This window comes from Lentzea sp., assembly GCF_036380075.1.
Classification (GTDB): Bacteria; Actinomycetota; Actinomycetes; order Mycobacteriales; family Pseudonocardiaceae; genus Lentzea.
The window spans coordinates 1-48,077 of sequence record NZ_DASVFL010000056.1; the positions used below are offsets into that span (position 1 = coordinate 1).

Here is a 48,077-nt window from a genome sequence, read left to right on the forward strand (position 1 = left end):
TCCGCATGCCGTCGCTGCACCTCGCGCAGGCGCAGGTCGCCGGTGGCGGCCGGGCGTTCCTGTACGAGGTGACCTGGGCGCCGCCGGGGCCGTTCGGGGCGTGCCACGGGATCGACGTGCCGCTGGTGTTCGGCAACCCCGGACTCGGGCAGTCGTCGGTGGTGCTGGGGGAGATCACGACCGGCACCCACGACCTGGCCGCGCAGATGCGGACGGCGTGGTCGTCGTTCGCGGTGACCGGGGATCCCGGCTGGCCCGCGTACACGACCGCGGAACGGCTGACGCGGATCTTCGACGTGCCGCCGTCCGTCGTGCCGTACCCGGAGGAGACGTCGCGGCGGCTGTGGAGCGGTCACCGGTTCGACCCGTTGCCGCTGCTGGAATAACTCCCGCCGCCGGACGTTGTACGGGTCCGGAAGGGAGGTTCGATGGACAACGACTTCAACGCCTACCAGCCGAACGGCGAGGTGGCGGCAGACCGGTGGGTGACCGTGCGGCACCTGTTCGACAGCGACTACGTGGAGACCGCGGCCGACAGGTGGGAGCGGGCGAGGGCACTGTTCGACGCCAGGGACTACGCCAAGGCCGCGGTGGTGCTGGCCGAGGTCGTCGGGGAGGTGCCGTTCCAGGCGGACCTCCACCTGCTGCTGGCCCGCGCCTACTACCACTCCGCGCAGCTGGGCAAGGCCGAGGCGGTGCTCCGCGAGGTCGTGGACCGCTGCCCGGTCGACCACTACGCGCACCTGCTGCTCGGGCGGACGCTCGAACGGCGGGGCCGCGCCGACGAAGCGGCGACGTGGCTGAGGCTGGCCGCCGCGTTCGGCGGGGAACTGGCCGAGGTCTAGCTCGGATCCGTTCTGGCGAAGGCGCGCAGCAGGCCTGGTGCGACCCGGTCGGCCAGCCACGCCGCCTTCGCCTCCACCGTCACCGGCACGACCGGCCGGTTGTCGCGCACCGCGCGCACGATCTCGGCCGCCACGCCCTCGGGCCCGAAACCGCGCCGCGCGTAGATCCGCGTGGCGCGGTCCTGCTTGCGGCGTTCCTCCTCCGCGCTGACACCGGAGAACGTCGCCGTCGCCGTGATGTTCGTGTGCACCAGGCCGGGACAGATCGCGGTGACGCCGATGGCGTGCGGTGCCAGCTCGGCCCGCAGGCACTCCGACAGCATGAACACCGCCGCCTTGCTGCTGGCGTACGCGGAGAGGATCTTCGACGGCAGGTAGGCCGCCACCGAGGACAGGTTCACGATGTGCCCGCCCTCGCCGCGTTCCACCATCAGCTCGCCGAACGCCCGGCAGCCGTGCACGACACCCCACAGGTTGACGTCGAGCACGCGCTTCCACTGCTCCGCCGACGTCGACAGGAACGAGCCGGAGTGCGCGATTCCGGCGTTGTTCACCACGACGTCGGGCACGCCGTGCTCATCGGCGACCTGCCGTGCCCACGCCCGCACCGCTTCCTCGGAGCGCACGTCGACCTCGTAGGCGTGACCGTCGACCATGCCGGCCGTCTTCCGCGCCGACTCGAAGTCCACATCGGACACCACGACCCGCGCGCCCGTCCTGGCGAACGCCACCGCCGTCGCCCTGCCGATCCCGCTACCGCCGCCGGTGACGACGACGAGCCGGCGCGGGGGAGCGGGGTCCGCGACGAACTCGCTGATCATGCGGGCGAGCTGCTCGGGGTGGCTGAGCGGGGCCCAGTGCCCGGCGGCGATGCGGCGGCGGCTCAGCGACGGCACCCAGCGTTCGAGGTCGAGCGGTTCGGTGCGGATGTAGCGGTCGCGGGTCGGCTGGACCACCTGGACCGGCATGGGCGCGAACCGCTGCCGCGGCGCGCCCATGACCTGGCGGATGTTGGCGCGGTACAACGAGATCCCGTTCACCGCGTCCGACGCGATGGTCGGCGCGGGCGTCGCGCGGACGCCCTCCAGCCTGCGCAGCACGTCACCCCAGCGGCGGGCCAGGTAGAGGCGCCAGAACAGGGGAGCGACCACGGGCAGGTGGAACGCGACGATGTACCACGAGCGGACGAACTGCTTGAGGCGCGCGATCGACACCCCGCGTCGCGACCAGTGCCCCATGTGGTCGAGGCACGGCCCGGAGATCGAGGTGAACGTCGCGATCCGCGCGCCGGGCGTCGTCACGGCCTCCCACGACTGGATCGAGCCCCAGTCGTGGCCGACGACGTGGACCGGCTCGCCGGGGCTCACCTCGTCGATCACGGCGAACAGGTCGCGCGCCAGGTGTTCGAGCCGATAACCGTCCTCAGTGGACGGAGCGGTCGACTCGCCGGCGCCGCGCACGTCGTAGGTGACGACCCGGAAGTCCGCCTCCAGCACCGCGGCCACCCGGTCCCACACGGCGTGCGTGTCCGGATACCCGTGGACCAGCACCACGACGGGCCCGGACGTGCCGCGCACCTGCACGGCGAGCTCGACTTCCCCGGAACGCACCTTCACATGTCCTCCCAGGCCCACATTGCTACGCTCGCGTAGTTTTGTGAAAGCTACGCCACCGTAGCAATATGGCCGGGTGAGCACAACGCGCCGGAAGTACGCCCGCCGCCTGCCGCCGGAGCAGCGCCGCGAGCAGCTGCTGGACGCCGCCCTGGCCCTCATCCCGGCGGGCTTCGACACCGTGACGATGGAGTCGGTCGCGAAACAAGCCCAGGTCACGAAACCCGTGCTCTACGACCTGTTCGCCAACCGGGCGTCGTTGATCGGCGCCCTGCTCGAACGCGAAGCCGCCCGCGCCACCGAGCAGGTGGCCGCCGCACTGCCCACCGACTTCGCCACGCGCTCACCGGACGACGCCTTCGCCGACGCCGTCCGCGTGTTCGTCGACGCCGTCGTCGCGGCGCCGGACCGGTGGCGGCTCGTGCTGCTGCCGCCCGAAGGCACGCCGCGCGAGTTCCGCGCCCAGGTCGAGCTGGTGCGCGCGGGTGTGCTCGCGCAGGTCGAGGAACTGGCCGCGCTCGGTCTGAAGGAGCTGCGCCGCACCGAGCCGGGCGGCCTCGACGACGTCGACTCCGGCCTGCTCGGTCACGCGATGCTGGCGCTGGCGGAGATGTCCGGCCGGCTGGTGCTCACCGAGCCGGACAGGTTCACGCCGGACCGGCTGGTGGCCTTCGTGTCCCGGATCGCGCACGGCCTGCGCTGAGCACCGCCCTGGAGAACACTCCTAGTGCACCCGCACGTGCGTGAGCAGCGCGAGCCCGGTCTGGTCGTGCCCCACCGACACGTCGCACCCCGGCAGCAGCGCGCGCACCGCCTGTTCGTCGCGCTCGATCACCTGCCACTCCATCAGGAACTCCAGCGGCCAGCGGAACTCGTTGCCGGGCGTCGTGCCGGCGAAGTAGAACGTGCTCCCGGGGCGGGTCAGCCTGGTCAGCACGGCCTCCGTCAGACGCACGGCCGCACGGTCGTTGAGGTAGCCGTACAGGCCGTTGGCGAGCACCAGGTCGTACGGCCCGAGCTCGGCCAGCTGGGGGATCGCGCGGAAGATGTTGCCGGGGACGGCGGTCGTGAACTCGTTGAGCGGGCCGAGCCGCTTCTGCGCCAGCTCCAGCGCGTCCGGGTCGACGTCGGTGAGCACGAACCGGTCGCCTGGCCGCACGATGTTCGGCGGGATGGCGCGCAGGTCGGGGGCGGCGCCGGCGTCGATCACCAGGATCGTGCGCGGACCATTGCGCGGAGCGGTCAGGCAGTCGCCGATCAGCCGCGTCTGGTGCATCACGCGGTTGCGCAGCTGCTGGGCCAGCGCCGACCCCTGGAGCTGGGCCTCGACGTGCCAGCCGAGCGTGCCGGGCGCGCCGCCGTTGGCCTGCGCCAGGACGTGCTCGACGAGCCGGAAGTCGCTGGGGTAGCCGCGGGTCCACTCGTTCTCGTCGCGCATGAGCGGCGACCGCGCGCAGGCCGACCGGGCCGGCTGGACGATCGCGGCGATGTCCTCGTCGGGCACGCCCGCGAGCGCGGTGGCGCCGATCTGGTTGCCCAGTGCGCGGAAACGGCCGCCGACCAGCGCGTTGGCGGAGGGGTCGGCGAGGTTCAGCTCCTTCTCACTGCGCAAGAAGCCGTCCACGGCGTCGCTGAGCCGGTGCAGGGCATCGGTGCTGTGCATCGTCACTTCCTCGCTGCGGCAACGGTTCCGAAGCCTGTCAGCTGCGGCGGCCGCAGGACAGGGTCTTTCGGGTTGTACGGGCATGATCTTGCACCGGTTCGGGTGAAGATCACCAACTTGACGCGCGGGACTTGGGCGCTCTCACTTGGCGGCGGCGGTGACAGCGTCCGCGATCGCCTGGTGACCGGCGGGTGTCGGGTGCACGTCGGTGCGGTCGCAGAAGTAGGTCAGCGCGCACACCTTGGCCACCGAACCCGGGATCTGGCCGTACTTCGGGTCCTGGGTCAGCTCGGTCAGCGCGCCGTAGCCGCCGGTCGCGGTGGTGACGTCGGCGAACTTCGCCCCGAACTTCCCGTACTGGGCGGCGATCCTGGTGTTGAAGTCCTGGAACATCGTGACCGAGAGCCGGGCCAGGTTCCTGCCGTTCGGGAACGACGGGTTCACCCACGCGCCGAGGAAGACGTCCGGGTAGGTGAGGCCGACGATCTTCACGTCCGGCGCGGCCGCCCGCAGCTCGGTGAGGACGCCGGCGACGTTGGTCTGGATGCCGGCGACGGTCCTGGTCGCGCACTCCACCGGGTCCTGGACGATCGCGCACGGCGTCAGGTCGTTGCCGCCGATCACGATGGTGACCAGGTCGACCTTCCCGCCCTTGAGCGTCTCGACGGCGGCGTCGAGCTGCGTCTTCCCGCCGGCGTCGGCTCCGCAGGCCGGTCTGGTGGCGAGGTCGGCGGACGTGGCGCCGTCGCAGGCCAGGTTGACCAGCCGCAGGCCCGCCGTGTCGGCGACGATCTGGGCGAAGCTCGTGTTCTTGCTGCCCGGCGCGAACCCGGTGGCGTAGGAGTCGCCGATCGACAGGTGGACCTTCTTCTCCTGCGCGGGCGCGGGGGAACCGGTGCCGGACGTCGGCGGGGACGCGGGCGGGGGTGGGGTCGAGGTGCACGCCGCCAGCGCTGTCAGCAACGCCACGACCAGGGCGAACCTCGGCACAACCGCTCCTTCTCGTCGAGGACTGGTGTGCCGAGGCTACGTAACCGCCCGTGAGGGTCGTGTCAGCGGAAGGCCCGCAACCGCAGGCTGTTGCTCACCACGAACACCGACGAGAACGCCATCGCGGCGCCCGCGATCATCGGGTTGAGCAGGCCGAGCGCGGCGAGCGGCAGCGCGGCGACGTTGTAGGCGAACGCCCAGAACAGGTTGCCCTTGATCGTGGTGAGCGTGCGCCGCGACAGCCGGATCGCGTCCACGGCGGCGTCGAGGTCGCCGCGGACCAGCGTCAGGTCGCTCGCCTCGATCGCGACGTCCGTGCCGGTGCCCATCGCGAGACCCAGGTCGGCCCGGGCCAGCGCGGCGGCGTCGTTCACGCCGTCGCCGACCATCGCGACCACACGTCCCTCGTCCTGGAGTCGCTTGACGACGTCGACCTTGTCCGCGGGCAGCACCTCGGCGACGACCTCGTCGATGCCGACCTCGGCCGCGACCGCCCTCGCCGCGGCCTCGTTGTCACCGGTGAGCAGCACCGGACGCAGGCCGAGCGCCCGCAGGCCCTCGACCGCCGCCTTCGACGTCGGTTTGACCGTGTCGGAGACGACGAGCACCGCGCGGGCCTTGCCGTCCCACGCGACCAGGACCGCCGTGCGTCCTTCCTGCTCCGCGGCCTGCTTGGCCTCGGCCAGGTCGTCGTCGAGCGCGATGCTCCAGTCGCCCAGGAGGCGTTCGCGGCCGACCAGCACCGCGTGTCCGTCGACCACGCCCTGGACGCCGAGGCCCTCGACGTTCCGGAAGTCCTCGACCGCGGGCACCTCGCCCGCGGCCTCGGCGACGGCGCGCGCGATCGGGTGCTCCGAAGCGTTCTCCAGCGCCCCGGCCAGCCTCAGGACCTCGGCGTGGTCCTCCGCGGAGTGCACGCCCACCAGGCTCATCCGGCCGGTCGTGACGGTGCCCGTCTTGTCGAGCACGACGGTGTCGACCCGGCGGGTGGACTCCAGCACCTCCGGGCCCTTGATCAGGATGCCGAGCTGCGCGCCGCGGCCGGTGCCCACGAGCAACGCGGTCGGCGTCGCGAGGCCCAGCGCGCAGGGGCAGGCGATGATCAGCACCGCCACCGCGGCCGTGAACGCCGCCCCGGCGCCGCCGCCCGTGCCGAGCCAGAAGCCCAGCGTGCCGACGGCGAGCGCGATGACGATCGGCACGAACACCGCGGAGATCCGGTCCGCGAGCCGCTGGACCTCGGCCTTGCCGTTCTGCGCCTGTTCGACCAGCTCGGCCATCCGCGCGAGCTGGGTCTCCGAGCCGATCCGCGTGGCGCGCACGACGAGCCGTCCGCCCGCGTTGACCGTGGCGCCGACGACCGCGTCACCGGGCCGCACCTCGACCGGGACGGACTCGCCGGTGAGCATGCTCGCGTCGACCGCGGAGCTGCCCTCCTCGACGACGCCGTCGGTCGCGACCTTCTCGCCCGGCCGCACGACGAACCGGTCGTCCACGCGCAGGTCACCGGTCGGGACGCGGACCTCGCGGCCGTCGCGGAGGACCGCCACGTCCTTGGCGCCCAGTTCGAGCAGGGCCTGGAGCGCCGCTCCCGCGCGCCGCTTGGAGCGCGCCTCGAAGTAGCGCCCGGCCAGGATGAACATCGTGACGCCCGCGGCGACCTCGAGGTAGATGTTGCCGTCCCCGGACGTCCGCTCGACGGCGAACGTGAACCCGTGCGTCATGCCCGGCGTGCCCGCGGTGCCCAGGAAGAGCGCGTAGAGCGACCACAGGAACGCGGCGCCGACGCCGAGGGAGATCAGCGTGTCCATGGTGGCGGCGCCGTGCCTCGCGTTCGTCCACGCCGCCCGGTGGAACGGCCACGCGGCGTAGGTGACGACCGGCCCGGCGAGGGCCAGCGACAGCCACTGCCAGTACGTGAACTGCCACGCCGGGATCATCGCCAGCGCGATCACCGGCACCGCCAGCGCGGTCGCCGTGACCAGCCGCTGCCGGAGAGTCCGCGTCGGATCGTCCGCCGCCGGTTCCGGCGTCGCGGTGGGCAGTTCGGCGGTGTAGCCGGTGTCCTCGACGACCTTCACCAGATCGGCGGGTGTGAGATCACCCGGAAAGGTGATGTGGGCCTTCTCGGTCGCGTAGTTGACCGACGCGGCCACGCCGTCCAGCCTGTTGAGCTTCCGCTCGATCCGCGCGGCGCAGGAGGCGCAGGTCATGCCGCCGATCGAGATCTCGATGGTGTCAGTGGCCATGTCCGTCCTCCCCGTGCGCGTCGGTGGTGGTGAGCGTGAACTCGGCGGTGCGGACGACGTCCTCGTGCCGGAAGTCGAGGAACAGCCGGTACCGGCCGGCCGTGGGCACCTCGACGGCGAACCGCACCCCGTCGCCCTCCTCGGGGTGCACGTGCAGGTACGCCAGGTCGGCCGCCCGCAGCGCGACGAGGTGGCCCTTCGCCCCGAGGTAGTTCTGCAGGTCGGTCACCGGCGCGCCGTTCCTGGAGATCGCGAGACCGACGGTGGAGGCCTTTCCGGCCGTCAGCTCCCCGTCGAGGGTTACCTCGTAGCCGTCGACGGTGAACGTGCGGCTGGTCTCGTGGCGTTCCGGCCGGTAGTCGCCCGCCCGCTCGACGTCGGCGCCGAGCGTGGTCTTCGGCCCGTCCTCCGGCCTGAAGTCGGCGAACACGCGGTAGCTGCCGGCGTCGGGCAGGGTCAACGGAACCGACCACGTGCCGTCCGCCGCCATCTCGGGGTGGACGTGCCGGAAGTGCGACCCGTCGCGGCGGACGACGACCAGGTGCAGGCGCTTCTCGTGCTCCACGGCGAACCTCGTGACGGGCCGCCCGTCCGGTCCGGCGACGTCGAAGCTGAGGGAGCTGCCCTCCCGCAGCCGCAGCGCGTAGCCGTTCGCCGACGAGGACAGTCCCGGCGGGACCGCCGACGGCGCGGACTCGTGCCCGCCGTGCTGCTGGTCGGCGCTGTGGCCTCCGGTCGGCGGTGGTGGTGGTCCCGCGGCTGCTCCCGCGGCCCACGTGCCGCCGAAGACTACGGCCAGCGCGGCGCCGTAGAGCGCCACCTTGTAGCCCGTTCTCACAGGTCTTCTCCTCGGTTCAGGAGCGGACCAGGCGTGCGATGGCGTCACTCGCTTCGGCGATCTTCGCGTCCGCGGCGGTCCCGCCCTCGCTGACGGCCTGGCTCACGCAGTGCTTGAGGTGCTCGTCGAGCAACCCCAGTGAGACCGCCTGCAACGCCCGAGTGGCCGCGGAGATCTGGGTGAGCACGTCGATGCAGTACCCGTCCGTCTCGATCATCCGCTGCAAGCCGCGGACCTGGCCCTCGATCCTCCTGAGGCGGCGCAGGTGGGCGGTCTTGTTCTCGGCGTAGCCGTGCACGTCTCGCTCCTCGTCCGGCCACCGCGCGGCCGGCCGGTGATGCCGGGGGAGCGGTGGGCTCGCTTCTTTATACCCTAGGGGGGTATGGGTATGTCAAAAGTCCGGTTCGTGGCGGTTCGTGGCCGTTCCGCCATCAGGAACGCGTAAAGATCACCCGCCGGAGTTCTGCGGGGCGCCTGCCTCGCGGTTATCTTGCGGACGTGGTTGACCAGCAGGTTTCCGAGGCACCGTCCCGGCAGGAGCTCACCCGCGACACGGTCCGGCTGGCGGTGGTCGTCGGAGCGCTCGGGGTCGTGTTCGGCGACATCGGCACCAGCCCGATCTACACGATCCAGACGGTGTTCAACCCCGCCGACCCGCACCCGGTCCCGGTGAGCGTGGACAACGTCTACGGCGTCGTGTCGCTGATCTTCTGGTCGGTCATGATCGTCGTGACCGTGACGTACGTGCTGCTCGCGATGCGCGTCCACAACGACGGCGAGGGCGGCATCATGGCCCTCATCACGCTGCTGCGCAGGTGGAAGGCCAAGCAGGGCCGCAAGGCCGCCGCGACGCTCGCGGCACTGGGCATCTTCGGCGCCGCCCTGTTCTTCGGCGACAGCATGATCACGCCCGCCATCTCGGTGCTGTCCGCGGTGGAGGGCCTGAAGGTGGTCGAGCCGGAGCTGGAGCGGTTCGTCGTGCCGATCACCGCGGTGATCATCGTGGGCCTGTTCCTGGTGCAGCGCCGGGGAAGCGCGGCGGTCGGGAAGTTCTTCGGCCCGGTGATGATCCTGTGGTTCACGGCGATCGGCGCGGCCGGCGTCCGCGGCATCGCCGGCCACCCGGAGATCCTCAAGGCGCTGTCGCCCACCTACGCGGCCGGGTTCCTCTTCGGCCACTTCGGCATCGCGTTCTTCGCACTGGCCGCCGTCGTCCTCGCGGTCACCGGCGCCGAGGCCCTGTACGCCGACATGGGCCACTTCGGCCGCCCGGCGATCGCGCGCGGCTGGCTGTTCCTCGTGCTGCCGGCCTGCGTGCTGAGCTACCTCGGCCAGGGCGCGCTGGTCCTCGACGACGAGGCGAACGTGAGCGGCCCGTTCTTCCTGCTGGTGCCGGAGTGGGGCCGCTGGCCGATGGTCGTCCTCGCCACGGCCGCGACGGTGATCGCGTCGCAGGCGGTCATCACCGGCGCCTACTCGGTGGCCTCGCAGGCCGCGCAGCTCGGCTACCTGCCGAGGTTGCGGATCGCGCACACGTCGGAGTCGACGATCGGCCAGATCTACGTGCCGTGGATCAACTGGGTGCTGATGGTGTCGGTGCTGACCCTGGTGTTCGCGTTCCGCACGTCGGCGGCACTGGCGTTCGCGTTCGGCATGGCCGTCACCGGCACGATCACGATCACCACGTCGCTGTTCCTGTTCCTGGCACGCCGGAAGTTCGGCGCCCCCGCCTGGGCCATCGGTCTCGGCGCCGTCGTGCTGCTGGGCGTGGACCTGCTGTTCCTGGCGGCGAACCTGACCAAGCTGCTGCACGGCGCGTGGCTGCCGCTGCTGATCGGCCTGACCGCCTTCACCGTGATGACGACCTGGCAGCGGGGCCGCGCGATCGTCACGAAAGCCCGCCACGAGGCGGAGGGATCGCTGCAGGAGTTCATCGAGGAACTGCACTCGCGCCGGCTGACCCGCGTGCCGGGCTGCGCCGTGTTCCTCAACCGCAGCAAGGAGACGGCACCTCTCGCCATGCGCGCGAACGTCGAGCACAACCACGTGCTGCACGAACGCGTGGTGATCGTGTCGATCGAGACCGAACCCGTCCCGCGCGTCCCACCGGACCGCCGCGTCGAGGTCGACGAGCTCGGCTACACCGACGACGGCATCATCCACGTGAAGGCGCGCTTCGGGTACATGGAGACGCCGGACGTGCCGGCGGCGCTGGCGCTGGTCGACCCGGCGCGGACGGAGGGCGCGCTGGACCTGGGGCAGGCCCGGTACTTCCTGTCGAAGATCGAGCTCCAGCGCGGCCGGGCGCACACGATGGCGGGGTGGCGGAAGCGGCTGTTCGTGGCCACCTCGTACATCACGGCGGACGCCGCCGAGCACTTCGGGCTGCCGCGGGAGCGGACCGTGATCATGGGTGCGCACATCGAGGTCTAGTGCGGTTCCGGGGCAGGTGGGTCGCACCTGCCCCGGAACCGTTCGTCAGCTGTCGTCCCTGTCCAGCGTGAAGGTCACCTCGTAGAGACCGGGGTGGGCCTGGCCGAACGCCTTGTTGCCGTCGATCAGCCCGTGCGCGTGCAGGTGCCGGACGACGCGACGGGCCGCGTCGAGGTCCTCGCTCTGCGCGTAGTTCACGACACGGGTGCCGTCGAGACTGCGGTGCAGGCTCGCGGAGATCCAGCCGGGTACCTCGCTCGCGACCCGGGCCGCGCGGGCCAGGTGGTCGAGCAGGGGCTGCTGGCGGTCGGGCTCGACGGTGAACACGTTGATCCGGGTCACCGCTGAACCGGCACGGATGACGGGCATCGCTTCTCCTCGCGTGATGACGAGGCGCGCAGCAGAGGCTCGACAGGACGTGCGGCGTCAAGCCCCGGCTGTGCGCCGTGAGCTTGTCGCGGGTCGCCGTCGTGACGGCGAACGGAGCCTCGTGCGGAGGGGGCCGGGCTCACCGGTGCCGGCCCAGGTCCTTTTCGACCCGCCGAGACTACCGCCCGGAGACCTCGCCCGTTACCAGGTCACGGGAAGTTCGTGGAGGCCGTAGATGAACGCGTCGGACTTGAACGGCAGGTCGTCGACCTCGGCAGCCAGTGCCAGCGTCGGGATCCGCCGGAACAGGGTGTCGACGACGATCTGGAGCTCCGCCCTGGCCAGGTTCTGGCCCAGGCACTGGTGCGGCCCGAACCCGAACGCGAGGTGGTGGCGGGCGCCGCGGTCGAGGTCGAGGTCGTCCGGGTGCTCGAACGCCCGCGGGTCGCGGTTGGCGGAGTGGGTCAGCGCCAGCACGCCCTCGCCCGCCCTGATGAGCTGCCCGCCGATCTCGGCGTCCTCGACGCACAGCCGGGCCGTCGCCGTGTCGAGGATCGTGAAGTAGCGCAACAGCTCCTCGACGGCGCCGGGCGTCCTGGCGGGATCCGACGTGATCGCCGCGAGCTGGTCCGGGTTGCGCAGCAGGGCCATCACCGCCAACGAGATCATGTTCGCCGTCGTCTCGTGTCCCGCCACCAGCAGCAGGAAACCCATGGTCGCCAACGAGGTCCGCCGGTAGGTGCCGTCCTCGGTGAGCTTGCGGATCTGCCGTCCGAGCAGGTCGTCCGGCGGGCTCTTCTCCTTGTCCGCCACCAGGTCGACCAGGTAGCGCTGGACGGCGGCGAACGCCGCCTGGCGTTCGGGCTGGGGCGTGTCGCGGCCGATGATCTTCGCGGTGTTGTCCTGGAAGAGGGCGTGGTCGTCGTAGGGGACGCCCAGCAGTTCGCAGATCACCAGCGACGGCACCGGGAGCGACAGCGCCGCCACCAGGTCCGCCGGTTTCGGGCCGGCCAGCAGGGCGTCGACCCGGTCGTCGACGATCTGCTGGATCCGCGGCCGCAGCACCTCGGTCCGGCGGACGGTGAACTCGCCGAGCACCGCCCTGCGCGCGGGTCCGTGCTCGGGTGCGTCCATGTCGATCAGGGTGCGTTCGTCGTCGGGTCGCCGGGCGGCCGCCTCGCCCGCGGTCAGCTTCGGGAAGTCCGGGTGCTGCCGGTCGGAGCTGAAGCGCCGGTCGCCGAGCACCTTCCGCACGTCCTCGTGGCGGCTGACCGCCCACGCGGTGCCGCCCTCGGGCAGCCGCACCCGCGAGACAGGCGCCTCCTCGCGGATCTCCCGGTACGCGGGCGGTGGTGAGAACGGGCAGGTGCGGGTCATGGGGAACTCGTGCTTCGCGGTGCCGGTCATGGCTTCCTCTCGGTGGTTCACGGGCTCAGGCCGGTCCCCGGCCGGCGAAGTGCGGTTCCGCCGCTTCCAGCCGCGGCGCCGGGACGCCCCACCGCCTGGCCTCGCTCAAGGTGTCGCGGCAGATCTCGCGCGGTTCGGCCGCGGCGGGATCGGAGTGGGCCGCGAAGTTCACCCGCGCCGGGGTGAAGTGGGTGATCAGCCAGGAGAACGCGGGGGCGACCAGCCGGGCGGGCAGGCGGAACGGCAGCACGGCCATCCGGTGGCGGCGCATGTCGATGCCGCGCGCCCGCACCAGCGGCAGGAGCTCCCGTCCGGTCAGCAAGGCCTCCCGCAGGGCGTCCGTCTGCCCGATCAGGTCCGCCAGCGACCCGAGCCGCAGTCCCTGGGAGTGCAGGGCGGCGTCGGACACGAAGTGGATCCACAGCGAGCCGGTGAGGTCCGGTTGCTCGCGCAGCCGGAAACCGGCTTGCCGGAACACCTGGCGCACAGCCTGTTCCCGTGCCGTCGGCGGACGGCCGACCGTGCCGAACGCGACGGCCGGCATCACCGTCCCGCGGAGCACGCCGTCGTCGCCGAAACCGCCACCGGCCAGCGGGAGTCCCCAGGCGACCCGGTCGCGGGGCAGGGGGCCGATCGCGTCGAGCGGGTCGGACCAGATGTTGCCGAGGACCAGCACCGTGGCGTCGCCGACCCGCGGTGCCAGGAAGCTCGCCGCCTCCGGCAGGCGGTGGTGCGGCACGCTCAGCACGATCAGGTCGTAGTCGTGGCCGGGTGGCAGTTCCTCCCGCAGGCGCACGGGCCACGTCCGCACGACGCGCCGGGTCTTCGCCGGTCGCCTCAGGTCGAGCAGGTCGAGGTCCACCGCGTTCCCGTACGTCGCGGCACGCCCCGGCCGGACGTAGAACTCGACCTCATGCCCGGCCTCGTGCAGGGCCCAGCCGTAGAAGGTCGCGATCACGCCGCGGCCGAACATCAGGATCTTCACGCTGCACCTCGTGGGGTACGATTGAAGTGGAGATTATCTCCAGTTCGAAGATATGGAGATAATCTCCACTTGTCAACGGAGGTGCCCCGTGAACCCGGCCAAGCCGCTGCGCGCCGACGCCCGGCGCAAGAGGGACGCCCTGCTCGCCAAGGCCAGGGAGATGTTCGACGCCGGCAGCTTCTTCGACCTGCGCTTCGACGACTTCGCGGGCCTGGCCGGGGTGGGCGTCGGGACCCTGTACCGCCACTTCCCGACGCGGGAGGAGCTGGCGGAGGCGGTGTTCCACGAGGAGGTCACCGCGCTGTGCGACCGCGTGCGGCACCTCAGGGACGAACTGCCGGCGGCGGACGCCCTGGCGTCCTTCCTGCGCGGGTTCGTCGACTACCTGGACGCCCACCGGGGTCTGGCCCAGACGCTGGCCACGCTGATGGCCTCACGCGCGAGCGCGCTGGCCGAAGGCAGCCAGGCGCTGGAACGGGCCGTGCTCGACCTGGTCGACGCCGCGGTCGGCGAGGGCTCGCTGCGCGAGGACGTGGATGGCGGCGCGGTCATGATGGCGCTGCACGGCATCGGCGCGGCCCACGACCGCCCGAACTGGCGGTCCGAGGCGGACGGCCTCGTCACGGCGGTGCTCGCGGGTCTGCGGCCGGCAGGGGAGAAGGCCGCAGACCCGCGCCACGCGCTCTAGGCGCTTTCGGCCGCCGCCGCGCGGCCCGCCGCCCGTCCGGAGAACAGGCCGCTGCCCGGGTCGAGGATCTGTGCAGGGGTGCGGTGCGGGCGAGGCTGTCGCCGCTGTGGACCAGCGAGTTGCGGATGCCCATCACCTGCAGGTCCTTGGTGAACGGGTTGTCGACCTGCTGGTCGCGCACCACGATCTGGCGACGCAGCTGGTCCAGGTCGACGAGGTTCTGTCCGGTCAGGGCGTTCATGCCGGCGACCAGGTCGGGAGACCCGTCGATCGTCTCCACGGCGCACCACGAACCGGTGAACTGCGGGGAACGATCCGGGCAACACCGTTCACAGACTCCGAAAGCCCGAGTTGATCAACTCCGAACAGCCGATTGCGGACGCTGCCCGCACCGATAGATTTGATCTATGGCAGCACGGAAGCACATCTTGGTGCTGTTGACCCTACTCACCGCCGCCTGCACGGCCGAGCAGGACGGAAGGCCCGTTCCCGAGGCGAAGAGCTCCTCCCCGGTGTCGCAGGGAAGGGCGCCGTCCACAAAGGTGAGTGCGGTTGTGGACGGCCGCACCGTCGAGCTCGCCGACGGCACGCGGGTCCGCGTCTCGTTCCTCGCCGAGCCGCCGGCGTGCGCCGCTGCCGCGGCACGGGAGTTCGCCGCGAAGACGTTGCAGGACAGGGACGTCACCGTCACCGGCAGGAGTCCCGGCGAGGTCTCGCTGGCCCTGGCGGACGGCGCCGACTACGCGCTCGCCGCCGTCCGGGCCGGCGTGCTGCGCGCCACGGGCGTCGACGGCGGCCCGCTGGTGGAGGCGCAGACCAAGGCGTCCCAGGCGAAACTCGGTCTCTGGGGGCAGAGCTGCGACTCGACGGCGCCGCCGAGCGTGCCGCCGCCCCCTCCGCCGTGCGTGGTCGTCTACCGCGTCACCAGCCAGTGGCCCGGCTCGTTCCAGGCGGACGTGACCGTGCGCAACGTGAGCGACGTGCTGATCAACGGGTGGACGCTGCGCTGGCGGTTCGCCGACGGGCAGACCGTGTCGCAGATGTGGAACGCCACCGCGTCCCAGTCCGGCGCGGACGTGAGCGTGACCAACGCCGACTACGCCGCGCTGATCGTCGTCAACGGGTCGGTGTCGATCGGGTTCAACGGCGCGGTCTCCGGCCAGAACTCGGTGCCCGAGTCGTTCACGCTGAACGACGCGCCCTGCACGACCGGATAGCCCGCCCGGCGATTGCTTTCCGGTGAGCGGAAAGCTCCGGTCGACGCCGAGGCGGTCCCGTCCCTAACGTTCGACCCCGTGACGAGCAGCCAGCACGAGATCAGCGACGAGATCGCGGAGATCCACGCCGACTCACCGCGAGGTGCGCCGCTGCTGGACTTCGCCCCGTACCGCAGCACGCGGCTGCGTCACCCGACCAAGGAGCTCCAGCTCGTCGACCCCGAGGGCGCCGAGCTGGTCGCCCCGGTCTTCGGCCACTCCGACGTCGACCCGGTCGAGTCCGACCTGACCGTCCAGCGCGGCGGCGACCCGATCGGCGAACGCATCCGCGTGCACGGCCGCGTCCTCGACGGCGACGGCCGGCCGGTGCGCCGCCAGCTCGTCGAGATCTGGCAGGCCAACTCGGCCGGCCGCTACGCGCACCAGGGCGACCAGCACCCGGCGCCGCTCGACCCGAACTTCACCGGCGTCGGGCGCTGCCTCACCGACGACGACGGTCGGTACTCGTTCACCTCGATCAGGCCGGGCCCCTACCCGTGGCGCAACCACCACAACGCCTGGCGGCCCGCGCACATCCACTTCTCGCTGTTCGGCACGGACTTCACCCAGCGGCTGATCACCCAGATGTACTTCCCCGGCGACCAGCTGCTGGCGCTGGACCCGATCGCCCAGTCGATCACCGACCCCGCGGCCCTGGCCCGGCTGGTCGCGTCCTACGACCACTCGCGGTCCGAGCACGAGTGGCTGCTCGGCTACCGCTGGGACATCGTGCTGACCGGCAGCCACGCGACCTACCTGGAGCCGTCCGATGACTGAGGCCACCCCCGGGCAGACCGTCGGCCCGTTCTTCCACCACGCGCTCGCGTTCCCCGGCGACGCGGAGCTCGTGCCGTTCGGCTCGGCCGGGTCCGTGGTGCTGCACGGCTACGTCCTCGACGGCGCCGGCGCTCCCGTGCCCGACGCGATGATCGAGATCCGGCAGGCCGACGCGTCCGGCGTCGTGCCGAAGGCGGGCGGGTCGCTGCGGCGGCGCGGCGCCGGGTTCACCGGCTGGGGCCGGTGCTGCACCGACGCCGCCGGGCACTACTGGTTCAGCACCATCGAGCCGGGCCTGCCGTTCTTCGCGGTGACGGTGTTCGCCCGCGGCCTGCTCGACCGACTGTTCACGCGCATCTACCTGCCCGGCGCGCCCGAGGCCGTCGACGGCCTGGTGGCCTCGCGCGAGGACGACGGCCGGCTGCGGTTCGACATCCACCTGCAGGGGCCGTCCGAGACGGTGTTCCTGAAGTACCCGCGGACGTGACCGTGCTCCCCGGCTCCCACCGCGCCGCCGGCCTCGTCGACGACGAGGCGCTGCTGCGCGCCCTGGTCGAGGTGGAGGTGGCGTGGGCGCGGGTGCTCGGGTCGTCGATCTCCGTGTCGGTGTCCTCCGTGGACCCCGCCGAGGTCGAGGCCGCGGGCAACCCCGTCCTGCCGGTGGTCGCCGCGATCCGGTCGCAGGTCTCCGTGCCCGTCCACACGGGACTGACGAGCCAGGACGTGCTCGACACGGCCTTCATGCTGCTGGCGCGGGAGGTGGTGTCGCGCGTTTCGCTCGACCTGTCGCGGGTGGCGGACGCACTGGCCGTTCTTGCCGAGGAGCACCGTTCGTCGGTGATGGCGGGGCGGACGCTGACGCAGTTCGCCGTGCCGATCACGTTCGGGCTCAAGGCGGCGCGGTGGCTGACCGGCGTGCTGGACTGCCTGGACGCGCTCGGCGGCCTGGCGTTCCCGGTGCAGTGCGGGGGAGCGGCGGGAACGTTGTCGCGGGCGGCGACAGTGGTGGACCCGCTGGCCGGGGCCGCGTCGTTCGCTTCGTTCCTGGGGTTGTCGTGGCCCGGAATGCCTTGGCACACCTACCGCGCGCCCGTCACGCGCCTCGGCGACGCGCTGGTCGGCGTGTGCGACGTGCTCGGGGTGATCGCGGGCGACGTGCTGACGCTCGGACGGCCGGAGATCGGCGAGGTGTCCGAGGGCGCGGTGGCCGGGCGCGGCGGGTCGTCGACGATGCCGCACAAGCGGAACCCGGTGCTGGCGGTACTGGTGAACAGCGCCGCGCTGCAGGCCCCCGGGCTGGGGGCGCAGCTGCACCTGTGCGCGTCGCGGGCCGTGGACGAGCGGCCGGACGGGGCCTGGCACGCGGAGTGGCCGGCTTTGCGGTCGTTGCTGGAGCTGGCGGTGGTGGCGGGTTCGCAGGCGGCGGAGTTGGTGGAGGGGCTCGAGGTGCACGCGGACGTGATGGCGCGGCGTGCGGTCGGGGCGGCTGGGGAGTTGCTGGCGGAGCGGGGTGGTGGGACGGATCCGGGGGCCTACCTCGGGGCGGCCGAGCAGTTCGTGGACGCCGTGGTGCGGAGGTGGCGTGATGGGCGGTGAGCTGAGCCTGACGCGCCTTGCCGGCTCGGAGTCATCCGATCGGCTGATCGTCGTCGGCCCCTCCCTCGGCACGTCGGTCGCGATGCTGTGGCGGGAGTGCGCCCAGTCCCTCGGCGGGAGCGAGGTCATCGGCTGGGACCTGCCCGGCCACGGCGCCGGCTGTCCGACGACCGAGCCGTTCACGGTGCAGGACATCGCCGACGAAGTGGAGAAGCGCACCGCGGTGCTGGCCGGGACCAGGCCGGTCGCCTACGCCGGGGTGTCGTTCGGCGGCGCGGTCGGGTTCGAGCTGGCGTCCCGGCGCGACAGTCCGTTCGGCGCTGTCGTGTGCATCGGTGCGGCGCGCAGGATCGGGGTGCCGGAGACCTGGCACGAGCGGGCCGCGCTGGTGCGCCGGCTCGGGACGCCCGTCGTGGTCGAGGGGTCGGCCCGGCGGTGGTTCGCGCCGGGGTTCGTCCGGCGGCGGCCGCAGGTCGCCGGGGCGTTGCTCAAGGCGCTGGCGGACACCGACCGGGAGTCGTACGCACGCGCCTGCGAGGCGTTGGCGGAGTTCGAGGCCGGGGACGCCGTCACGCCCACGGCGGTGCTGGTCGGCGAGCACGACGTCGTGGTGCCGGCGGCCGGTGCCGACCGCGTTCTCGAGGGCTGCGGGCACCTGCCGCCCGCGGAGGAGCCGGTCGCGGTCGCACGAGTGGTGGTGGAGGAGATGCGGTGTCTTACGACGACGGGATGAGGGTCCGGCGGGAGGTCCTCGGCGACGCGCACGTCGACCGGGCGGCGCCGGACGAGTTCACGCGGGACTTCCAGGAGTTCATCACCCGGTACGCGTGGGGCGAGGTGTGGACGCGGCCGGGGCTCGACCGGCGGATGCGCAGCGCGGTCACGCTGACGGCGTTGATCGCGCGCGGGCACTGGGACGAGCTGAAACTGCACGTCGCCGCCGCGGTGCGCAACGGGCTGAGCCAGGACGAGATCGCCGAGGTGATCCTGCAGAGCGCGATCTACTGCGGCGTGCCGGCGGCCAACCACGCGTTCGCCGTGGCGCGGCAGGTCCTCCAGGAGAACAAGACCGCATCGGACGCAGTGGAGGAGCCGTCATGACGCGCACCCGGGTCGGCATCGTCGGTGCGGGGCCGGCGGGGCTGATGCTCTCGCACCTGTTGTCGCTCAACGGGATCGACAGCGTCGTGATCGACACCAGGACCCGGCTGGAGATCGAGAACACGATCCGCGCGGGCATCCTGGAGGCCGACAGCGCGCGGCTGCTCGTCGACACCGGCGTGTCCGACCGGGTGCTGCGCGACGGGCACCCGCACGAGGGCATCGACCTGCGGTTCGGCGGCGAGAGCCACCGCGTCGACTTCCGGGCGCTGGTCGGCGAATCGGTGTGGCTCTACCCGCAGACCGACGTGTTCGTCGACCTCGCGAACGCCCGCGAACGCGACCACGGCGACGTCCGGTTCGGCGTCAGCGACACCTCGGTCGACGTGAACGGGCCCGCGATCCGGTTCGTCGACAGCAGTGGGGAGCAGCAGGAGGTGCGCTGCGACCTGCTCGTCGGCGCGGACGGCTCGCGGTCGATCTGCCGGGCCGAGGTGCCGGAGTCCGTGCGCCGGCACAGCTCGCGCGAGTACCCGTTCGCCTGGTTCGGCATCATCACCCAGGCCCCGCGCAGCGCTCCCGAGCTCGTCTACGCGCACTCGCCGCGCGGGTTCGCGCTGATCAGCCAGCGCACCGACACCCACCAGCGCATGTACTTCCAGTGCGAGCCGGACACCGACCCCGCCGACTGGTCCGACGACCGGATCTGGGAGGAGCTCCAGGCCCGCGTGGCCGGCCCGGACGGCTTCGCGCTGAAGGAGGGGCCGATCACCGAGAAGACGGTGCTGCGCTTCCGGTCGTTCGTCGCGGAACCCATGCGCCACGGCAGCCTGCTGCTCGCCGGCGACGCCGCCCACACCGTGCCGCCGACCGGCGCGAAGGGCCTCAACCTGGCGCTGGCCGACGTGCGCGTGCTCAGCGAGTTGATCGAACGCGCGCTGCTGAAGAACGACTCCGCGGCGCTGGACGAGTACGGGCCGCGCGCGTTGGACCGCGTCTGGAAGGCGCAGCACTTCTCGTACTGGATGACGACGATGCTGCACGCCCTGCCCGGCGCGACGGACTTCGACGTGCGGCGCCAGCTCGGCGAGCTGCGGTCCGTCGTCGGGTCGGAGGCGGGCTCGAAGTTCCTGGCCGAGGGGTACACGGGCCGCTGGCCCGCTTGAGCGGGACTGGAGCCGGGTCGGCGAGACTGGCCCGATGGACATCGCGGCGCTGCGCCTCGGCAACATCGGGCAGCTTCAGTCGGCCGAGGACGTCGTGCGGTCGCTCGGAGCGATGCAGGGCCAGGACTACGGCCAGTCGTTGTGGGCGTTGGGTTTGCGCACCGCCTCCGGGCGGATCGCGGACGTGGAGGAAGCGCTGCAGTCGGGCCGTGTCATCCGCACGTGGCTGATGCGCGGCACGATCCACTACGTGCCGGCCGAGGACGTCCGGTGGATGCTGGGCCTCTTCGGAGCCCGCGACCTCGCCCGCCTGACCCCCAAGGCGTGGGCGTACCACCACATGACGCCCGAGCTGATGTCGTTGGCGCGCAAGACGTTCGTGGAGGCCCTGACCGGCGGCGGCTGCCTGACCCGGCGCGAGATGATCGACCTGATGGCGGGCGTCGGCATCCCGGACGACCGGCAGCAGAGCTACTTCACGTTCATCCACCTCGCGCAGGAGGGCTTGGTGGTGCCCGGTCCGCCGCGCGGCAAGGAGCAGACGTTCGTGCTGCTCGACGAGTGGGCGCCGCGGCAGCGGGCGCTGGAGGGCGACGAGGCGATGGCCGTGCTGGCGTCGCGGTTCTTCGGCTCGCACGGCCCGGCGACCCTGGCGGACTTCGCGAACTGGTGCGGCATCGGCGTCCGCGAGGCCTCGCGGGGCCTGGAGGCGGTGAGGTCGTCGCTGGTGCGCGAGGACGTCGACGGCAAGGAGTACTGGCTGCCGCCCGACCTCACGCCGGGTTCCGGCGCGTTCCTGCTGCCCGCGTACGACGAGCTGGTGATCGGCTACAAGGACCGCGGCGCGTTCTTCACCCGCTACGGCGAGATCCCGATCTCCACCTACAACGGCATGTTCCACGCGACGATCATCGAGGACGGCCAGGTCGCCGGGCTGTGGCGGCGGGTCATGAAGAAGACGTCCGTCGACGTGGAGCTGCGGCCGCTGCCGGGGTTCGACGTCGACCGGCTGACACCGCACGTCGAGCGGTTCGGCGACTTCCTCGGGTTGCCGGTGCGGGTCGTGGTGAAGGACGCGCCCGAGGCGGGGTCGTCGAAGGTCAGCTGGCGCTCCCGCAAGTGAGGACCTCCACCTCGCCTCGCGGGGTCCTCCGCGAGGATGACCCCGCGCGACGGACGCGATCTTGGGCGCGCCCGCATACCGTTGTCCCATGTTGACTGTGAGGGGGATCAGCCGGAGCTTCGGCGACCACCGGGTGCTCGACGACGTCAGCTTCGACGTCAAACCCGGCCGGATGACGGGGTTCCTGGGCGCCAACGGGTCGGGCAAGACGACCACGATGCGCATCGTGCTGGGGGTGCTCGCCGCGCACGGGGGCACGGTGAGCTGGAAGGGGACCGAGGTCCGGTCGCAGAACCGGCCGGACTTCGGTTACATGCCGGAGGAACGCGGTCTGTACCCGAAGATGAAGGTGCGCGACCAGATCACCTGGCTGGGCCGCCTGCACGGCATGGACAAGACGACCGCGCTGGCCAACACCGACGCGCTGCTGGCCGACCTGGAGCTCACCGACCGCGCCGGCGACCGGCTGGAGGAGCTGTCGCTGGGCAACCAGCAGCGCGTGCAGATCGCCGCCGCGCTGGTGCACGACCCCGACGTGCTGATCCTCGACGAGCCGTTCTCCGGCCTCGACCCGATCGCCGTCGAGACCGTCCTGGACGTGCTGCGCAAGCGCGCCGCGAGCGGGGTGCCCGTGCTGTTCTCCAGCCACCAGCTGGCGATCGTGGAACGGCTCTGCGACGACGTGGTGATCATCTCGAAGGGACGGATCGCCGCGAACGGCTCCCGCGAGGAGCTGCGCCGCAGCCACGCCGGCGAGCGCTACGAGATCGTCGTCGGGCAGGACGCGGGCTGGGTCCGCGACGTGCCCGGCGTGACGCTCCTGGAGCTCGACGGGCCGCGCGCCGTGTTCGAGTCCGCGCCGCAGCAGGTGCTCAAGGCCGCGCTGGAGCGCGGTGAGGTCCGTTCGTTCACCCCGGTCGTGCCCACGCTCGACGAGATCTTCAAGGAAGTGGTCTGACGTGGCACGCGCCACCTTCCCCCAGGCGACCTGGCTCGTCGCCGAACGCGAGATGAGGACCCTCGTCTCCTCCAAGGGCTTCTGGATCGGGTTCGTCTTCACGATCGCCGGGCTGTTCGCGCTCACCGTGCTGCCGACGGTCTTCGGCGGTGACGACCCGAAGGTCGCCGCCGTCGGCTCCGCAGTGCAGGCGGTGCAGGGCAAACAGCTCGACGTGCGGGAGGTCGGCAGCGTCCAGGAGGCCTCCGACCTCGTCCGCGACGACGAGGTCGAGGCCGCGGTCGTGCCGGACGGCGGCGGCATCAAGGTCCTGGCGCTGAACGACCCGCCCAACGACGTGATCCGCCAGCTCGTCGACGCGCCACCGGTCGAGCTGCTCGACCCGTCCGCGGTGACCTCCGGCCAGCGGTCGCTGACCGTGATCGTCTTCGGGCTGGTGTTCCTGATGTTCGGCATGGGCGGCGCGGCGATCGCGCAGAGCACCGTGACCGAGAAGCAGACGCGGATCGTGGAGATCCTCGTGTCGACGGTGCCGGTGCGGGCGCTGCTCGCGGGCAAGATCCTCGGCCACACGATCCTCACGCTGTGCCAGGTGGTGGTGCTGGCCTTGGTGGCGCCGATCGCGTTGCGGGTCGCCGGGCTGTCCGAACTGCTGGCGGTGGTCGTGCCCGCGCTGGGCTGGTTCGTGCCGTTCCTGATGCTCGGGTTCGTGCTGATCTCGTCGATGTGGGCGGTCGCGGGCGCGCTGGTCAGCCGTCAGGAGGACCTCGGCTCGACGATGGGCCTCGTGATGCTCGCGGTGATGGGCCCGTACTTCCTCGTGCAGTTCCTGTTCGAGAACGCCGGTGCGCTCGCGGTGCTGTCGTTCGTGCCGTTCACGGCGGGGGTCGCGATGCCGGTGCGGATGTTCGCGCAGCAGGCGCAGCCGTGGGAGGCGCTGGTCTCGATGGGCGTCCTCGCGGCGACGGTCGTGGTGATCCTGCTGGTCGCCTCGCGCCTGTACACCGGGTCGCTGCTCCAGACCGGCGGCCGGGTCAAGCTGGCGAAGGCCTGGGCACCGGCAGAATAGGACGCATGACCGCAGAACCGATCCGCCTCGCCTTCGTCGGCCTGGGCGCCATGGGCACCCGGATGCTGACGGCGGCACAGGCACATCCCGACTACACCGTGGTCGCGGGCGTCGACATCGCTCCTCGCACGCTCGACGTCCCCGTCGTCACCTCGCTCGGCGACGTGCTGTCCGATGTGGACGCGGTGTACGTGTCGACGCCGCCCGCCTCGCACGCCGCGCTCGTGCACCGGGCGTTCGACGCGGGCAAGGCCGTGTTCTGCGAGAAGCCGCTCGCCGTCGACCTCGGCGAGGCCCGCGCGCTGGCCGAGGCGGCGCGGGGACGGCCGAACGCGGTCAACTTCGCCCTGTCGGACATGACCGGGACGATCGAGGTCGAACGCCGGCTGCCCTCGCTCGGTGCGCTGCGGGGAGTGGAGGTCCGGCTGCAGTTCCCGCGCTGGCCGAGGCCGTTCCAGGCCGACGCGACGTGGCTCTCGCGGTCCGAGCAGGGCGGGTTCGTGCGCGAGGTGCTGTCGCACTTCGTCTACCTGACCGACCGGGTGCTCGGGCCGCTCACCGTCGAGTCGGTGTCGTCGGACTTCCCCGCGGCCGGCGCGGCGGAGGTGGCGGCACGGGGTCTGCTGCGCGGCAGCGGCGTGCCGGTGCACGTGTCGGCGTTCTCCGGACTGGCCGGGCCCGAGGTCTACGAGTGGACCGTCTGGGGCACCGAGCGGTCGCTGCGGCTGAGCCAGTGGGCGAACCTGTCCACTTCGGACGGTGGTGCGTGGGAACCGGTGCCGCTGGAGCAGACCGGGTCCGACCACTCGCGGCTCACGCTGTTCGCGCGGGCGGTGCGGGGCGAGCACCCGCGGCACCTGGCCGACTTCGAGAGCGGCCTGCGGGTGGCCGAGGTGGTCGAGGCCTTCCTGCGGTAGGACCTCGACCACCGGCGGTGTCCTCAGCCGAGCACTTCGCGCAGCTTGGCGCCGAACTCCTCCGGCTTGCCCGCCCAGCCGTACTCGCCGCCGATGAACCCGCCGTGGTGGCTGGGGAACACGACGGCCTCCTGGCCGAGCAGCTTCGCCGTGTGGATGGCGGTGCGCGCGGTGAACGCGTCGCCCGTCTCCTCGCCGACCGCGATCACGACACGGGTGGGAGCGGCCTTCAGCTCGTCGACCCGCGGCTGGTAGTCGGTGACGGCGAGCGACGAGGTGCCCAGCAGCGGGTCGTCGCGCGTGCCGTCGTCCTCGGACGGCATGCCGAACTGCGCCGGGTCGGGCGCGGGCTGCGCGAAGTACTCGTCGGTGTACTCGCCCTGGTGCGAGCTCATCTGCATGAACGCCGCCATGCCCGCGCCCTGCCCCTTGGCCTGGTAGACGTCCATGAAGGCGTCGCGGGCGCGGCGGGCGGCGGCCGCGTCGGGCAGCACGGTGATCAGCGGCGGCTCGTGCGCCACGAGCGTGACGACGTCGTCCGGGTAGGACGCCACCAGCTCGAGGGCCGTGACGGCGCCGCCGCTGGACGCGAACAGGTCGACCGGGCCGCCGACGGCCTGGATCACCGCGTGCACGTCCGCCGCCTGGGTGTCGGGCCTGTTGTCGGTGCGGCCGTCCGAGCGGGTGCTCCTGCCGAGACCGCGCGGGTCGTAGGTGATCACCTTCCGGTCCGGGAACTGAGCGCGCAGCGCCGTGAAGCCGCTCGCGTCCATGGGCTGGCCGATCATCATCAACGGCCGGCCCTCGCCGCTCACGTCGTAGGTGATGGCCGCGTTTCCAGTCTCGAGGACGTGGGTTTCCATGAGGTTCTCCCCAGTCGGGATCGGGTCTGAACAGCGTAGTCACAGACGTGAACCCGGATGGGCTGACAGGCCGATCGACCTGCGCAAAGTCCGCTGTTATCAAAGATCGCATGACGCGAACAGCAGTGGTGACCGGCGGCGGCACGGGCATCGGCAGGGCGGTGGCGGCCCGGCTCGTGGAGCAGGGCCTGGACGTGGTGGTCACGGGACGGCGGGAGGACGTCCTGAAGGCGGCGGCCGAGGAGGTCGGCGCGCGGGCGGTGGTGTTCGACGCGGCCGACCCGGAGGCGGTGCAGGCGGCGCTGAGCGACCTGCCGTCCACGGTGGACGTGCTGGTCAACAACGCGGGCGGCAACATGACCCGGCGCCTGCCCGCGCCGGAGAACCTGGCGGACGTGCGGAACCTGTGGCTCGCCAACTACGAGTCCAACGTGGTCAGCGCCGTGCTCGTCACGACCGCGCTGGAGCCGCGGCTGGCCGACAACGCCCGCGTGGTCACGATCGGCTCGATCGCGGGACGGCGCGGCTCGGGGGCCTACGGCGCGGCGAAGGCGGCCGTGGAGGCGTGGACGGCGGACCTCGCGTTCGCGGTGGGGGCGCGGGGGATCACGGTCAACGTCGTGTCGCCCGGCGTCGTCGAGGACACGGAGTTCTTCGGCGGGACGCTGAGCGAGGAGCGGCGCCGGAAGCTCGTCGGCAACCCGGCGAACGGCCGCGCGGGAACGCCCGCGGACGTGGCGGCGGCGATCACGTTCCTGACCTCGCCGGAGGCCGGGCACATCACCGCGCAGGTCATCGGCGTGAACGGCGGAGCCGGGCTCGGACGCTGAACGCGACCACCGCCACCAGCACGACCAGCAGCGCGACCCACGAGAACTCGGCGAGGTAGTGCTCGGCGGCCTCTCCGACGAAGTAGACGGCCGCCGTCGTGCCGCCGGCCCACGCGATGCCGCCCGCCGCGTTGGCCAGCAGGAACTTCCCGTAGTGCATGTTCATCGTCGCCGCGAGCGGACCGGACAGGATCCGCAGCAGCGCGACGAACCGGCCGAAGAACACCGCCCACGCGCCGAAGCGTTCGAACACGCCGCGGGCGCGGTCGACCTTGTCCGGACTGAAGTGGCGGGGGAACTTCTCCCCGGCCCAGCCGAAGACGCGCGGCCCGAACCGCTTGCCCAGCGCGTAGCCGAGGCTGTCGCCGATGATGGCCCCGGCGGAGGCGGAGATGCCGACGACCAGCGGCGACACGCCGTCGTGGTGCGAGGCCATCAACGCGGCCGTGACCAGCACGATCTCGCCGGGCAACGGGATCCCGACGCTCTCGACGCCCACCACCAGGCCCACGACGACGTAGACCAGCAGCGGGGGGACGGTGTGGAGCCACTGCGCGAGCACGGTCGCGATCTTCCCCCAGATCTCCGGCATCGGCCACGAGACACGGCGGTCTCGGTACGCTGCTGATCATCCGTGACGAGGGGGCGGTCGTGGCGAGCCAGCTCGGTCCACTGCTGCGGCGGTGGCGGCAGAGGGCGGGACTGAGCCAGGAGGCGCTCGCGCACCGCGCGGCCGTCGGCATCCGCACGGTAAGAGGGCTGGAAACAGGCGAACGGACCGATCCGCGCATGGGCACCGTGCGCGCGCTGGCCGACGCGCTGGAGCTGTCCGGGGCCGAGCGCGCCGAGCTGGTCGCGGCGGCCGGACGGGACGAACCTCCGGTCGTCGAGCCCGTCCGGTTCGACCCGCTGCACGAGGCCGTCGAGACGCTGAAGGTCGCGATCGAGGCCCGGTGGCGGCGCGAGGAGGAGCAGCGGCAGGTCCACGACCCGGTGCCGTTGCCCGTGCGGTGGGAGGCGGCGCCCGAGGCGTTGCGGGACAGCTGGCTCAACATCGGCGGCGAGGTCGCGCTGGACGGCCGCCTCGACCAGGTCGTCGAGGTCCACCGGCGGGTGCCGTCGCGGCGGCTCGTGGTGCTGGGACGGGCCGGGTCCGGCAAGACGGTGCTGACCACGCGGTTCGTGCTCGGCCTGCTGGCCGCGCGGGACCCGGCCGACCCGGTGCCGGTGATCTTCGGCCTCGGCTCGTGGCACCCGGAACGCGCCGGACTGCGCGACTGGATGGCCGAGCAGCTGATCCGCGACCACCCGTTCCTCGGGGCGCCGGGACCGAGCGGCACGCTGGCGTCGGCGCTGGTGGACTCGCAGCGGGTGCTGGACGGGTTCGACGAGATCGCGGCCGGGCTGCACCGGCCCGCGCTCACCGCCCTGAACGCGACCACGCTGCCGTTGCTGCTGACCAGCCGCGTGGACGAGTACCGCGACGCCGTGTCGGGCACCGACGTGCTGACGTCGGCGGCCGCGGTGGTGCTGGGCGACCTCACGGCCGGCGACCTCGACGATTACCTGCCGCGCACCACGCGCGAGACCGGTGCCTGGCAGCCCGTGCTCGACGAGGTGCACGACGGCGGCGCACTGGCCGAGGTGCTGACGACGCCGTTGATGGTGTCGCTGGCGCGGCGCATCTACAGCGACACCCCCGACCACGACCCGGCGGCGTTGCTCGCGCTGGGGACGCCCGACGAGGTGGAGCGGCACCTGCTCGGCAACTTCGTCCCCGCGGTGTACGGAGCTGACTCGGATCGTGTGCGGCCGTGGTTGACACATCTCGCCTCGCACCTCACGCACCTCGGCACGCACGACGTCGCGTGGTGGCAGTTCGGTACGTCCGCGCGGGTGACCGGGCTGGTGGTGGGTGCCGCGGTCGGGCTGGCGGACCTGGTGGCCGAGTCGCTCCTGGCCGGTGACCTGTCGGTGCGCGGGTGGCTGTTCGCGGTGATGATCGGGCTGGTCACCGGCACGATCTTCGGGGTGGCGCACCGGTTCGTGGTGCGCAGGACGCCGTTGCGACCCGTCCGGACCCGGCTGCGGCTGCGCGGTCACCCGAGGAAGCGGGTGTGGATGCGCGGACTGCTCGGGCTGGCGTTCGGCGCGGCGGTAGGGGCCGCGTACGGGCTGGTGCGCGCGCTGGCGTACTGGCTCGTCGTCCCGGAGTACCGGATGGGTGCCGCGGTGGTCGTGGACGTCGGGGCCTTCGCGGTGGTGTTCGGGCTCGGCGCCGGGCTGGTCTTCTGCGTGGTCGCCGCCCTGGAGGCGCCGCTCGACGTGCGGACCGCGCTGAGCCCGGACGGGCTGCTGCGGGCGAACCGGCGGGCGGTGCTCGTGCTGGTGGCGGTGATGGCGCCGGTGTTCGCGGTGTTCGTCGCGGCGGCGACCGGGATCGTCGCCCTCGGGCTGGCGGCGGCGCGGTTCCCGGTGGTGTGGAGCCCGGCGACGGCGCTGGGCCTCGGGCTCGTCGGCGGCATCGGCGGCGGGCTGGCGTACGTGCTGAGCCTGACCGCGTGGGGCCAGTGGGTGGTGTTCGCGCGCGTGTGGCTGCCGTTGACCGGGCGCCTGCCGTGGCGGCTGCCGGACTTCCTCGACGACGCCTACCGGCGCGGCGTGCTGCGCCGGGCGGGCGCGGTCTACCAGTTCCGGCACGCCCGGCTGCAGGAGCACTTCGCGCGTTCGCGCTGATCAGACCGACCGGCCACCGGTGGCCGGTCGGCTGGCCTGGTGGTCGTCCCGGCCGGCGGTGATCGTTGCGTCTCGTGTTGGGGAACGAGTCGACCGGTGAGATGAACTGGGAGGCGTTCAGCCACGAGGAGCTCCACCGGATGCTCTGGCAGGACGCCGATGTCGCGGACGTGAGCACGGTCGCCGACGAGTGGGCGCGGCACCGCGCCGCGTTGGCGGCGCACGGGGAGGTGCTGAGGGAGCAGCGGGCCGCGTTGCTCGACGGGTGGAGCGGTGCCGCCGCGGAGGAGGCCGCTTCGAGGCTGGCGGCGCTGGCCGAGCGGGTCGAGAAGATCGGTCTGATGGCGGCGGCGGGGGAGCGGGCCGCGCAGGACTCGGCCGACGCGCTGGCGGCGGCCCGTGCGGCGATGCCGGCGCCGCCGGACGTGACTTCGGCGGCCTTCGCCGGGTTTCCCGCGGCGTTCGCACCGGCGTCGATCTCGTCGTTCGCACCGGCGCCCTTCGCGCTGCCGAGCGCACCGGCGCCGTTCGCGCTGCCGGCCGCACCGGGCTTCTACTTCTACTTCGGCGCCGCCGCGGCCGATCAGCAGAAGGCGCAGGCCGTCCGCGCCATGCAGACCTACGAGTCCAGCCTGACCGGCAGCAGTCGCGTGAACGAGAGCGCCACCGCTCCGCGGACCGCCGCGCCTCGGAGCGCTGTGTCGGCACCGGTGAGGACGCCGAGCTCGGGCGGTGTTCCGTGGCAACGGCTCGTGGGCGGTTCGCCACCCGTCTCCGGTAGCCCGGTGGTGGGGGTCAGCCCGCAGCTGACGCCAGGTCTGCGCACGGGCGTCATGGCGGTGCAGGCCGGCAGCGTTGCCGCCACCGGCACGCTCACCGCGGACGCCCGCGCGGCCACCCAGAACACCGGGATGGCCGCCTCACCGTCCGCCGGTGGCCGCAAGGACGACGACCGGCACCACGAGAACCAGATGCCGACGCTCGACCACGACCTGTTCGCGGTGACCGAGCGGGTGTCTCCTGCCGTGATCGGGGAGGAGTCGTGACGGGGTACGAGGTGTCGCCCGAGCAGGTGCGGGACCGGGTCAGGACGCTGGCGGAGCTGGCCGAGCAGACCGGCGCCCTGCTGGCGACCGCGAACCGCCTGGCCGAGCGCCGGCCGTTGCTCGGCACCGCGCCGCCCGCCCAGGACGTGGCGCACCGGCTGAAGGCGGCGGGCTCGGACCTCGCCGGTGAGGTCGGCGCCGCCGAACGGGAGGTGCGGGAGTTCCGGCGGGTGCTCGCGGAGATCGGCACCACCTACGTGGAGACGGACGCCGAGCAGGCGCGGAAGGCGGCCCGGTGATCGCCTTCGACCTGGTCGAGATGGACCTGCTCGCCACCCACGCGGGCGTGCGCTGGCCGTTCCCGCTGCGGGTGCCGTCGTTCGGGCGGCGGGCCGGCGAACGCGCCGCCGTCCTGGCCGATGCGGGTCACGGACTGCGGGCGCGCGGACTGGCCGAGCCGCACGGGCCGGTCGGCATGGCAGCGGAACTGGTCACGGCCTTGCGCGAGCACACCGCCGTGGTGGACCTGGTGACCGCCGGCACGAGCGCCGTGGCCTTGGTCCACGGCGACGACGCGCTCGTGTGCGTGCAGCACGGCGGCACGATCCGCGTCAGCCACGTCGAGGCGGAGGTCCTCGGCGACGAGCTGGCGGCGTGGGTGCCCGAACTGCGGCCGGCGCCGCTGCTGCCGATCACCCTGCCGCCCGGCGCCGGGCTGGACCTGGAGGTCGTCGGGCTGGGGCAGGCGGGCGCGGTCAACGGCGGCAGGTGGGAAGTGTCCTGGGTGGACGGTGCGACCGGCAGGGTGAGGGTCGACGTGGACGGCGACGGCTGGGTCAGCGTCAACCCGTTGCGGCACAACGACCTGGTTCGTGCAATCGGAGAGCTGGCCGCCGCGGCGCGGGCCTGGTAAAAGGGGGAGAAGTGGATCCAGCGCAGTGGCTGGCGGACTACCGGGAACGTCTGGAACGGGTCGCGGTCAGCACGCGGTCGGCCAGGGAAGGACTCGCCGACGTCAACGCCAGTGCGTCCTCGCCACGAGGTGAGGTCACCGTGACGGTGAACGCGGGCGGAGTGCTCGGCGACGTCGTGCTGACGCCTGCCGCGCGCCGGCTCGACGTCGACGCGCTGGCGGTGCTGATCGTCAGCACCGCGCGGGAGGCGCAGCGGCTGGCGGGTGCGCGCACGGCCGAGGTTCTGGCCGAGTACCTGGGCGAGAGCGAGGCCGTGCGCTGAGCTTCACGGTCGACCACGAGCAGTTGCGTGCGCACGCCGCGACCCTGGCCGGGTACGCGGACCGGCTGTCCGCCGCGGGAGGGCGCCTGCCCGACCGGGTCGGGCAGGAGGCGCTCGGCTCGTTCGCCCGGTTCCTCGCCGCGGGCCTGAGCGGCGCGATGGGGGAGACGCGGCAGGCCTTCACCGAGATCGCGTCCACAATGGACAAAGTCGGCGCGGGAATGCGGCAGACCGCCGACACCTACCAGCGCACCGACGACGAGAGCGTCGCGACCATCACGGGAGCCGCACGATGACCAGCACGCTGCTCGACGAGCTCCGCGCCAAGACCGGTGCGATCTCCAACGGCGACTGGCTGTCGCGGGACCTGGCGGCCATGCCCGAAGCGCCGGTCACCGCACTCGGGTCGGACGGGAAACCGTTGCAGGCGCTGGACAGCGCGGGCGTCGGCTTCCTCCGGCCGATGATCTCGTTCCTCGAGGAGCCGCTGGACCAGCTCAGGGGTGACCCGGACGGCGTGCGGTCCGGTGCGGGCGGTTCGCGGGACGCCGGGCGAGCCGCCGCGGCGCTCGCCGAGGACTACCGCGACAAGGCGAGCAGCGAGACGAGCGGCTGGTCCGGGCAGAGCGCGACGGACTACGCCCGGACCGGCGAAGAGCTGGTCGACGGCGTGCTGTCCGTCGCGGAGACCGCGCTCTCCAACGCGGCCGCGCTGATCAAGGCGGGCGAGGTGGTCGCGAGGGTCGCCGCCGAGGTCGGCAGGCTCGTCACCGAGGCCGTCGGCACGATCGTGCCGATCATGACGCAGGCGATCGCGTCGGCCGCGGTGACGTTCGGGCAGAGCATCGCCGCTGCGATCCCGCGGTGCGTGCAGATCGCCGTCGAGTGCGGCACGCAGGTCGCCGCGACGCTGGGCGAGCTGCTCGCGAGCAGCGAGAACCTGGTCAAGCTGGTCGAGGGCGCCCAGGCCGTGCTGAAGATCGTGAAGCAGGCCGTGTCGGTGATCGGCGACCAGGCTCAGGGGCAAGCGCAGCTGCCGACGGTCTCGGCCCCGCAGGACCGATGATGGCGGAGACCCTGACCATCGCCCGTGCCTCCGGGTGCGACCCGCGGACCTCCATCTACAAGCACATCGACGGCGGTAGGCTCGGCGGCACGGGAGCGCGCTCGGACGCGGTCCGCGGCTGACTGGGGGCGTCGCTCGTGCCGGGTGGGGAAACGGCTCTGGAACAGGAGATCCGGACGCGGCTGGGTGCGGAGCTCGGCGCCCTCGACGTCCCGGACGCCGCCGAACGACGGCGGGTGCTCCTGGACCTCCTGCGTTCCTGGCTCGACGGCGAGGGCGGCGAGGAACTGGCTGCTCTGACGGCTCGGGCCGGGAGTGCGGGCGACTCCGTGCGTGCGGTCTACCAGCTCAGGCTTTCCCGTGTCGTGGCAATGGTGATGCCCGCGATGCCGGGCGAGCAGGAGGAACGGGCGCGGCGCGCGTGGGCTGTGGTGGCCACTGTCGTCGGTGCGGTGTCCGTGTCCCGTGCGCTCGCAGACTCGGTGCACCGCGGGGCAGTACGGGAGGCGGCGCTGCGTTCGGTGGAGGCTCTCGTCGCCGGGGAGTGATCCGCGCATCACGTCCTGATCACGTCTCACGCTCACCGCCGTGGTGATGGGTGAGAATCGGTCCCATCATGGAGGACGGTTCCCCGCCCAGTCGCAAGAAGGCCGCACGGTGGACCGCCGCGGTCGTCGCGGCGCTCGCCGTCCTCGGGTTCGCCGCCGACGTCACGGGCCTGATCGGGTTCTTCGGGGGCAAGACCTTCCCCGAGCTCGCCGCACCGTCCTCGTCCCAGCCCACCGCGGGACCCGGGACCTCGGCTCCGGTGGTCACGACGGCGCAGGACCCGCCGTCGACGCCTCCCGCGCCGCCGGCGACCCGTCGCACCGGCACGGCACCCGAGCCGGACCGCCAGGACGTGCCCGCCGGCAACGGACCGGTGGTGACCACGACGGACGCGGTGAAGAACTTCCAGCTCGGCGTCAGTCCCGGCGAGTTCGCCGCCGCCACGCCGCGGACGGTCGTCATCGAGACGTGGGAGGGCGGGCTCGGGACGTTCGTGGACGTGGAGATCGCCGACCCGGCCGCGTCCGGAGGGGTCTGCCCCAAGCTGACCACCGGGCCGTGCAACCTCGTCTACAGCGGGGGTTCGGAAGCGGACGGCACGGGTCGTTCGCGCACCGACTTCGAGTGGTTCGGCGACGCGCCGGGCCACGACGGCATCCACCACCCCGGCCGCTACACCGTCACCGTCCAGGACCGCGGCACCGGCGTGAAGCTGAGCATCGACTTCACCGCACGGTGACGTCCCGGCAGGACCGGGAAGCCCGCTGAAGCTCCAGGACGGTTGTCCCGCTTCAAGGATCCCCCACCGGACGCGTTCGGCATGTGGCGGGGCTCGCCAAGGTGTTCGGCAGCGGTGGCGGAACCTCGTCGAACCGTTCGAGCCGGTCGACACGATCGTGCTGGTGGACACCGAGGCCGAGTTGCCGGCGGCGATGACGCGTCCAACGTCGCCCTGGTCGCGTCACTGGCCTGTGACGACGAGGCGACCGCGCGCAGGTTGAACGCGGACCTCCTCCGCATCATCCGGACCGTGGTGGAGCACGTTGCTCGTGTCTGTGGCGCGACGGCGTCGGTGCTGCGTTCGCACTACTCGGCCGCGGCCGGACGGCACCTGGCGATGAAGGTGTGCGGGGACGCGGCTTTCCGGCGTGACCTGGGGATCGAGCGGCGGTTCCGGGACGCGCGAGCCGCCGCCGCGGTCGAACCGACGGCCGACGTCCTGCTGGACTCGGTGGTGGCTCAGGCGGCCAGCGGCAGGAAGTAGACGAGGGCGTCGTCCACGCCGTCGAGCCCGAGGACGTCGTGGGCCAGGTCGTCGTAGAACCCGCCGACCAGCCCGGTGCGGATGCCCTGGTTCGCCGCCGTGACGGTGAGGTTCTGGGCGAGGTGGCCGGCCTCGGTGAACGCGAACCGGAGCGCGCGCAGGCCGTAGGCCTCGCGCAGCATGCCGATCCGGACGTAGAGCGCGAGGACCGCGGGAGTCCCGGCGAGCTCCGTGGTGTTCTTGCCGAACCACATCGAGGTCGCTTCGAGGTCGTCGATCGACGGCGCGTCGCCGAGGCGGATCAGCGACTGGTTCGTCTCGTCCACCTCGTAACGGCCGGGCGCGAGACCGTCGACGTCCAGGGCGACCAGCCTGACGCGGGCGCTGTAACGGGCGCCCGCGCTCGGGTACGGCCTGCGGCCCTCGTGCGGTGCCATCGAGGTCCACAGGAGCGTGCCGAGCTGGTCGGCGGTGAGCGTGCCCTCCAGTTCGCGGCTGGTCCTGCGGGCGCGCAACGCCGAGGACAGCAGCTCGTCCACAGTGGACTGGATTGGTGTCGTGGGCAGCCAGGGGGCGAACTGCGGGCTGGAAGTCGCCTGGCGCGGGAGCTGTTCGGTGAAGCCGGGCAGGAACTTGCTCGCTTCCAGGTAGCGGCGGTCGGGGGCGGTGGCGCCGTCGTCGTGGAAGTCGGTCAGGCCGGTGGGGGACAGGGCGGCGGCCGCGGCGGTCCAGCAGATCATGCGTTCCTCGTTGGGGCTGATGCCCAGGCGGTTGAGGAGCATGTGCAGCTGGGACGCCCACACGTGCGGGAGCCAGGTGCCGAGCCGGCGACGAGCCGCGCGGATCTCGTCCACCCAGTGGGCGACGGCGCCGGTCGGTTCGCGGTGCCACCGGCCGGCGAGGTCCTGGCCGCGCTGGGCGATGAGCTGGTGTGCGGCGAGGTGGGAGCCGATGGTGGGGGCCGGCGCCCATTCGGTGACGGTGCGCCAGCCCGTGCCGAGGGTGCGCAACCAGGACGCGGCCTGGGGCAGGTCGAGGTCGAGCGCGGTGGCCGTGGCCATCGTGAGTTGAATGGCGGCCGAGAGGCGGGCGCTGTCCGTGCGGGCCGCCTGGAGGACGGCAACGGCCACCTCCGTGCTGCGGCAGAACAGGTCCTCGGCGATCGGGAGGGCGTCCGGGCCGCCGTACCTCGCGGTCTCCGGGACGTACTCGACCTCGCGGACGTCGCCGTGCGGCAGCCAGCCGGGTTCGTCGTCGGTGGTGGCGAAGTCCTGGGCCGCGACGAGGTCCGCCAGTTCGGCCCCCAGGTCTCCCGGGTCGCCCTGGAACCGGACGCGCAGGTGCGGGCCGGATTCCCAGTAGCGCAGGTAGAACCACTCGCGGCCGGCCATGACGGGCGCGAGGGCGTCGGCGACGAACGTGTCGACGTCGGCTCGTTTCCAGTTGACCCTGCAGTGCAGGCCGGTCCAGGTCACAGCTGCTCCAACGGCGTCACGGGAACGGGTGGGGGTGCGGGTTGCGCAGCTCGGCGAGCCGGGGAAGGCCGTGCGTGCGGCGGTGCAGGTGGCCGAACGTCATCGGCAGCGCGCCCGGCACGAGCACCTTCGCCGAGTGCAGGCCGAACCGGCTCGCCGTCACCGGGTCGGTCTGGTCGACGGCGATCACCTCGAACCGGTGCGCGTAGCGGTCGAGCAGCTCTTCGAGGCTCATGTGGTTCCGCTCGTCGGGGAGTTCGGTGGTCTCGTCGCCGACGAGGAAGCCGTGGCGTTCCACGGCTTCCGGCAGCGTGTTGACCGCGACGTGGTCGTCCATCGTCCTGACCAGCGCCGGGTCGTCCAGGAGACGGCGCAGGCGTTCTTCGGCGTAGTCGTCCGGGTTCGCGCGGACGCGGTCGGCGAACGACTCGACGTCCACGGCGACCTCGACCGCGGCCGACCGCATCGCCTGGAGCGGGTCGGGGCTCGCGCCGGCGGCGAAGAACGCCCTGGGCAGGTCTTCCGCCGTCCTGGCCAGCGTGAGGACGGCCGGGACGCCGAGGTCGGTGGTGGCGTCGAGGAACAGCAGCTCGTAGCCGCGCGCCTCCAGCCGGTCCGAGAGGTGGTGCAGCAGCGGGTCGTCCGGGAGCCGGAGCTTCTTCAACGGGGTCCTGCCGTACCAGGCCATCAGGAACGCGTCGCGTTCGGCGACCTCGAACAGGCCGTGCAGCACCGCCTCGGTGAGGCTGTTGCCGAGGCCGCACCCGTTGGACGTCTCGTACACGAACCGTTGCTCCGGCGGGGTGTTCGCGCCGTAGTACGCCACCTGTTCCGGGACGAGGACCGGCTTCCGGTCGGTGTACGACCACGCTTCCACCCAGCGAAGGCGGAGGTCCGGGGTGTAGCGGTTGCCGAAGTCGCACAGGCCCAGGCGTCGCGGGTCCAGTGCCCTGTCGCCGAGTTCGTCGTAGGACGCCTCTGTCGTGCTGTGGGCGCGGGGGCGCAGGCCGTTGAGGCGTTCGACGGCTTCGAAGATCGCGACCCGTTCGGCTTCCTCGAAGGTGGTCGTGCGGCCGTGACCGGCGGTGTGGTGGTCGAGCTCGGCGGTGACGGTGGCCAGGGGCAGGTGTCCGGTGCGGAACAGGCCGGTGATCGGACCGTGGCGGAAGTCCACCAGCGTCTTGAGGTTGTCCACTGTGGTCAGTGCGTTGGCGGAACGGAGTGCGTTCGGCTCGATCGTCGTGTCCGCTGGCGGTGCGGGTTCGGGGCAGCAGCCGAGTCGGTGGGTGGACACCATCGCCAGGTCGGTGCGGAGGGCGACCACGGTGTGTTCCCGCGGTTGCAGGAGATCGGTCAGCGGCGTGAAGAACGGTGGGATCAGGCCGCCCACCACGGCCTGGGGAGGAGCGCCGCTGACCGCCAGCCGCGTCTCCTCCGCGTGCTTCGCGCACGTCTCGCCGGCCGGTCCGACCAGGACGAGACTACCGTCCGTCCTCGTCATCGGCCCTCCACCCGGTAGGCGGCCAATCCGGCCGCGCGGAGCTCGGAGTCCAGCGCGAGAGGCGTGATCTTCACACCCGGCAGTCCTTCCAGCGCGCGGTGGAGGTCCTCGTCTCCGCCGCCGTTGACGTGCGCCGTGCCGCCGCGGCCCGCCTGGGCGTGACCGGTGGCCGCCAGGGCGGCGAACGCCACCGCGCCCGCCGCGGTCGCCTCGACCGCCCAGGCCAGCACCCGTTGTCCTCGGCGGACTTCCGCCCGGTACGCCGCCGGGGCGAGCTTGCGGACGTCGACGACGGCGGGCTGCCGGAAGCGCAGCGTCAATGCCTTCCACCAGCGGCGGGCGGTGCGGTCGGTCGTCCACTCCGCGGCATCGGCGGCCTCACCGGGGAGGTGGCGCGCGGCCAGGCGCAGGGCGGCGCCGCGGGCGTGGTGGTCGTCGATCCCGATGACGCCGTCGGACTTGAGGGCCCGGAGCGCGGCGTCGAGCACCGCGGCGTCGGCCGTGGCACCGATGCCGAGCACGTCGCCCGAGGTGGCGAGGGCGACCGGCACCTGGAGTCCGAGCTCGGGCGGGGCGACCGGGCCCAGTTCGCGGTCGGTGAGAGCCGCGAGGGCCTTCTCCCGGTCCTCGGGAGGGGGACCGACGAGCATCGGGTGGTAGGTCGAGCGCAGGGGAGCAGCGCGGGCCACCAGGGCCATCGGGAAGCCGGACTCGGGTGCGGGGTCGTCCAGGCCGATGACCGCGCAGAGCAGGCGGTGCACCGCGGCGCAGCCGACCAAGGCGGCGAGCACCTCGGCGGGGTCGCCGACGACGCCCAGCCGTGCGGCAGTCCTGCTGATGACTTCAGTGTTGAACGAAGTTGATGATCGCGCCACGGGCAGGACGTAGCCGACGTCCAGTCCGCATCCCGCCTGGACGACCAAGTCGCCCACCGACACCTGGACTTCGTTCTGACCGGCGGTGGAGACGGACCGGACCGCCAGCCCTGTCGCCGTCGCCGATCGCACCACGACTTCCGCCAACGGCCCGGTTCCCGTCACCGTGACCACCGCTGCCCGCAGCCGCCGCCAGGCCTCGACCGGATCCGGCGCCACCGTCTCCAGCCAGGCCGCGACCTCCGGTGCCGGACCGCCGGCACCCCACGGCTCCGACAGCGAGACGAGCATGTCGTGCTCCCGCAACTGGTCCAGGATCAGCTCGACCGCCGCCCGGACCGCCGGCGCCGTGCCGTCCGGAACGCCCAGCGAGCCGGCGGGAATCCCTTCCGAGAGCTGCGGACAGAGGCGTTGCCACACCTTCCACAGGCCCGCGCCGCCCGTGATCGTGCAGCTCGACGCCCAGCCGCGCAGGTGCAGGCCGTCGGCGGTCCGGGTGGCGCGCACGACCGGGCGCAACCGCACAGCGCCTGGCTCCGGCACGGGCGTCACCCGGCCTTCGGGAGGGCGGCGAACTGCTCCTGCCAGGTGGTGCCGCACACCTGCTGAGCGGCGCGGCTCAACAGATGCGCGGCGGCATAGCGTTCCATCGGCGTGACATCGCAGATGGCGAGCAACTGGTAGAGGACGTTGGTGCCCTGGCGGTAGACGGTCATGTTCCGCTTGGTCGCGGGGTCGGTGAGGTCCGCGTTCCACAGGGCCGTGTGGTAGTCGCTGAACTCCGTGCGTTCGCCGTAGTTGTAGCGGCGGACGGTGTCGGGGTCGCCGATCTCGCGGGCGCGTTCGCCGTGGCGCGGGTTGACCTCGTCGAGCCGTCCGGCGTCGTAGGAGGCCTCGGCGGTGAGCCGCAGGGCGATGGTCCAGGTCTGCCAGGCGGCTTCCAGGCGCGAGGTGGGGTGGCCGAGCGCGACGCGCGAGACCACCGCGCAGGCGGTCTCGGCGTGGGTGTCCCACATGGAGTCGAGCTTGGCGCGCACGGACCCGGTCGGATCGGCGGCCAGCAGGAAGTCCTCGACGTGGGAGAGGAACGAGTGGTAGCCGTACCGGAGGCCGCCGGGGTACCGGCTGGCGTGGACGGCCATCGCGGTCAGCGCGAGCGTTGCACGCGGAACGGTCAGCGACTCGCGCAGCGCGGGCACTCCGAGGCGGAGGCCTTCGAAGCGCAGGGAGATCTGTTCGGCGGAGAGCAGTTCGCGCAGGCGGTCCAGCGAGGTCGGTTCGATGCGCACGGAGTTGTTGGGGTGCAACGGTGTGAACGGCGGCAGCAGCAGCTCGGCGACGGCGGCGGAACGGGCGTGCGCGAGCTGGGCCTCCTCGGACAGTTCCACTGTGGACGGATTGGCCGTCACGTACGAGCGCAGCAGCGTCGCCAGCAGCAGTGCCGCGCTGTCGGCGGACGGGCCGGACAGCCGGACCCGGACGTGCGGGCCGTGCAGCCAGTGGCGTTCGACGTGGCCGGTGACGTCGGGGAACGACGACGTCACCGCGGCCAGCGCGGGCAGGACGCCGTCGCGGAGCAGCGGGGCCTTGATCGGATCGTGGTAGCAGCAGACGACGTCGGTCATCCGGCCCTCCGGTAGGTCTCCGCTACCACCTCGAGCACCTGGCCCGACGGCACCGGCAGCGCCTCGGTGAGCCGCAGCCGGCCGGGGTAGCGGGACAGCAGGCGCGGCAGGCAGCGCAGGTGCAGGGCGTTGGTGAGGTCGAGGTACTGCGGTTTCGGGCCGTTGACGCGGGCCTCGAAGTCCTCGCGGGAGGTGATCTCGCCGCCCGTTCCCGCGAACAGCTGCGCGGGCAGGCCGTGCCGGGCGCGGAAGGCCGTCGCCTCGGCGACACCGGACAGCTCCACCGCGGCGAAGTCCCACGAACGGCGGGCCAGCAGCACGTCGCGGTAGCGCAGGCGGCCGGCGACGCGCACACCGGACGACTCCACGACGGGTTGCAACGGGGTGAGGTCGGCGGCACCGCACGCCAGGTCGGCGTGCAGGGCGGCGGCGCGGTCGGGCAGCGAGACCGGCATGAGGTAGCCGAGGTACAGGACGTCCACGAGGGCGCCGGAGTCGCGGCGGCGCAACCGCAGCTCGTCCTGCTCCTGGTCGTGGAACACCTCGAACGCGTCCGGGGTGTGGTCGGCCCAGCGCGGGTCGTCGCCGATCTCCGCGCGGCCGAGCAACGGGTGCAGGTTGGGGTTGAAGCCCTGCACCGGCCGGTACTCGGCGAACCCGCGCGGGAACACACCGTCCAAAGTGGCCCGGACCGTCGCGTACGCCTCGGGCGGCAGCAGGTCGAGGAACCGGCCGGGGAAGCGGCCGAAGCCGTCGTAGACGTGGTTGACGACGAGACCGTCGTCGACCGGTTGCGCGAAGAACGAGTACGAGACCGGCCGCGTCTTCATCCACGCGGGCAGCAGGTCCGCGGCGGCGTCGACGGCCTCGTCGGTGATCACGCCGTCCCGCACCAGGTCCGCCACCTGCGCGCGGCTGGCCCCGAGGCCGCCGGTCGGCGCGCCGGACATCGCCTCGTGCAGCACGGGGGCGCAGGCGGCGAGGCGGGCGGAGCCGCCGCGGCCGAACTCCTTGACGAACCGGTCGCGCGAGTCGCGGCGGATCGCCAGGTGCCGGTCGAACAGCATCAGCAACGGCGTCAGCGCGGCGAGCGAGCGGACGCCGTCGTAGCCGTGCTTGCGGCCGAGGCGGACCGGTTGCGGTAGCACGACGTCCTCGCTCAGCGGCGCCACGCCACCCAGGTCGGCGCCGACCAGCGTGCCCAGCGACTCCCACGCCGCGAAGAGGTCCGTGAGCGCGGAGGGCCGGTCCGCGGCGTCGAGGTCCGCGAACGCCGCGGTGGCGCGGTGGATCGCGGTGACCCGGTCGGCGATCCCGGTCCGGCCGGTGTCGCGCAGCCACGAGGCCAGCGCGAGGCAGGCGTGCGGGTCCTGCGGGTCGACCGGCAGGACCGGGACCAGCAGCTTGATGTCGAGCAGCAGTGCGACGTAGCCCTGGGCGCGGTCGGCCTCGCCGTCCGGCAGCCGGGTCGCGAGCGCGCTGGCGAGCTCGGCGGGACTGATCCCCTTGGGGTTCGCGCCGGTGAGGCCGACGAGGAACTGCAGCGGCGGGCTCGACGCCAGTTCGACGCTCTCCTCGATGCCGACGGAGGCGCGCAACGGCCCGGAGGCGGGCACGTCCCGGCGGAACCGCATCCGCGCCGACTCCTCGTGCACGTCGGGCGCGAGGCGGTGCGGGTGGTCGAACAGCAGCGCGCGGTCGGTGACCAGCGCGGCGACCAGCCGGGTGAGCAGCACCTGGTTGACCCGCGTGACGGCGACCGGTGTGCCCCAGTCCGGCGCGGGGGCGTCGGGCGACCAGGTGGCCCAGCCGACGGAGGCGTACCAGGACAGGGGACTGGTCTTCGAGGTGGCGCGCAGGGCGTAGCGCAGTGCGGACGGCTCGGCCTTGCGGGCGCGGCGGTCGTCGGCGCCGGCCCTCTGCAGCCCCTGCCACAGGTCACGTCCGCTCAGCACGGCGGCGCGTCGCAACGGTTCTCCGGCGCACAGCGAGGCGAGCACCTCGCGTTCGGCGGCCAGGGCCTCGGGCAGGAGGCAGTCGGCCTCGGCGGTCAACGCCGCGCGTTCGTCCAGCAGCTCGAACCACCGGCCGAGCTCGGGGACCCGCCCGGCCAGTTCCTCGGCGGCGGCGCGCAGAGCGGGGCGGGGTGTCCGTCCGTTGTGGACGTCACGGCGCAGCGGCAGCACCACCTGCCGGGCGAACTCGCCGACGCTGTCGTGCAACAGCTCGCCGAGCGGACCGGCCAGCGCGAGCAGCGCGGTCTCGGTGTCCGCCAGCGCCTCCACCACCCGCCGGAACGGCGCCGCACCCGCGGCGCCGTCCGGGTGCGGCAGGGCCGCCAGACGCACGAGTGCGTACGGCGCTGCTTCTCCCTGCACGCGATCGGTCATGCTGCCGGGAGCTGGGGCTGAACGCAGCTGCTGCAGGACGAGCTGCCGCAGGAACAGGACGAGGCCGCGCCGGACGCACCCGACTCGGGCAGTGCCACCGAGTCGCGCATCGAGGTGACCGCGAGGTCTCCGAGTTCCAGGTCGTCGAGGTCGAACGAGAGGTCCTTCATGCCGTGTCCTTCGCATTAAGTTGTGTCGAACCGGCCCGGGGACAGGCCGTCCGGACACGGTGGCAAGGCGCGGTACGGCACGGATCGCGCCTTGCTTGATCGCCCGCGGGGCGGGGCCCGGTCCGGGCCTACAGCCGGGCCCGGACCTCGTCCGCCTTCGGCTCGCCCAGCTCCTCGAACAGCGTCACCGACTCCAGCCAGCACTTCTCGGCCCCGCGCCGGTCGCCGAGCCCGTCCAGCGCCAGCCCCAGGTTGTCGAGCGACTCCGCCTGCCCGTAGAGGTCGCCGATCGCCCGGAACGTCTCCAGGGCGCGCTCCACGTGCGACACGGCCTGCGGGAAGTCGTGCAGGCCGCGGTGGACCTCGCCGATGTTGTTGAGCAGGATCGCCTCGCTGTACGGGTCTTCGGCCTCCCGCCGGATTTCCAGCGCCCGCTGGTAGCGCGCCAGCGCCACGTCGAACCGGCCCGCGTCGGCGTGCAGCAGGGCGATGTTGTTCAGCGTCACCGCCTCGGAGTGCGGGTTGCCCAGCTCGCGGGCGATGGCGGCGGACTGCTCGAAGCAGGCCAGCGCCTCGTCGGTGCGGCCCTCGACCATGTGGACGATGCCGAGGTTGTTCCACGTCGGTTCCTCGCGCGAGCGGTCGCCGAGGGCGTGGAAGATCGCCAGTGCCTGCTGGTAGCAGTCGACGGCCTCGTCGTGGCGGCGGACCTCGCGCAGCGCGATGCCGAGCGTGATCAGCATCCGGCCCTCCGCCGCGTGGTCGCCCGCGGACCGGGCGGCGGCCAGGGCCACGCCGTGCGTGTCGATCCAGTCGGCCCAGTGCTTGCGCAGGTTGAAGAAGTCCCACAGGCACTGGGCCAGCGTCCAGGAGTGCTCCGGCAGGTCGTGCTCGGCGGCGTCGCGGATCGCGGCCACCAGGTTCGCCCGTTCGGTGTCGCACCACAGCAGTGCGGAGTCGCGGTCGGCGAACGTGCGCGGGTGCACGGCCGGGTCGGCGGGGCTGATGTCCAGCTTGCGCTGCGGGTTGAGCTGCTGCGCGCTCTCCCACGACGTGTGCACGTACCAGTCCAGCACCCGCCGCCGCGCCAGTGCCCTGGCCGGTGGTGGTTCGGCGGCCGTGACCTGGTCGACGGCGTACGCGCGCAGCAGGTCGTGCAGGCCGTAGCGGCCGGGGGTGTGTTGTTGCAGCAGGTGTTCGTCGAGCAGCGTCTCCAGCAGGTCGCCCGCCTCGTAGGAGGTCAGGCCGGCGAGGGCGGCGGCGGAGTCGGCGGTGACGTCCTCTCCCGGGTGGAGTCCGAGGAGGCGAAACAGGCGCCTCTGGTTCTCCGGCAACGCCTGGTACGAGAGGTCGAACACGCCTCGCGCACCGAGACCGCCCCCTCGTTCCAGCTGCGACACGAGGTCGAGCACCGTCCACTGAGGACGACGGGCGAGGCGTTTCGCGGCCAGTGCCACGGCGATCGGCAGGTGCCCGCACAGCTCCGCCACCCGCTGGGCCGCGTCGCGGTCGGCGTCGACGCGGTCGGCGCCCGCGATCCTGGACAGCAGCGCGACGGCCTCGCCGGGGGTGAAGACGTCCAGCAACAGCGACCGCACCCCGTCCAGGCGCAGCAGCGTGCGGCGGCTGGTGACCAGCACCATGCACGTCGAGCCGCCCGGCAGCAGCGGCCGCACCTGGTCCTCGCCCGCGGCGTTGTCCAGCAGCACCAACGCGCGCTTGCCCGCGAGCCGGTCGCGGTACAGGGCGGCACGGGCCTCCAGCGACTCGGGGATCTGCCCTCCGGGCACGCCCAGCAGCCGCAGGAAGCTCTCCAGCACGGCGGACGGGTCGGCGGGCAGCTCGTCCGGGTCGAACCCGTGCAGGTCGGCCCACAGCTGCACGTCCGGGTACCGCTGGACGAGCCGGTGGGCCGCGCGGACGGCCAGCTTCGTCTTGCCGACCCCGGCCATGCCCTCGATCGCGGAGATCACGACCGTGGTCTGCGGGCCCGGTTCGCACAGCTTGCGCAGCTCGGTCTCGCGGCCGGTGAACTCGGCGATGTCCATCGGCAGCTGGCGGTGCGCGTTCAAAGCCGCGGGCGAGGGCACCCGGCTTTCGAGGATCTCCTGCTGCAACCGGCGCAACCGGGCGCCGGGCTCGACGCCGACCTGCTCGACCACGTGCCTGCGGACCGTCGCGTAGGCCTCCAGCGCCTCGCCGCGGCGGCCGGAGCGGTCGAGCGCCAGCATGAGCTGCGCCCAGAGCTCCTCGCGCAGCGGGTGCAGCGCCGACTCTCGCCGCAGCCGGTCGATCACGTCGTCGAACCGGCCGAGCTCCAGCGCCGCCTTGGCGTAGCGCTCGACGGCGGTGAGCCTGCGTTCCTGGATGCGGGTGAACTCCGCCCGCAGCAGCGGTCCCGCGTTCAGCTCGGCGGTCGGGATGCCGTGCCACCGGCCCAGCGCCCGCGCGAACGCCTCGGCGGCGGCCTCGGTGTCGTTGTCCGCCAGCGCCTGCTCACCGGCGCGCACGAGCTCGTCGAACGCGTCCAGGTCCAGCTCGCCGGGCTCGACGGTGAGCTGGTAGCCGTGACCGGGCCGCGTGACGAGCCGGTCGCCGACGACCTTGCGCAGCCCGGCGACGTACGTGCGGAGGTTCGACTCGGGGGAGACCGGCGGGACGTCCCACACGGCCTCGGTCAGCTGTGCGACGCTGACCGCCTCGTTCGCGTGCAGCAGCAGCATCGTCAGCACCGCGCGCTGTCTCGGTCCTCCCAGCTCCAGCAGCGCGCCTTCCCGCCGTACCGCCAGCGAGCCGAGCAGCAGGAACTCCACAGGCGTGTCTCTCCTCGGTGATCGGGAACCGTCGGTACCGCCATCCTCGCGCACTTCCTGACCGTCTGTGCACGGCCTGGGCGAAATCTGTGCACGCCTCCTGGCACCGTTGTCCCCAGAGCCGGTACCTGCGCCGCCAGGCCCGAGAACACCTGGGATTTGGGGGTCGGCGCAGTGGCCGGACCTGGTTCCCCCAAGAACCCGGCCGGCGTGTGAAAGTCACCGCGCACGTCGGCCACCTCTCCGCAAGACCGGTGGCCCGGACGGGTCCCCCAGACTGATTTCCGGGCCACCACCTTGCGGGGAACCTCAGCCGGCCGTGCCCCACCGGGCGCGCAACGCCGAGACGAACACCTCGAACTCGGCCGCCATCGACACCTCCTCCGGTTGCAGCAACCACTGCTGCTGCAAGCCGTCGACGACCGCGATCGTCGTGCGGACGATCGAGCCGACCGGTGCGTCCGCCGCGAACTCCCCGCGCTCGACGCCCGTGCGAACGGCCTCCGCCAGCCAGGTCCGAATGCCCGCGTGGTGCTGCTGCACCCAGGCGTGCGCCGGATGCGCCGGTTCGATCGCCTCGGCCGAGAGCCGCACGAACAACCCCACCAGCTCCGGCCGCGTCGAGTTGCGCGCCACCAGCGCGGTCAGCGCGTCGAACGCCGCCCAGCCCAGCGGTGCGGACGTGGTGCCGGCGAGGAAGGCGCCGTCCTGGCGGTCGCGGTCCTCCAGCACGGCCGCGAGCAGGGCCGCCTTGCTGGGGAAGTGGTGCAGCAGACCCGACTGCGACAGCCCGGTCCTCGCCGCGACGGCCGCGACCGACGTGCCCCGGTAGCCGGCCAGGGCGAACAGCTCGGTCGCGACGGCCACCGCCTTCGCCCTGGACTCCTCACCGGAGGCGTCCACCCGCGACTTGGCCCGGTACCGGGGAGGGAACGACACGGCTCACCTCACCCCCGGCCGGCCTGAAGGGTGGCCCGGACGTCGCCGAGCCCGCGGGCCACCAGCACCTCGCCGCCGTGCACCGGCTGCCAGCCGTCGAACCACACCCGTTGCACGCGTGCCGAACACGTCACCTCGACCTGCGCGGACTCTCCGGCGGGAACGTCCACGACGGCCCAGCCGATCAACCGGACCGGTTCGCCGTCGGGGCGCAGGTAGACCTGCACGACCTCGCGTCCCGGCCGGTCGCCGGTGTTGGTGACGCGCACCGACACCGCGTCCACCAGCCCGTCCACCGTGGACAGCGAGGCCGCGTCGTACTCCCAGGTCGTGTAGCCGAGGCCGTGGCCGAACCAGAACAACGGGTCGGAGGCGCCGCGGTGGCCGATCGCGGTGCCCTCGTCGTACTTCAGCTCGCCGTCGACCGGGACCAGCGGCAACGCCTCGGCGTCGGTGCGCGGGAACGTGGTCACGAGCCGCCCGGCCGGTTCGACGTGCCCGAGCAGCGCGGCGGCGACGGCGTCACCGGCCTCCTGACCCGGCAGTCCCGCCCACAGCACGGCGTCGACCTGCGCGAGCCACGGCATCAGCACCGGCGTCGCCGCGTTCACCACGACCACCGTGCGCTTCGCGGCCGCCGCCACCGCCGCGACGAGCGCGTCCTGCTCGCCGGGCAACGCCAGCGTGGTCTTGTCGAAGCCCTCGGTCTCCTGCTCATCGGTGAGGCCGACGACCACGACCGCCACGTCGGCCTCGCGTGCCGCCCGCACCGCGGCGCCGATCACGTCGGCGGGCGGCCGCGGAACGGGCTGGGCGATCAGCCCGACCAGCGCGCTGGCCTCGCGGACGCGGGCCGTGACCCGGTCGCCGGGGGAGAGCAGCACCTCGGTGGTCCAGTGCGGCGGCTTCAGCAACGCCTCCTCGACGATGCCGTCCGCCCAGTCCAGTCGCGTCGCGTGCGCCTCGGTGCCGGCCTGGAGCGTCCAGTCGCCGAACCCGCGCACGCCGACCAGCAGCGTGGCCGGCTCGTCCAGCACGACCTCGCCGGACACCTCGATCGACGCGGCGCCCTGCGCCCACCCGCCGTAGGCCGCGAGCTCGGCGATCTCCATCTCCCGCGACGCCAGCACCTCGCCCGCCGCGTCGTAGGTCGTGGCGCGGACGTTCTCGAGGATCTTGGGCGCGGCGTACCGCAGCCGCACCTCCACACCGTCCACGACGGACACGTTCGGTCCGAGCTGCGAGGTCAGGCCGTCGGCGATGCTGATCACGTGCGGCGGCCGCAGCCCGGCGGAGCCGCCGCCCTGCGCGACGGTGTCGAGCGCGTGCCGGCCGATCAGCGCGACCCGGGAGGAGGCGTCGAGGGGCAGCGCGCCGGAGTTCTTCAGCACCACCATGCCGCCGGCGGCGAACCTGCGCAGCTGCTCCCGCCGGAGCTCGCTGTCGGGCGCCGGAAGACCCGTGGGCCACGAGCGCTCCCCGCCGAACGCGCCGGTCCGCGACGCCAGGAGCAGCAGCCGGCGCAGGTGGTCGTCGACGACCGGCTCGCTGACCTCGCCCGCCTCGACGGCGGCGACGAGCTTGTCCTCCCAGGGGCCGCCGGGTCCGGGCATGGCCAGGTCGAGGCCGCCGTTCGCGCTGGCGGCGGTGGACTTCGTGGCGAACCAGTCGGACATGACCAGGCCGTCGAAACCCCACTCGCCCTTCAGCACGCCCTCGACGAGCTCGGTGTGCTCGGTCGCCGGGACGCCGTTGACGTTGTTGTAGGCCGCCATGACCGCCCACGGCGAGGAGTCCTCGACGACGATCTCGAACGGCAGCAGGTACAGCTCGCGCAACGTCTTCTCGTCGAGCACCATGCTCGCGGTCCGGCGCTCGGTCTCGGACTCGTTGGCCACGTAGTGCTTCGGCGTCGCCGCGATGCCCTTGTCCTGCAGCCCCCGCACGTACGCGGCGGCGAGCACGCCCGTGAGCAGCGGGTCCTCGCTGTAGGCCTCGAAGAGGCGACCGCCGAGCGGGGTGCGGTGCAGGTTGATCGTCGGACCCAGCACGACGTGCACCTGCTGCGCCGCCGCCTCGTCCGCGAGCACCTCACCGACCTCGCGGGCCAGGTCGGTGTCCCAGTGCTGGGCGAGCAGCGTCGCGTTGGGCAGCACGCAGGCGATCGTGCCGCCCCGCAGCTCCGCGCCGCGCACACCGGTCGGGCCGTCGGACATCTTCAGCGACGCCAGCCCGATGCGCGGCTCGTCGTGCAGCGCGAAGAGCGCGGACCCGGTCAGCAGCCGCACCTTGGCGGGGAGGTCCAGGCTCGCGATCGCACTCTCGATGTCCATGACCTGAGCAAACCACCGCTACCGACCGAGTGGTCGGTCGGTATGTTTGCCCGTGATCTTCTGGTTATCTCGCGGTGACCTCCAGCTCGCCCTAGGTCGGGTTCTGTTTCAAGAGCGGGGCTCCGCCCCTGCACCCCGCCAGCTGATCAAAGACCCCCAGCGCCGTGGGCGGGTTGATGGCACGCCTGTCGCGTTGGGCGGCTGTGCGTTGCGTGGGTGGTGCGGTTCGGGTGGGGTGGGTCTCGTCGCGAACCGGGCCAGAGCGAGCCACATCAGGTCAGGGGTGTCAAACCGCCACGCGTTTCGGCGGTTTGAAACCCCAG

At 72.5% G+C, this 48,077-nt stretch carries 49 protein-coding genes; 28 read left to right on the forward strand and 21 right to left on the reverse strand.

The window, feature by feature from the left end; translation table 11 throughout:
• On the forward strand, positions 1-386 hold a 386-nt coding region (locus tag VF330_RS06755; protein WP_330850631.1), incomplete at its 5' end, for a carboxylesterase family protein.
• A 42-nt stretch (positions 387-428) separates the two neighbouring features.
• On the forward strand, positions 429-845 hold the full coding sequence (locus VF330_RS06760) for a tetratricopeptide repeat protein (RefSeq protein ID WP_330850632.1): 417 nt from the start codon (positions 429-431) through the stop codon (positions 843-845).
• Here the strand turns inward: VF330_RS06760 and VF330_RS06765 are convergent.
• Entirely contained in the window at positions 842-2,455 is a 1,614-nt protein-coding gene (locus tag VF330_RS06765) for an SDR family oxidoreductase (RefSeq protein WP_330850633.1), read from the reverse strand. The two genes, VF330_RS06760 and VF330_RS06765, sit on opposite strands and share 4 nt — an antisense overlap.
• A gap of 79 nt (positions 2,456-2,534) precedes the next feature.
• On the opposite strand from VF330_RS06765, the gene VF330_RS06770 reads away from it, so the two are divergent.
• The gene (locus VF330_RS06770; RefSeq protein ID WP_330850634.1) at positions 2,535-3,161 is read left to right on the forward strand and encodes a TetR/AcrR family transcriptional regulator; all 627 of its coding nucleotides are present in this window, start codon (positions 2,535-2,537) and stop codon (positions 3,159-3,161) included.
• Between the two features lie 21 nt (positions 3,162-3,182).
• On the opposite strand, the gene VF330_RS06775 is transcribed toward VF330_RS06770, so the two are convergent.
• The 5 genes from VF330_RS06775 to VF330_RS06795 form a co-directional block, all read right to left on the reverse strand.
• Positions 3,183-4,121 (reverse strand): class I SAM-dependent methyltransferase, encoded by a 939-nt coding sequence (locus VF330_RS06775; protein ID WP_330850635.1) that lies wholly within the window; start codon positions 4,119-4,121, stop codon positions 3,183-3,185.
• A gap of 141 nt (positions 4,122-4,262) precedes the next feature.
• Positions 4,263-5,111 carry an SGNH/GDSL hydrolase family protein gene (locus VF330_RS06780; protein ID WP_330850636.1) on the reverse strand — a complete coding sequence of 283 codons (849 nt, stop codon included), beginning with the start codon at positions 5,109-5,111 and terminating at the stop codon, positions 4,263-4,265.
• Between the two features lie 62 nt (positions 5,112-5,173).
• A complete protein-coding gene (locus VF330_RS06785) occupies positions 5,174-7,360 on the reverse strand; it encodes a heavy metal translocating P-type ATPase (RefSeq protein ID WP_330850637.1) in 2,187 nt (728 codons plus the stop codon).
• Entirely contained in the window at positions 7,350-8,198 is an 849-nt protein-coding gene (locus VF330_RS06790) for a hypothetical protein (RefSeq protein ID WP_330850638.1), read from the reverse strand. The genes VF330_RS06785 and VF330_RS06790 overlap by 11 nt, the downstream gene beginning before the upstream one ends.
• A 16-nt stretch (positions 8,199-8,214) precedes the next feature.
• Positions 8,215-8,496, reverse strand: coding sequence for a metal-sensitive transcriptional regulator (locus tag VF330_RS06795; protein WP_330850639.1), 282 nt, complete (start codon positions 8,494-8,496; stop codon positions 8,215-8,217).
• 200 nt (positions 8,497-8,696) lie between these two features.
• Here VF330_RS06795 and VF330_RS06800 point away from each other — a divergent pair, with 200 nt between their 5' ends.
• The gene (locus VF330_RS06800; RefSeq protein WP_330850640.1) at positions 8,697-10,631 is read left to right on the forward strand and encodes a potassium transporter Kup; all 1,935 of its coding nucleotides are present in this window, start codon (positions 8,697-8,699) and stop codon (positions 10,629-10,631) included.
• Positions 10,632-10,676: 45 nt separating this feature from the next.
• On the opposite strand, the gene VF330_RS06805 is transcribed toward VF330_RS06800, so the two are convergent.
• The 3 genes from VF330_RS06805 to VF330_RS06815 all read right to left on the reverse strand — a co-directional run bounded on the left by VF330_RS06805 (position 10,677) and on the right by VF330_RS06815 (position 13,392).
• Complete coding sequence (locus VF330_RS06805; RefSeq protein ID WP_330850641.1) at positions 10,677-11,000, reverse strand: antibiotic biosynthesis monooxygenase family protein; 324 nt, start codon at positions 10,998-11,000, stop codon at positions 10,677-10,679.
• Between the two features lie 201 nt (positions 11,001-11,201).
• The gene (locus VF330_RS06810; RefSeq protein ID WP_330850642.1) at positions 11,202-12,407 is read right to left on the reverse strand and encodes a cytochrome P450; all 1,206 of its coding nucleotides are present in this window, start codon (positions 12,405-12,407) and stop codon (positions 11,202-11,204) included.
• Between the two features lie 25 nt (positions 12,408-12,432).
• Positions 12,433-13,392, reverse strand: a complete 960-nt coding sequence (locus VF330_RS06815) for a ketopantoate reductase family protein (protein ID WP_330850643.1) — start codon at positions 13,390-13,392, stop codon at positions 12,433-12,435.
• 88 nt (positions 13,393-13,480) lie between these two features.
• On the opposite strand from VF330_RS06815, the gene VF330_RS06820 reads away from it, so the two are divergent.
• Positions 13,481-14,080 (forward strand): TetR/AcrR family transcriptional regulator, encoded by a 600-nt coding sequence (locus VF330_RS06820; RefSeq protein WP_330850644.1) that lies wholly within the window; start codon positions 13,481-13,483, stop codon positions 14,078-14,080.
• On the opposite strand, the gene VF330_RS06825 is transcribed toward VF330_RS06820, so the two are convergent.
• Positions 14,013-14,360 (reverse strand): hypothetical protein, encoded by a 348-nt coding sequence (locus VF330_RS06825; RefSeq protein WP_330850645.1) that lies wholly within the window; start codon positions 14,358-14,360, stop codon positions 14,013-14,015. The two genes, VF330_RS06820 and VF330_RS06825, sit on opposite strands and share 68 nt — an antisense overlap.
• A gap of 157 nt (positions 14,361-14,517) precedes the next feature.
• Here VF330_RS06825 and VF330_RS06830 point away from each other — a divergent pair, with 157 nt between their 5' ends.
• From VF330_RS06830 to VF330_RS06880, 11 genes are all read left to right on the forward strand, one after another.
• A complete protein-coding gene (locus VF330_RS06830) occupies positions 14,518-15,297 on the forward strand; it encodes a cellulose-binding domain-containing protein (protein ID WP_330850646.1) in 780 nt (259 codons plus the stop codon).
• A 78-nt stretch (positions 15,298-15,375) separates the two neighbouring features.
• Positions 15,376-16,113: a protocatechuate 3,4-dioxygenase subunit beta gene (gene pcaH, locus VF330_RS06835; RefSeq protein ID WP_330850647.1), complete on the forward strand. Its 738-nt coding sequence runs from the start codon at positions 15,376-15,378 to the stop codon at positions 16,111-16,113.
• Positions 16,106-16,600: a protocatechuate 3,4-dioxygenase subunit alpha gene (gene pcaG / locus VF330_RS06840; protein ID WP_330850648.1), complete on the forward strand. Its 495-nt coding sequence runs from the start codon at positions 16,106-16,108 to the stop codon at positions 16,598-16,600. Before pcaH ends, pcaG begins: the two co-directional genes overlap by 8 nt.
• A complete protein-coding gene (locus tag VF330_RS06845; protein WP_330850649.1) occupies positions 16,597-17,709 on the forward strand; it encodes a lyase family protein in 1,113 nt (370 codons plus the stop codon). Before pcaG ends, VF330_RS06845 begins: the two co-directional genes overlap by 4 nt.
• Entirely contained in the window at positions 17,699-18,442 is a 744-nt protein-coding gene (locus tag VF330_RS06850; RefSeq protein WP_330850650.1) for an alpha/beta hydrolase, read from the forward strand. The genes VF330_RS06845 and VF330_RS06850 overlap by 11 nt, the downstream gene beginning before the upstream one ends.
• Complete coding sequence (pcaC, locus tag VF330_RS06855) at positions 18,439-18,810, forward strand: 4-carboxymuconolactone decarboxylase (RefSeq protein WP_330850678.1); 372 nt, start codon at positions 18,439-18,441, stop codon at positions 18,808-18,810. Before VF330_RS06850 ends, pcaC begins: the two co-directional genes overlap by 4 nt.
• A complete protein-coding gene (locus VF330_RS06860; protein WP_330850651.1) occupies positions 18,807-19,976 on the forward strand; it encodes a 4-hydroxybenzoate 3-monooxygenase in 1,170 nt (389 codons plus the stop codon). Before pcaC ends, VF330_RS06860 begins: the two co-directional genes overlap by 4 nt.
• 34 nt (positions 19,977-20,010) lie before the next feature.
• Entirely contained in the window at positions 20,011-21,099 is a 1,089-nt protein-coding gene (locus tag VF330_RS06865) for a winged helix DNA-binding domain-containing protein (protein WP_330850652.1), read from the forward strand.
• 88 nt (positions 21,100-21,187) lie between these two features.
• Positions 21,188-22,057, forward strand: a complete 870-nt coding sequence (locus tag VF330_RS06870) for an ABC transporter ATP-binding protein (RefSeq protein WP_330850653.1) — start codon at positions 21,188-21,190, stop codon at positions 22,055-22,057.
• Between the two features lies 1 nt (position 22,058).
• On the forward strand, positions 22,059-23,126 hold the full coding sequence (locus VF330_RS06875) for an ABC transporter permease (RefSeq protein WP_330850654.1): 1,068 nt from the start codon (positions 22,059-22,061) through the stop codon (positions 23,124-23,126).
• Between the two features lie 5 nt (positions 23,127-23,131).
• Positions 23,132-24,043 (forward strand): Gfo/Idh/MocA family oxidoreductase, encoded by a 912-nt coding sequence (locus VF330_RS06880; protein ID WP_330850655.1) that lies wholly within the window; start codon positions 23,132-23,134, stop codon positions 24,041-24,043.
• Between the two features lie 23 nt (positions 24,044-24,066).
• On the opposite strand, the gene VF330_RS06885 is transcribed toward VF330_RS06880, so the two are convergent.
• Positions 24,067-24,906 (reverse strand): alpha/beta hydrolase, encoded by an 840-nt coding sequence (locus tag VF330_RS06885; RefSeq protein ID WP_330850656.1) that lies wholly within the window; start codon positions 24,904-24,906, stop codon positions 24,067-24,069.
• Between the two features lie 110 nt (positions 24,907-25,016).
• Between VF330_RS06885 and VF330_RS06890 the strand changes: the two genes are divergently transcribed.
• Positions 25,017-25,736, forward strand: a complete 720-nt coding sequence (locus VF330_RS06890) for an SDR family NAD(P)-dependent oxidoreductase (protein ID WP_330850657.1) — start codon at positions 25,017-25,019, stop codon at positions 25,734-25,736.
• Here the strand turns inward: VF330_RS06890 and VF330_RS06895 are convergent.
• A complete protein-coding gene (locus VF330_RS06895; RefSeq protein ID WP_330850658.1) occupies positions 25,699-26,328 on the reverse strand; it encodes a DedA family protein in 630 nt (209 codons plus the stop codon). The two genes, VF330_RS06890 and VF330_RS06895, sit on opposite strands and share 38 nt — an antisense overlap.
• 59 nt (positions 26,329-26,387) lie before the next feature.
• On the opposite strand from VF330_RS06895, the gene VF330_RS06900 reads away from it, so the two are divergent.
• The 11 genes from VF330_RS06900 to VF330_RS06950 all read left to right on the forward strand — a co-directional run bounded on the left by VF330_RS06900 (position 26,388) and on the right by VF330_RS06950 (position 33,633).
• A complete protein-coding gene (locus VF330_RS06900; RefSeq protein ID WP_330850659.1) occupies positions 26,388-28,472 on the forward strand; it encodes an XRE family transcriptional regulator in 2,085 nt (694 codons plus the stop codon).
• A 74-nt stretch (positions 28,473-28,546) separates the two neighbouring features.
• Positions 28,547-29,518, forward strand: a complete 972-nt coding sequence (locus VF330_RS06905; RefSeq protein WP_330850660.1) for a hypothetical protein — start codon at positions 28,547-28,549, stop codon at positions 29,516-29,518.
• A complete protein-coding gene (locus VF330_RS06910) occupies positions 29,515-29,817 on the forward strand; it encodes a hypothetical protein (RefSeq protein ID WP_330850661.1) in 303 nt (100 codons plus the stop codon). The genes VF330_RS06905 and VF330_RS06910 overlap by 4 nt, the downstream gene beginning before the upstream one ends.
• Entirely contained in the window at positions 29,814-30,431 is a 618-nt protein-coding gene (locus tag VF330_RS06915) for an ESX secretion-associated protein EspG (protein ID WP_330850662.1), read from the forward strand. Before VF330_RS06910 ends, VF330_RS06915 begins: the two co-directional genes overlap by 4 nt.
• 11 nt (positions 30,432-30,442) lie before the next feature.
• A complete protein-coding gene (locus tag VF330_RS06920) occupies positions 30,443-30,754 on the forward strand; it encodes a YbaB/EbfC family nucleoid-associated protein (RefSeq protein ID WP_330850663.1) in 312 nt (103 codons plus the stop codon).
• Positions 30,755-30,777: 23 nt separating this feature from the next.
• Positions 30,778-31,050 carry a hypothetical protein gene (locus tag VF330_RS06925; protein WP_414675350.1) on the forward strand — a complete coding sequence of 91 codons (273 nt, stop codon included), beginning with the start codon at positions 30,778-30,780 and terminating at the stop codon, positions 31,048-31,050.
• Complete coding sequence (locus tag VF330_RS06930; protein WP_330850664.1) at positions 31,047-31,820, forward strand: hypothetical protein; 774 nt, start codon at positions 31,047-31,049, stop codon at positions 31,818-31,820. The genes VF330_RS06925 and VF330_RS06930 overlap by 4 nt, the downstream gene beginning before the upstream one ends.
• Positions 31,820-31,942 (forward strand): hypothetical protein, encoded by a 123-nt coding sequence (locus tag VF330_RS06935; protein ID WP_330850665.1) that lies wholly within the window; start codon positions 31,820-31,822, stop codon positions 31,940-31,942. Before VF330_RS06930 ends, VF330_RS06935 begins: the two co-directional genes overlap by 1 nt.
• Before the next feature lie 15 nt (positions 31,943-31,957).
• Positions 31,958-32,368: a hypothetical protein gene (locus VF330_RS06940; protein ID WP_330850666.1), complete on the forward strand. Its 411-nt coding sequence runs from the start codon at positions 31,958-31,960 to the stop codon at positions 32,366-32,368.
• A gap of 50 nt (positions 32,369-32,418) precedes the next feature.
• Positions 32,419-33,108 (forward strand): hypothetical protein, encoded by a 690-nt coding sequence (locus VF330_RS06945; protein ID WP_330850667.1) that lies wholly within the window; start codon positions 32,419-32,421, stop codon positions 33,106-33,108.
• 291 nt (positions 33,109-33,399) lie between these two features.
• On the forward strand, positions 33,400-33,633 hold the full coding sequence (locus tag VF330_RS06950; protein ID WP_330850668.1) for a hypothetical protein: 234 nt from the start codon (positions 33,400-33,402) through the stop codon (positions 33,631-33,633).
• Here the strand turns inward: VF330_RS06950 and VF330_RS06955 are convergent.
• The 9 genes from VF330_RS06955 to VF330_RS06995 all read right to left on the reverse strand — a co-directional run bounded on the left by VF330_RS06955 (position 33,609) and on the right by VF330_RS06995 (position 47,754).
• A complete protein-coding gene (locus VF330_RS06955; protein WP_330850669.1) occupies positions 33,609-35,108 on the reverse strand; it encodes a thiopeptide-type bacteriocin biosynthesis protein in 1,500 nt (499 codons plus the stop codon). The two genes, VF330_RS06950 and VF330_RS06955, sit on opposite strands and share 25 nt — an antisense overlap.
• A gap of 16 nt (positions 35,109-35,124) precedes the next feature.
• Complete coding sequence (locus VF330_RS06960; RefSeq protein ID WP_330850670.1) at positions 35,125-36,609, reverse strand: YcaO-like family protein; 1,485 nt, start codon at positions 36,607-36,609, stop codon at positions 35,125-35,127.
• Positions 36,606-38,027, reverse strand: coding sequence for a hypothetical protein (locus tag VF330_RS06965; protein WP_330850671.1), 1,422 nt, complete (start codon positions 38,025-38,027; stop codon positions 36,606-36,608). The genes VF330_RS06960 and VF330_RS06965 overlap by 4 nt, the downstream gene beginning before the upstream one ends.
• Positions 38,028-38,032: 5 nt before the next feature.
• Complete coding sequence (locus VF330_RS06970; RefSeq protein ID WP_330850672.1) at positions 38,033-39,109, reverse strand: hypothetical protein; 1,077 nt, start codon at positions 39,107-39,109, stop codon at positions 38,033-38,035.
• Positions 39,106-41,499, reverse strand: coding sequence for a lantibiotic dehydratase (locus VF330_RS06975; RefSeq protein WP_330850673.1), 2,394 nt, complete (start codon positions 41,497-41,499; stop codon positions 39,106-39,108). Before VF330_RS06975 ends, VF330_RS06970 begins: the two co-directional genes overlap by 4 nt.
• Positions 41,496-41,669 (reverse strand): thiazolylpeptide-type bacteriocin, encoded by a 174-nt coding sequence (locus VF330_RS06980; RefSeq protein ID WP_330850674.1) that lies wholly within the window; start codon positions 41,667-41,669, stop codon positions 41,496-41,498. Before VF330_RS06980 ends, VF330_RS06975 begins: the two co-directional genes overlap by 4 nt.
• A 128-nt stretch (positions 41,670-41,797) precedes the next feature.
• Positions 41,798-44,482, reverse strand: a complete 2,685-nt coding sequence (locus VF330_RS06985) for an AfsR/SARP family transcriptional regulator (RefSeq protein WP_330850675.1) — start codon at positions 44,480-44,482, stop codon at positions 41,798-41,800.
• Positions 44,483-44,791: 309 nt separating this feature from the next.
• On the reverse strand, positions 44,792-45,421 hold the full coding sequence (locus tag VF330_RS06990) for a TetR/AcrR family transcriptional regulator (protein ID WP_330850676.1): 630 nt from the start codon (positions 45,419-45,421) through the stop codon (positions 44,792-44,794).
• Between the two features lie 8 nt (positions 45,422-45,429).
• Positions 45,430-47,754: a glycoside hydrolase family 3 protein gene (locus VF330_RS06995; protein WP_330850677.1), complete on the reverse strand. Its 2,325-nt coding sequence runs from the start codon at positions 47,752-47,754 to the stop codon at positions 45,430-45,432.
• Between the last annotated feature and the right edge of the window lie 323 nt (positions 47,755-48,077).

Excerpts from the sequence above, each read along its gene's own strand:
- VF330_RS06760 (WP_330850632.1), top strand. The coding sequence starts at position 429 with ATGGACAACGACTTCAACGCCTACCAGCCGAACGGCGAGGTGGCGGCA.
- VF330_RS06775 (WP_330850635.1), bottom strand. The coding sequence starts at position 4,121 with ATGCACAGCACCGATGCCCTGCACCGGCTCAGCGACGCCGTGGACGGC.
- VF330_RS06785 (WP_330850637.1), bottom strand. The coding sequence starts at position 7,360 with ATGGCCACTGACACCATCGAGATCTCGATCGGCGGCATGACCTGCGCC.
- VF330_RS06805 (WP_330850641.1), bottom strand. The coding sequence starts at position 11,000 with ATGCCCGTCATCCGTGCCGGTTCAGCGGTGACCCGGATCAACGTGTTC.
- VF330_RS06810 (WP_330850642.1), bottom strand. The coding sequence starts at position 12,407 with ATGACCGGCACCGCGAAGCACGAGTTCCCCATGACCCGCACCTGCCCG.
- pcaG (WP_330850648.1), top strand. The coding sequence starts at position 16,106 with ATGACTGAGGCCACCCCCGGGCAGACCGTCGGCCCGTTCTTCCACCAC.
- VF330_RS06850 (WP_330850650.1), top strand. The coding sequence starts at position 17,699 with ATGGGCGGTGAGCTGAGCCTGACGCGCCTTGCCGGCTCGGAGTCATCC.
- pcaC (WP_330850678.1), top strand. The coding sequence starts at position 18,439 with ATGAGGGTCCGGCGGGAGGTCCTCGGCGACGCGCACGTCGACCGGGCG.
- VF330_RS06860 (WP_330850651.1), top strand. The coding sequence starts at position 18,807 with ATGACGCGCACCCGGGTCGGCATCGTCGGTGCGGGGCCGGCGGGGCTG.
- VF330_RS06865 (WP_330850652.1), top strand. The coding sequence starts at position 20,011 with ATGGACATCGCGGCGCTGCGCCTCGGCAACATCGGGCAGCTTCAGTCG.
- VF330_RS06870 (WP_330850653.1), top strand. The coding sequence starts at position 21,188 with ATGTTGACTGTGAGGGGGATCAGCCGGAGCTTCGGCGACCACCGGGTG.
- VF330_RS06880 (WP_330850655.1), top strand. The coding sequence starts at position 23,132 with ATGACCGCAGAACCGATCCGCCTCGCCTTCGTCGGCCTGGGCGCCATG.
- VF330_RS06885 (WP_330850656.1), bottom strand. The coding sequence starts at position 24,906 with ATGGAAACCCACGTCCTCGAGACTGGAAACGCGGCCATCACCTACGAC.
- VF330_RS06890 (WP_330850657.1), top strand. The coding sequence starts at position 25,017 with ATGACGCGAACAGCAGTGGTGACCGGCGGCGGCACGGGCATCGGCAGG.
- VF330_RS06895 (WP_330850658.1), bottom strand. The coding sequence starts at position 26,328 with ATGCCGGAGATCTGGGGGAAGATCGCGACCGTGCTCGCGCAGTGGCTC.
- VF330_RS06930 (WP_330850664.1), top strand. The coding sequence starts at position 31,047 with ATGACCAGCACGCTGCTCGACGAGCTCCGCGCCAAGACCGGTGCGATC.
- VF330_RS06935 (WP_330850665.1), top strand. The coding sequence starts at position 31,820 with ATGGCGGAGACCCTGACCATCGCCCGTGCCTCCGGGTGCGACCCGCGG.
- VF330_RS06960 (WP_330850670.1), bottom strand. The coding sequence starts at position 36,609 with ATGACGAGGACGGACGGTAGTCTCGTCCTGGTCGGACCGGCCGGCGAG.
- VF330_RS06970 (WP_330850672.1), bottom strand. The coding sequence starts at position 39,109 with ATGACCGACGTCGTCTGCTGCTACCACGATCCGATCAAGGCCCCGCTG.
- VF330_RS06975 (WP_330850673.1), bottom strand. The coding sequence starts at position 41,499 with ATGACCGATCGCGTGCAGGGAGAAGCAGCGCCGTACGCACTCGTGCGT.
- VF330_RS06980 (WP_330850674.1), bottom strand. The coding sequence starts at position 41,669 with ATGAAGGACCTCTCGTTCGACCTCGACGACCTGGAACTCGGAGACCTC.
- VF330_RS06995 (WP_330850677.1), bottom strand. The coding sequence starts at position 47,754 with ATGGACATCGAGAGTGCGATCGCGAGCCTGGACCTCCCCGCCAAGGTG.